Annotated in this window: 55 protein-coding genes and 1 tRNA gene (2 of these 56 cut by a window edge); 33 read left to right on the top strand and 23 right to left on the bottom strand. The window is 65.6% G+C overall.

The annotated features are described in order from the left end of the window. The 5 genes in view from ACN9MV_RS25240 to cyoA are tightly spaced (at most 1 nt apart) and all read right to left on the bottom strand, a layout consistent with a single transcriptional unit that may run on beyond the window. Nucleotides 1-403, bottom strand: partial view of an SURF1 family protein gene (locus tag ACN9MV_RS25240; protein ID WP_426390012.1) — the start only. 404 nt of this gene lie to the left of the window's left edge; the window shows 403 of its 807 coding nt (coding positions 1-403); it begins with the start codon at nt 401-403; its stop codon lies beyond the left edge, outside the window. Further along, nucleotides 403-801, bottom strand: a complete 399-nt coding sequence (gene cyoD, locus ACN9MV_RS25235) for a cytochrome o ubiquinol oxidase subunit IV (protein WP_093057982.1) — start codon at nt 799-801, stop codon at nt 403-405. Before cyoD ends, ACN9MV_RS25240 begins: the two co-directional genes overlap by 1 nt. Next, the gene (gene cyoC, locus ACN9MV_RS25230) at nt 798-1451 is read right to left on the bottom strand and encodes a cytochrome o ubiquinol oxidase subunit III (protein WP_093057981.1); all 654 of its coding nucleotides are present in this window, start codon (nt 1449-1451) and stop codon (nt 798-800) included. Before cyoC ends, cyoD begins: the two co-directional genes overlap by 4 nt. Continuing rightward, the gene (gene cyoB / locus ACN9MV_RS25225; protein WP_093057980.1) at nt 1444-3447 is read right to left on the bottom strand and encodes a cytochrome o ubiquinol oxidase subunit I; all 2004 of its coding nucleotides are present in this window, start codon (nt 3445-3447) and stop codon (nt 1444-1446) included. Before cyoB ends, cyoC begins: the two co-directional genes overlap by 8 nt. Before the next feature lies 1 nt (nt 3448). Further along, nucleotides 3449-4474 (bottom strand): ubiquinol oxidase subunit II, encoded by a 1026-nt coding sequence (gene cyoA / locus ACN9MV_RS25220; RefSeq protein ID WP_093077606.1) that lies wholly within the window; start codon nt 4472-4474, stop codon nt 3449-3451. Between the two features lie 179 nt (nt 4475-4653). On the opposite strand from cyoA, the gene ACN9MV_RS25215 reads away from it, so the two are divergent. The 3 genes from ACN9MV_RS25215 to ACN9MV_RS25205 all read left to right on the top strand — a co-directional run bounded on the left by ACN9MV_RS25215 (nt 4654) and on the right by ACN9MV_RS25205 (nt 7080). Further along, a complete protein-coding gene (locus ACN9MV_RS25215; RefSeq protein ID WP_093057978.1) occupies nt 4654-5994 on the top strand; it encodes an MFS transporter in 1341 nt (446 codons plus the stop codon). Between the two features lie 79 nt (nt 5995-6073). Further along, nucleotides 6074-6760, top strand: a complete 687-nt coding sequence (locus ACN9MV_RS25210; RefSeq protein WP_426390010.1) for an HAD family hydrolase — start codon at nt 6074-6076, stop codon at nt 6758-6760. Continuing rightward, the gene (locus tag ACN9MV_RS25205; RefSeq protein WP_093178640.1) at nt 6757-7080 is read left to right on the top strand and encodes a hypothetical protein; all 324 of its coding nucleotides are present in this window, start codon (nt 6757-6759) and stop codon (nt 7078-7080) included. The genes ACN9MV_RS25210 and ACN9MV_RS25205 overlap by 4 nt, the downstream gene beginning before the upstream one ends. Here the strand turns inward: ACN9MV_RS25205 and ACN9MV_RS25200 are convergent. From ACN9MV_RS25200 to ACN9MV_RS25180, 5 genes are all read right to left on the bottom strand, one after another. Beyond that, nucleotides 7023-8024, bottom strand: coding sequence for an isopenicillin N synthase family dioxygenase (locus tag ACN9MV_RS25200; protein WP_426390008.1), 1002 nt, complete (start codon nt 8022-8024; stop codon nt 7023-7025). The two genes, ACN9MV_RS25205 and ACN9MV_RS25200, sit on opposite strands and share 58 nt — an antisense overlap. Next, nucleotides 8021-8764, bottom strand: a complete 744-nt coding sequence (locus ACN9MV_RS25195; RefSeq protein ID WP_097198262.1) for an amino acid ABC transporter ATP-binding protein — start codon at nt 8762-8764, stop codon at nt 8021-8023. Before ACN9MV_RS25195 ends, ACN9MV_RS25200 begins: the two co-directional genes overlap by 4 nt. After that, nucleotides 8761-9471: an amino acid ABC transporter permease gene (locus ACN9MV_RS25190; RefSeq protein ID WP_081265922.1), complete on the bottom strand. Its 711-nt coding sequence runs from the start codon at nt 9469-9471 to the stop codon at nt 8761-8763. Before ACN9MV_RS25190 ends, ACN9MV_RS25195 begins: the two co-directional genes overlap by 4 nt. A gap of 13 nt (nt 9472-9484) precedes the next feature. Next, nucleotides 9485-10180, bottom strand: a complete 696-nt coding sequence (locus ACN9MV_RS25185) for an amino acid ABC transporter permease (RefSeq protein WP_426390007.1) — start codon at nt 10178-10180, stop codon at nt 9485-9487. Nucleotides 10181-10267: 87 nt separating this feature from the next. Continuing rightward, nucleotides 10268-11095: an ABC transporter substrate-binding protein gene (locus ACN9MV_RS25180; RefSeq protein ID WP_426390005.1), complete on the bottom strand. Its 828-nt coding sequence runs from the start codon at nt 11093-11095 to the stop codon at nt 10268-10270. Between the two features lie 186 nt (nt 11096-11281). Here ACN9MV_RS25180 and fabV point away from each other — a divergent pair, with 186 nt between their 5' ends. The 4 genes from fabV to ACN9MV_RS25160 all read left to right on the top strand — a co-directional run bounded on the left by fabV (nt 11282) and on the right by ACN9MV_RS25160 (nt 16393). After that, entirely contained in the window at nt 11282-12478 is a 1197-nt protein-coding gene (gene fabV, locus ACN9MV_RS25175; protein ID WP_307616204.1) for an enoyl-ACP reductase FabV, read from the top strand. Nucleotides 12479-12505: 27 nt separating this feature from the next. After that, nucleotides 12506-12925, top strand: a complete 420-nt coding sequence (locus ACN9MV_RS25170; RefSeq protein ID WP_093057971.1) for a group II truncated hemoglobin — start codon at nt 12506-12508, stop codon at nt 12923-12925. Nucleotides 12926-12963: 38 nt separating this feature from the next. Continuing rightward, complete coding sequence (locus ACN9MV_RS25165; RefSeq protein ID WP_093077341.1) at nt 12964-14187, top strand: NAD(P)/FAD-dependent oxidoreductase; 1224 nt, start codon at nt 12964-12966, stop codon at nt 14185-14187. Between the two features lie 142 nt (nt 14188-14329). Further along, complete coding sequence (locus ACN9MV_RS25160; RefSeq protein WP_426393200.1) at nt 14330-16393, top strand: bifunctional 2',3'-cyclic-nucleotide 2'-phosphodiesterase/3'-nucleotidase; 2064 nt, start codon at nt 14330-14332, stop codon at nt 16391-16393. A gap of 30 nt (nt 16394-16423) precedes the next feature. On the opposite strand, the gene ACN9MV_RS25155 is transcribed toward ACN9MV_RS25160, so the two are convergent. Both ACN9MV_RS25155 and radC read right to left on the bottom strand, forming a co-directional pair. Beyond that, nucleotides 16424-17080 carry a Smr/MutS family protein gene (locus ACN9MV_RS25155; protein WP_093057969.1) on the bottom strand — a complete coding sequence of 219 codons (657 nt, stop codon included), beginning with the start codon at nt 17078-17080 and terminating at the stop codon, nt 16424-16426. After that, nucleotides 17080-17757 carry a RadC family protein gene (gene radC / locus ACN9MV_RS25150; RefSeq protein WP_093057968.1) on the bottom strand — a complete coding sequence of 226 codons (678 nt, stop codon included), beginning with the start codon at nt 17755-17757 and terminating at the stop codon, nt 17080-17082. Before radC ends, ACN9MV_RS25155 begins: the two co-directional genes overlap by 1 nt. A gap of 110 nt (nt 17758-17867) precedes the next feature. Here radC and ACN9MV_RS25145 point away from each other — a divergent pair, with 110 nt between their 5' ends. The 3 genes from ACN9MV_RS25145 to ACN9MV_RS25135 are packed head-to-tail and all read left to right on the top strand — an operon-like array spanning nt 17868 to nt 20238. Next, a complete protein-coding gene (locus ACN9MV_RS25145) occupies nt 17868-18311 on the top strand; it encodes an FKBP-type peptidyl-prolyl cis-trans isomerase (protein ID WP_093057967.1) in 444 nt (147 codons plus the stop codon). Further along, the gene (ispH, locus tag ACN9MV_RS25140; protein ID WP_097198269.1) at nt 18308-19276 is read left to right on the top strand and encodes a 4-hydroxy-3-methylbut-2-enyl diphosphate reductase; all 969 of its coding nucleotides are present in this window, start codon (nt 18308-18310) and stop codon (nt 19274-19276) included. Before ACN9MV_RS25145 ends, ispH begins: the two co-directional genes overlap by 4 nt. Further along, a complete protein-coding gene (locus tag ACN9MV_RS25135) occupies nt 19273-20238 on the top strand; it encodes a threonine/serine dehydratase (RefSeq protein ID WP_426390004.1) in 966 nt (321 codons plus the stop codon). The genes ispH and ACN9MV_RS25135 overlap by 4 nt, the downstream gene beginning before the upstream one ends. Before the next feature lie 7 nt (nt 20239-20245). Here ACN9MV_RS25135 and ACN9MV_RS25130 read toward each other — a convergent pair whose 3' ends face one another. Then, on the bottom strand, nt 20246-20647 hold the full coding sequence (locus tag ACN9MV_RS25130) for a VOC family protein (RefSeq protein WP_097198271.1): 402 nt from the start codon (nt 20645-20647) through the stop codon (nt 20246-20248). Nucleotides 20648-20708: 61 nt separating this feature from the next. Between ACN9MV_RS25130 and serS the strand changes: the two genes are divergently transcribed. Together serS and ACN9MV_RS25120 are read left to right on the top strand one after the other, a co-directional pair. Next, a complete protein-coding gene (gene serS, locus ACN9MV_RS25125) occupies nt 20709-22040 on the top strand; it encodes a serine--tRNA ligase (protein ID WP_426390002.1) in 1332 nt (443 codons plus the stop codon). Nucleotides 22041-22099: 59 nt separating this feature from the next. Next, nucleotides 22100-22189, top strand: a tRNA-Ser gene (locus ACN9MV_RS25120). A gap of 121 nt (nt 22190-22310) precedes the next feature. On the opposite strand, the gene ACN9MV_RS25115 is transcribed toward ACN9MV_RS25120, so the two are convergent. From ACN9MV_RS25115 to ACN9MV_RS25100, 4 genes are all read right to left on the bottom strand, one after another. Further along, nucleotides 22311-23360, bottom strand: coding sequence for a porin (locus ACN9MV_RS25115; RefSeq protein ID WP_426390000.1), 1050 nt, complete (start codon nt 23358-23360; stop codon nt 22311-22313). A 147-nt stretch (nt 23361-23507) separates the two neighbouring features. After that, entirely contained in the window at nt 23508-24479 is a 972-nt protein-coding gene (locus tag ACN9MV_RS25110) for a Bug family tripartite tricarboxylate transporter substrate binding protein (RefSeq protein ID WP_179830405.1), read from the bottom strand. A 130-nt stretch (nt 24480-24609) separates the two neighbouring features. Next, nucleotides 24610-25479, bottom strand: coding sequence for an OmpA family protein (locus tag ACN9MV_RS25105; RefSeq protein ID WP_256329569.1), 870 nt, complete (start codon nt 25477-25479; stop codon nt 24610-24612). A 32-nt stretch (nt 25480-25511) separates the two neighbouring features. Beyond that, entirely contained in the window at nt 25512-29873 is a 4362-nt protein-coding gene (locus ACN9MV_RS25100) for an ESPR-type extended signal peptide-containing protein (protein WP_426389997.1), read from the bottom strand. A 437-nt stretch (nt 29874-30310) separates the two neighbouring features. Here ACN9MV_RS25100 and ACN9MV_RS25095 point away from each other — a divergent pair, with 437 nt between their 5' ends. Continuing rightward, nucleotides 30311-31138, top strand: a complete 828-nt coding sequence (locus ACN9MV_RS25095) for a hypothetical protein (RefSeq protein ID WP_426389995.1) — start codon at nt 30311-30313, stop codon at nt 31136-31138. On the opposite strand, the gene ACN9MV_RS25090 is transcribed toward ACN9MV_RS25095, so the two are convergent. After that, nucleotides 31139-31930 carry a 4'-phosphopantetheinyl transferase family protein gene (locus tag ACN9MV_RS25090; RefSeq protein WP_426389993.1) on the bottom strand — a complete coding sequence of 264 codons (792 nt, stop codon included), beginning with the start codon at nt 31928-31930 and terminating at the stop codon, nt 31139-31141. Between the two features lie 216 nt (nt 31931-32146). Here ACN9MV_RS25090 and ACN9MV_RS25085 point away from each other — a divergent pair, with 216 nt between their 5' ends. Continuing rightward, nucleotides 32147-32395: a hypothetical protein gene (locus ACN9MV_RS25085; RefSeq protein WP_093057956.1), complete on the top strand. Its 249-nt coding sequence runs from the start codon at nt 32147-32149 to the stop codon at nt 32393-32395. Nucleotides 32396-32402: 7 nt separating this feature from the next. Here the strand turns inward: ACN9MV_RS25085 and ACN9MV_RS25080 are convergent, their stop codons facing one another. From ACN9MV_RS25080 to flgA, 5 genes are all read right to left on the bottom strand, one after another. Further along, complete coding sequence (locus tag ACN9MV_RS25080) at nt 32403-33236, bottom strand: winged helix-turn-helix domain-containing protein (protein ID WP_426389990.1); 834 nt, start codon at nt 33234-33236, stop codon at nt 32403-32405. A 50-nt stretch (nt 33237-33286) separates the two neighbouring features. Beyond that, a complete protein-coding gene (locus ACN9MV_RS25075) occupies nt 33287-33709 on the bottom strand; it encodes a YadA-like family protein (RefSeq protein WP_354337740.1) in 423 nt (140 codons plus the stop codon). 5 nt (nt 33710-33714) lie between these two features. Continuing rightward, a complete protein-coding gene (locus ACN9MV_RS25070; RefSeq protein WP_426389988.1) occupies nt 33715-34173 on the bottom strand; it encodes a flagella synthesis protein FlgN in 459 nt (152 codons plus the stop codon). Then, on the bottom strand, nt 34170-34493 hold the full coding sequence (gene flgM, locus ACN9MV_RS25065) for a flagellar biosynthesis anti-sigma factor FlgM (protein ID WP_093077323.1): 324 nt from the start codon (nt 34491-34493) through the stop codon (nt 34170-34172). The genes ACN9MV_RS25070 and flgM overlap by 4 nt, the downstream gene beginning before the upstream one ends. Before the next feature lie 74 nt (nt 34494-34567). After that, complete coding sequence (gene flgA / locus ACN9MV_RS25060; protein WP_426389986.1) at nt 34568-35278, bottom strand: flagellar basal body P-ring formation chaperone FlgA; 711 nt, start codon at nt 35276-35278, stop codon at nt 34568-34570. Between the two features lie 220 nt (nt 35279-35498). Between flgA and flgB the strand changes: the two genes are divergently transcribed. From flgB to flgK, 19 genes are all read left to right on the top strand, one after another. Beyond that, nucleotides 35499-35909: a flagellar basal body rod protein FlgB gene (flgB, locus tag ACN9MV_RS25055; protein ID WP_093057952.1), complete on the top strand. Its 411-nt coding sequence runs from the start codon at nt 35499-35501 to the stop codon at nt 35907-35909. Nucleotides 35910-35933: 24 nt separating this feature from the next. Beyond that, the gene (flgC, locus tag ACN9MV_RS25050; RefSeq protein ID WP_093057951.1) at nt 35934-36356 is read left to right on the top strand and encodes a flagellar basal body rod protein FlgC; all 423 of its coding nucleotides are present in this window, start codon (nt 35934-35936) and stop codon (nt 36354-36356) included. A gap of 50 nt (nt 36357-36406) precedes the next feature. Further along, the gene (locus ACN9MV_RS25045; RefSeq protein ID WP_093178605.1) at nt 36407-37090 is read left to right on the top strand and encodes a flagellar hook assembly protein FlgD; all 684 of its coding nucleotides are present in this window, start codon (nt 36407-36409) and stop codon (nt 37088-37090) included. Between the two features lie 49 nt (nt 37091-37139). Continuing rightward, nucleotides 37140-38360, top strand: coding sequence for a flagellar hook protein FlgE (flgE, locus tag ACN9MV_RS25040; RefSeq protein WP_093057949.1), 1221 nt, complete (start codon nt 37140-37142; stop codon nt 38358-38360). Between the two features lie 43 nt (nt 38361-38403). Further along, a complete protein-coding gene (gene flgF, locus ACN9MV_RS25035) occupies nt 38404-39150 on the top strand; it encodes a flagellar basal-body rod protein FlgF (protein WP_093057948.1) in 747 nt (248 codons plus the stop codon). Nucleotides 39151-39204: 54 nt separating this feature from the next. Further along, nucleotides 39205-39987, top strand: coding sequence for a flagellar basal-body rod protein FlgG (flgG, locus tag ACN9MV_RS25030; RefSeq protein WP_093077317.1), 783 nt, complete (start codon nt 39205-39207; stop codon nt 39985-39987). Further along, complete coding sequence (locus tag ACN9MV_RS25025; RefSeq protein ID WP_426389982.1) at nt 39987-40700, top strand: flagellar basal body L-ring protein FlgH; 714 nt, start codon at nt 39987-39989, stop codon at nt 40698-40700. Before flgG ends, ACN9MV_RS25025 begins: the two co-directional genes overlap by 1 nt. A gap of 119 nt (nt 40701-40819) precedes the next feature. After that, the gene (locus ACN9MV_RS25020) at nt 40820-41911 is read left to right on the top strand and encodes a flagellar basal body P-ring protein FlgI (protein ID WP_093178601.1); all 1092 of its coding nucleotides are present in this window, start codon (nt 40820-40822) and stop codon (nt 41909-41911) included. A 10-nt stretch (nt 41912-41921) separates the two neighbouring features. Then, the gene (gene flgJ, locus ACN9MV_RS25015) at nt 41922-42902 is read left to right on the top strand and encodes a flagellar assembly peptidoglycan hydrolase FlgJ (RefSeq protein ID WP_426389979.1); all 981 of its coding nucleotides are present in this window, start codon (nt 41922-41924) and stop codon (nt 42900-42902) included. 34 nt (nt 42903-42936) lie between these two features. Further along, nucleotides 42937-43419, top strand: coding sequence for a chemotaxis protein CheW (locus ACN9MV_RS25010; RefSeq protein WP_093057944.1), 483 nt, complete (start codon nt 42937-42939; stop codon nt 43417-43419). 66 nt (nt 43420-43485) lie between these two features. Further along, nucleotides 43486-45051: a methyl-accepting chemotaxis protein gene (locus ACN9MV_RS25005; protein ID WP_426389977.1), complete on the top strand. Its 1566-nt coding sequence runs from the start codon at nt 43486-43488 to the stop codon at nt 45049-45051. Between the two features lie 7 nt (nt 45052-45058). Beyond that, on the top strand, nt 45059-45340 hold the full coding sequence (locus ACN9MV_RS25000; protein ID WP_093057943.1) for a hypothetical protein: 282 nt from the start codon (nt 45059-45061) through the stop codon (nt 45338-45340). An 18-nt stretch (nt 45341-45358) separates the two neighbouring features. After that, nucleotides 45359-47077, top strand: coding sequence for a methyl-accepting chemotaxis protein (locus tag ACN9MV_RS24995; RefSeq protein WP_093057942.1), 1719 nt, complete (start codon nt 45359-45361; stop codon nt 47075-47077). 77 nt (nt 47078-47154) lie between these two features. Beyond that, nucleotides 47155-47679 (top strand): chemotaxis protein CheW, encoded by a 525-nt coding sequence (locus ACN9MV_RS24990; protein ID WP_093178595.1) that lies wholly within the window; start codon nt 47155-47157, stop codon nt 47677-47679. A gap of 63 nt (nt 47680-47742) precedes the next feature. Then, nucleotides 47743-49410 carry a methyl-accepting chemotaxis protein gene (locus tag ACN9MV_RS24985; RefSeq protein WP_426389974.1) on the top strand — a complete coding sequence of 556 codons (1668 nt, stop codon included), beginning with the start codon at nt 47743-47745 and terminating at the stop codon, nt 49408-49410. 77 nt (nt 49411-49487) lie between these two features. Beyond that, nucleotides 49488-51428 (top strand): methyl-accepting chemotaxis protein, encoded by a 1941-nt coding sequence (locus ACN9MV_RS24980; RefSeq protein ID WP_305367592.1) that lies wholly within the window; start codon nt 49488-49490, stop codon nt 51426-51428. Nucleotides 51429-51431: 3 nt separating this feature from the next. Further along, nucleotides 51432-53153 carry a methyl-accepting chemotaxis protein gene (locus ACN9MV_RS24975; protein WP_426389971.1) on the top strand — a complete coding sequence of 574 codons (1722 nt, stop codon included), beginning with the start codon at nt 51432-51434 and terminating at the stop codon, nt 53151-53153. Between the two features lie 19 nt (nt 53154-53172). Further along, nucleotides 53173-54888, top strand: coding sequence for a methyl-accepting chemotaxis protein (locus tag ACN9MV_RS24970; RefSeq protein ID WP_093077306.1), 1716 nt, complete (start codon nt 53173-53175; stop codon nt 54886-54888). 102 nt (nt 54889-54990) lie between these two features. Further along, on the top strand, nt 54991-55185 hold the 5' end (the start) of the coding sequence (gene flgK / locus ACN9MV_RS24965) for a flagellar hook-associated protein FlgK (protein ID WP_426389969.1). Its footprint extends 1770 nt past the window's final position; only the first 195 of its 1965 coding nucleotides appear in the window; it begins with the start codon at nt 54991-54993; its stop codon lies off the right edge, out of view.

Raw genomic sequence — 55185 nt, 5'->3', positions numbered from 1 at the left:
CCGGGCGTTCGCGTGCTTCAGGCGGCACGAACCCGCGATTGACGAGCACCACGGTGCCGTCCGCGCTGCGCAGCGGGGTCAGCACCCAGAAGCCGGCGCCGAGCTTGGTGCTGGCTTGCACCAGCGTCTCTTTGTCGTGGAGAAAAGTGCCGGCAAGGCGGACATGCCGATATTCATCGTTGGCCGCGTTGGCCGCGTTGACCGTGGGCCATTCGGTTCGCCCGGGCGCCGCGGCAGCCGGGGCATGCACGCGCTGTTCGACGCGGGCGATGAGATCGAGCTTCCAGGCCCTGCGCTCGACCTGCCAGGTGCCGAGCGCGAAGAAGCCGGCAAAGGCGAGGGCTGCGCCGACCGCCAGCGCCACCCGCGCGGCGGTGGAACGCTGGCGGACCGCTGCCGCCATCAGGGCATGTTCTTCATGTCGTGCATCGAGGCCGGCATCATGTTGGTGTTCATGTGGTACATGACCCACAGCGAACCGGCCAGCGTGATGACCACGAGCACGAGCGTGAAGATCAGCGCCAGCATGTTCCAGCCGCCTTCGGACTTGGCGTCCATGTGCAGGAAGTACACCATGTGCACCACGATCTGCACCACGGCGAAGGCCAGGATGACGAGGGCGGTGGTGTTGGGCTTGTCGAAGACCTTGGCCATCACGAGCCAGAACGGAATGGCGGTGAGGATCACGGCCAGCACGAAGCCGGTCATGTAGCCCTTGAAGGTGCTGTGGCTCACAGGGCCATCGTCGTGGCTGTCATGGCCATGTGCGCCGTGGCCGGCGGTTTCGGTGTGCGCGCTCATTGCAGCGATCCCATCAGATACACGAAGGTGAAGACGCCGATCCAGACCACGTCCAGAAAGTGCCAGAACATCGACAGGCACATCAGGCGGCGGCGGTTGGCGGCGGTGAAGCCGTGCTTGGGCAGCTGGATCATCAGCACGATGAGCCAGACGATGCCGAAGGTCACGTGCAGGCCGTGGGTGCCCACCAGTGCGAAGAACGACGACAGGAAGGCGCTGCGCTGCGGGCCCGCGCCTTCGTGGATCAGGTGCGCGAACTCGTACAGCTCCAGGCCGATGAAGCCCGCGCCCAGCAGGCCGGTGATGGCCAGCCAGACCAGCACGGCGCCCATGCGGCGCTTCTGCATCTCGAGCACGGCGAAGCCGTACGTGATGGACGACAGCAGCAGCAGCGAGGTGTTGATTGCCACCAGCGGCAGGTCGAACAGGTCGGCGCCCGAGGGGCCGGCCGCGTAGCTGCGGCCCAGCACGCCGTACACCGCGAACAGGCACGCGAAGATGAGGCAGTCGCTCATCAGGTAGAGCCAGAAGCCCAGCAGCGTGCCGTTCTCGGGGTGGTGGTCTTCGTTGCGGACGTTGAAGACCTCGAACGCGGGCGCGTTCGACGCTTGGCCGGCGCTGCCGGCGGAAAGAGCGGTGGTGTTAGACATGGGCAGCTAGCAGGCGCGTGCGCGCGTCTTCGGTGCTGACGACTTCTTCCGTGGGGATGTGGTAGTCGCGCTTGTAGTTGAACGTGTGGATGATCACTGCGGCGAGCATGGCGACGAAGCCGATGCCGGCCACGAGCCACATCTGCCAGATCATTGCGAAGCCGCCCACCGCGGCCAGCGCCGCGATGATGAAGCCGGCGGCCGTGTTCTTGGGCATGTGGATCGGGCTGAAGCCTTCCAGCGGACGCTGGTAGCCGCGGGCCTTCATGTCGGACCAGGCGTCGTTGTCATGCACGCGCGGCGTGAACGCGAAGTTGTAGGCCGGCGGAGGCGACGAGGTCGACCATTCGAGCGTGCGGCCGTTCCACGGGTCGCCCGTGGTGTCGCGCAGCGATTCGCGGCGAATGAAGCTCACCACCAGCTGGATGATGAACGAGGCGATGCCCAGCGCGATCAGCACGGCGCCGAAGGCGGCAACCTGGAACCAGATCTGCAGCGACATGTCCTGGAAGTGGTTCATGCGGCGGGTGACGCCCATCAGGCCCAGGATGTACAGCGGCATGAAGGCGAACCAGAAGCCGACGATCCAGAACCAGAACGAGCACTTGCCCCAGAATGGGTCGAGCTTGTAGCCGAAGGCCTTCGGGAACCAGTAGGTGATGCCCGCCAGCATGCCGAACAGCACGCCGCCGATGATCACGTTGTGGAAGTGGGCGATCAGGAACAGGCTGTTGTGCAGCACGAAGTCAGCCGGGGGAACGGCCAGCAGCACGCCGGTCATGCCGCCGATCACGAAGGTGATCATGAAGCCGATGGTCCACATCATGGGCAGCTCGAAACGGATGCGGCCGCGGTACATGGTGAAGAGCCAGTTGAAGATCTTCGCGCCCGTCGGGATCGAGATGATCATCGTCGTGATGCCGAAGAACGAGTTCACGCTGGCACCGGAGCCCATGGTGAAGAAGTGGTGCAGCCAGACGAGGTACGACAGGATGGTGATCACGACCGTGGCGTACACCATCGAGGCGTAGCCGAAGAGGCGCTTGCCGGAGAAGGTGGAGACCACTTCCGAGAAGATGCCGAAGGCCGGCAGGATCAGGATGTACACCTCGGGGTGGCCCCAGATCCAGATCAGGTTCACGTACATCATGGCGTTGCCGCCGAGGTCGTTCGTGAAGAAGTTGGTGCCGACGTAGCGGTCGAGCGACAGCAGGGCCAGCACGGCGGTCAGCACCGGGAAGGCTGCAACGATCAGAACGTTGGTGCACAGCGCGGTCCAGGTGAACACGGGCATCTTCATCATCGTCATGCCGGGCGCGCGCATCTTCACGATGGTTGCCAGCAGGTTCACGCCGGATAGCAATGTGCCCACCCCCGCTATCTGCAATGACCATATGTAGTAGTCGACCCCCACGTCGGGGCTGAAGAGAATGCCCGACAGCGGCGGGTAGGCCAGCCAGCCGGTCTTGGCGAATTCACCGACGAACAGCGACGCCATCACGAGGCCGGCGCCGAAGGTGGTCATCCAGAAGCTGAAGTTGTTCAGGAACGGGAAGGCCACGTCGCGCGCGCCGATCTGCAGCGGCACCACGAAGTTCATGAGGCCCGTGACCAGCGGCATCGCCACGAAGAAGATCATGATCACGCCGTGGGCGGTGAAGACTTGGTCGTAGTGGTGCGGCGGAAGGAAGCCGGCGTTGTCGCCGAAGGCCATCGCCTGCTGGGCCCGCATCATCAGCGCGTCGGCGAAGCCGCGCAGCAGCATCACCAGGCCCAGGATGATGTACATGATGCCGATCTTCTTGTGGTCGATGCTGGTGATCCAGTCGCGCCACAGCATGCCCCACAGCTTGAAGTAGGTCAGTGCGCCGAGGACGGCGATGCCGCCCAGCACCACGCCCGCAAAGGTCGCGAGCAGGATCGGTTCGTGGAAGGGAATCGCCTCCCATGAGAGGCGGCCGAAGACGAGCTTCGTCAGGTCTAGGTTCTGCAACATCTTATTCTTCGGTGGTGCACATCGCGGTGACGTACTTGCGCTTGGGCGTGTCGAGTGAATCGACCTGCCAGGCTTGCTTGGTGGCAACGTTGAAGGCGCCGGGCTTGCCCATGCCGCCGTCGGCGTCGATGGCCATCATTTCCTTCATGCACATCTTGTTGCGGTCCACGCACAGGTTGAGGATGGCGTCGTACAGGGCAGGGTCCACGGCGGCGTAGTGACGCACGGGCTCGCGCTCGCTCGGCACTTCGAGCTTCTTGTAGAGATCGCGCGTGAGTTCGCCGTCCTTGCCGGCCTTGACCTTCTGGACCCACTGGTCGAAGTCGCCGTTGCTCAGGCCGTGGAACTTGAAGCGCATGCCCGAGAAGCCGGCACCGCTGTAGTTGGCGGAGAAGCCTTCGAACTCGCCCGGCTTGTTGATCACCGCGTGCAGCTTGGTTTCCATGCCCGGCATGGCGTAGATCTGGCCGGCCAGCGCGGGGATGAAGAACGAGTTCATCACCGAGGAGGCCGTGATCTTGAAGCTGATCGGGCGGTCCACCGGGGCGGCCAGCTCGTTCACCGTGGCGATGCCCTGCTCGGGGTAGATGAAGAGCCACTTCCAGTCGAGTGCCACCACTTCGACCACCAGCGGCTTGGTTTCGGCCGGAATCGCGCGCTGGGCGTCGAGGCGGCGCAGCGGCTGGTAGGGGTCGAGAGTGTGGGTGCTGATCCAGGTGATGGCGCCGAGCGCGATGATGATGAGCAGCGGTGCCGCCCAGATCGCCAGTTCGAGCTGGGTCGAGTGGTCCCAGTCGGGGCTGTAGGTGGCCTCTTTGTTGGATTGGCGATAGCGCCAGGCAAAGAAGATGGTCAGGGCGATCACCGGGATGATGATGATCAGCATCAGCACGGTGGAGACGACGATGAGGCGTCCCTGCTGATTGGCGATGTCGCCGGATGGGTTCATCAGCACCGTGTTGCAGCCCGCCAGGAGCATGGCGGAAAGCAGCAGGAGTGATCGGCGAAGGTTCTTGAGGATGTGCATGCCGAAGGAAAAGAGGTGCAGGGGCGACGCAAAAAGACCCCACAATCTACGCCTGAAGACGGGTTTCGCCTATTGGACGTTTTGTCCTATGGCGGTAAATGTGATTCGGTGCGACGCTCTGGGATCTCCATGGTCTTATGGTGTCGCGCCCCGGCGTGACACCTGAATTACAGCAAGCAATGACGACGTCCAGCATCAGTCCGCAAGGCGCACAGCCGCTGCCGAACTCGCCCGAGCATGGCGGCGCCCGGCAGGGCGACGACCACTCGCACATCGCCCCCGGCGAGATCGCGGTCGGCGTGATCATCGGCCGCGCCTCCGAATATTTCGACTTCTTCGTCTACGGCATCGCCTCGGTGCTGGTGTTCCCGGCGGTCTTCTTTCCGTTCGAGCAGCACCTCGAGGGCGTTCTCTATTCGTTCCTGATCTTCTCCTTCGCCTTCATTGCGCGTCCGTTCGGAACTGTCATCTCGATGGTCATCCAGCGACGATTCGGGCGGGAGGCCAAGCTCACGTCGGCGCTTTTCGTGCTGGGCACCTCCACCGCCGGCATCGCCTTCCTGCCGGGCTATGCGAGCCTGGGCTTCACGGCGATCGTGCTGCTGTCGGTGTTCCGTTTCGGCCAGGGCCTGGCGCTGGGCGCTTCCTGGGACGGCCTGCCGTCGCTGCTGGCGCTGAATGCGCCCGCCAATCGCCGTGGCTGGTACGCCATGCTGGGCCAGTTGGGCGCGCCCATCGGCTTCTTCATTGCCAGCGCGCTGTTCGCTTACCTGTATTCGAGCCTGCCGTCCGAAGACTTCCTCGACTGGGGCTGGCGCTACAGCTTCTACGTGGCCTTCGCGATCAACGTGGTGGCGCTGTTCGCCCGCCTGCGCCTGGTGGCCACCGACGAATACTCGCGCCTGCTCGAAGAGCGTGAACTGGAGCCCACCAGCGTGAGCGAACTGGTTCGTTCGCAGGGCGCCAACCTGCTGATCGGCGCCTTCGCCGCGCTGGCCAGCTATGCGCTGTTCCACCTGATCACGGTGTTCCCGCTGTCGTGGATCACGCTGTATTCCGACCAGTCGGTCACCGAATTCCTGATCGTGCAGATGATCGGCGCAGTGCTCGGCGCCGCCGGCATCGTGGCTTCGGGCCTGCTGGCCGACCGCATCGGCCGACGCTTCACGCTGGGCGGCCTGGCTGCCGTGATCGCGGCTTTCAGTGGTTTCGCCCCCACGCTGCTCGATGGCGGCCGCGTCGGGCAGGACATCTTCATTCTGCTGGGCTTCGTGATCCTGGGCCTGTCGTACGGCCAGGCGGCCGGCGCCGTGACTTCGAACTTCGCGCCCAAGTACCGCTACGTTGGCGCGGCGCTCACGGCCGACCTGGCCTGGCTGATCGGTGCGGCGTTCGCGCCACTGGTTGCCCTCGGCCTGTCGGCCCACTTCGGTCTGGCCTACGTCAGCATCTACCTGCTGTCGGGTGCCATCGCCACGCTGGGCGCGCTGGGGCTGAACCGGGCACTGGCGCGGGACTGACGATTTGCACAAGGCAGCCAACTGCCGCCGTTTCTTTCAAAAGGGGCCGTTTCGGCCCCTTTTTCATTAGGATGCCCCGATGTTCGCCGCCGCAATCTTCGACATGGACGGGCTGCTGATCGATTCGGAGCGGCCCATCATGGCCGCCTGGATCGAGGCCGCCCGCACGCTCGACATCGAGCTTTCGCACAGCCAGTACCTGCAGGTCGTCGGGCTGGCCATGACCGAGTCCGAACACATCCTCGCGTCGCTGCTGGGCGGTGCGGATGCCTACAACCACGCCGTGGCTCATGTCCGCCAGCGCCTGCAGCTGGAGCGCTCTGACGGTGCGCCGCTGTTTCCCATCAAGCCCGGCGCGGCCGAATTCCTGAGTGCGCTGCGCGAACGTGGCACTCGCTGCGCCGTGGCCTCGTCGTCGACCAGCGGGCAGATCCAGGCCTGCCTTGGCAGCCTGGGCGTGCTGCACCATTTCTCGGCTTTTGCGGGCGGCGACGAGGTTGCGCGCGCCAAGCCCGATCCGGCGCTCTACCTGCTCGCGGCCGAACGGCTGGGCGTGGACCCGGCGGAATGCATCGCCTTCGAGGACAGCGAGAACGGCGCCAAGGCGGCGCTCGCTGCGGGCATGCGTGTCGTGGTCGTGCCCGACCTTAAGCACCCGCCCGCATCCATCATCGAGCGGGCCTTCCATGTGCTCGAGTCGCTGCACGAAGCGGTGCCGCACCTGCCGCGCTGGTTTCCTGCCGAGGCCGCGACAAGGCTCTCATGATCAAGATCGGCACGCTCTGCCATGTGGTCGACAGCTGCCTGGCGTCGCCCTTCACGGAGCGTGCGGTGGGCCGGATCGTTGAAGTGGTCTCGCCGCCCTACGAGGCGCCGAGCGAACGCTACCTGCCCGGCACGTACTACGACGTGCTGTTCGAGGGCTGGACCTTCTATTGCCGCAGCGACAAGCTCGTGCCCATTTCCGACCCCGATGCCGAGATCGAACGCTGGGAAGACGCCTTCCTCGACGAGCCTTCGCCGGCCGTTCAGAGCACTTCGTCGCGCAACTGCGGGAACACCTTCGACACCTTCGCGAGCAGGTAGTCGCCATAGCGTCCGCTGAAGGCGTGCACGTTGGCGCGGTCCCAGCGCTCGGCGCTGTCGTCGCGCGCCTCGGCGCCTGCGAGGCCTTCGATGCGCTGCACGCGCGCCTCGAAGTTCGGATCGAAGAACAGCGGAAACGACAGCCGGTCGCGCCCCGAAGTGTTGCGCTTCACCCGGTGCGGCGTCGACTTGTAGAGCCCGCCGGTCATGCGGTCGAGCATGTCGCCGATGTTGCAGACGAACGAGCCCGCCACGGGGGGCGCGTCGATCCAGCCACCCGGCGTGTGCACCGCGAGGCCGCCGATCTGGTCCTGGTGCAGGATCGTGAGCAGCCCGTAGTCGGTGTGCTCGCCCACGCCCCACTGCACGTCTAGGCCTTCAGGCACGGCCTGTGTCGGATAGTTGAAGAGGCGGAACAGGATCAGCGGGTCGGCCGTGTAGCGTTCGGCGAAGTAGTCCGCGTCCAGGCCGAGGCTCAGCGCGATGCCTTCCATCAGCCGGTGACCCAGCTGCGTGACGGCCGCCATGTAGTCGAGGATGGTCTCGCGAAAGCCCGGCACGTCGGGAAACAGGTTTGGCCCGTGCACTGGCGTTTTCGCCTGCACCAGTGGGTGCGTGGCGGGCAGTTCGGTGCCGAGGTAGAGGCCTTCCTTCCAGTCGGGCCGGCCCGAGGTCAGCTCGCCGCCGAGCGGGAAGAAGCCGCGCCAGGCGCGTCCGCCGAGGGCCATGCGCCACTGCATCTTGGTTTCTTCGGGCAGCTCGAAGAAGCGGTGGCTCAGCTCTTCGAGCCGCTTCACCAGCGCCGCATCGACGCCGTGGCCCGTCACATAGAAGAAGCCGTAGGCGCGGCAGGCGGCGCCGATCTGCGCGGCGACGACGTCGCGCCCGGCTGTGCCGGCAACGAGCGGCGCGACGTCGATGAGGGGGAGGGTGGTGTCGGTCATGCGTCTCTCGCGAAAGGCGATCGGATGTCGGACAGGAACTGCTGCGCACGCGGATGCTGTGGCCGGTTGAAGAAGTCGTCGGGCGTGGCGCGCTCCAGCACCTTGCCTTCGTCCATGAACAGCACGCGGTCGGCCACCTCGCGAGCGAAGCCCATTTCGTGCGTCACGCAGACCATCGTCATGCCGTCGCGTGTCAGGTCGCGCATCACCAGCAGCACTTCGCCGACCATTTCGGGGTCGAGCGCGCTGGTGGGTTCGTCGAACAGCATCAGCGGCGGCTGCATCGCGAGCGCGCGTGCAATTGCCACGCGCTGCTGCTGGCCGCCCGACAGTTCGCTTGGCCATGCGTTGGCCTTGTTCGACAGGCCCACGCGATGCAGCAGCGCCATCGCGCGCTCGTCGGCCTCCTTGCGCGTGAGGCCGCGCAGCTGCATCGGCGCCATCGTGCAGTTCTGCAGCACCGTGAGATGCGGGAACAGGTTGAACTGCTGGAACACGAAGCCGATGCGCGAGCGGAAGGCGTTCACGTCCAGGCCCGGCGCATGGATGTCCTGCCCGTCGACGACGATGCGGCCCGATTGAATCGGCTCCAGCCGGTTGAAGGTGCGGATCAGCGTCGACTTGCCCGAGCCCGAGGGCCCGCACACCACGACGACTTCGCCCTTGTGGATGGTCTCGCTGATGTCGACCAGCGCGTGGTAGCTGCCGTACCACTTGTTGACTTTTTCGAGTTCGATCATGCGGACACCTTGGCGGTGGCTGTAGAGATGCCGCGGCGCGCGAGCCGGCGTTCCAGCCAGTAGGCGAAGCGCGACAGGCCGAAGCAGAGAATGAAATACGTCCCGCCCAATATCAGGTAGATCTGCGCGGGCTTGGTGAACACCTGCGTGTTGATCTGCGTCGCGATGAACGACACCTCGGCCAGCCCGATGATGTAGCCCAGCGAGGTTTCCTTGATGGTCGAGACGAACTGGTTCACCAGGGAGGGCAGCATGCTGCGCAGCGCCTGCGGCAGCACCACGAGCCGCATCGCTCGGCCATAGCCCAGGCCCAGTGCGCGGGCCGTTTCCATCTGCCCGCGCGGCAGGCCCTGGATGCCGGCGCGCACGATCTCGGCGAGGTAGGCGGCATCGAACACCACGAGCGCGATCAGCATGGTGGTGAACTGGTCGGTCTTCACGCCCGTGACGCTGGGCAGGAAGAAGTAGGCCCAGAAGATCACCATCAGCAGCGGCAGTCCGCGCACCACGAACACGAAGCCCGTGACCGGCCAGCGCAGCCAGCGCCACGGGCTTACGCGCGCCAGGCCGAGCACGATGCCCAGCGGCAATGCCAGCACGAGGCCGCAGGAGGCCAGCAGCAGCGTGAGCACCAGCCCGCCGAGCGGGCCGTTGGGGTACTGCCCGATGAGGAAGTAGACCCAGTAGTCGTTGATGATCTGCAACATCGCGTTGGCGCCCTCAGATGGTCCGCACCGGGTAACGGTGGTGGTACCAGGTCGCCAGCCCGGTGATGGCCAGCGACACCGTCAGGTACGCCGCGCTCGCGAACGCAAAAGACTCGAAGCTGCGGAAGGTCGCGCTCTCGACCTGGCCCGCCTGGTACATCAGCTCGGCCACGCCGATCACTGTGGCGATGGAGGTGTTCTTCCAGAGGCTCAGCGTCTGCGAGATGAGCGGCGGAATGGTCACGCGCAGCGCCTGCGGCAGCACCACGCGGCGCATGGTGGCCAGGTAGCTGAAGCCCATTGCGCGGCCGGCTTCGAACTGCACCGAAGGAATCGCGCGGATGCCGCTGCGGATGTCTTCCGCCATGAAGGCGGCCGTGTACAGCGCCAGCGCGATCACAGCGCTGTAGGCCTCGATATGCCCCGCGTAGAGCCATTGCTTGATGGCCTCGGGCAGCAGTTCGGGCGCGCCGAAGTACCAGAACAGCATGTGCGCGAGCAGCGGGATGTTGCGGATCGACTCGACGTACGCAAAGCCGAGCCAGCGCAGCGGCGCGAAGGGCGACAGCCGCAGGAGCGCCACCACCAGTGCGATGGGCAGCGCCAGCACCAGCGCGGCCGCGAGCAGCTGCAGCGACAGCAGCAGGCCCGCGATGAGCATGTCGTGGTACTTGCCCGTCAGCAGCAAGGAATAGTCGAACAGGGGCATGGGGGCGACAGTATCACCGCCGCGAAGGGCCGGGGCCGCGTGCCCCCATCCCGGCCTTCCCCCGGCGGGGGAAGGAGAAACGCGGGCTCAGTCGATCTTGTCGGAGTCGAGCTTGAAGTCGCGCGTCTGGAAGCCAGAAGCCGTCGTCGGGCCGTACCACTTGATGAAGATCTTCTGCGCTTCGCCCGACTTCTCGAGCTCGCGCAGCGTGTCGTCCACCACGGCCTTCAGGCCGGTCTCGCCCTTCTTGATGCCGATGGCCAGCGCCTCGGTGCTCAGGTTCTGCTTGAGCACCACGTACTGCGCCTTCTGCGGGCCCAGCTTGGCGTAGCTGCGCAGCAGTGCGGCCTCGTCGTCCACATAGCCCACGCCCTTGCCCTGCTGCAGCGCCTGGAAGGCCTGCTGGCTCGTGTCGAAGGTCACGACCTCGACGTTGGGCACGGCCTTGCGGATGTTGGGCTCCTGCGTGCCGCCGCGGATGGTCAGCACCTTCTTGCCTGCGAGCTGCGGCACTTCGCTGATGCCGCTGTCTTTCTTCACGATGGCCTTCTGGCCGGTGACGAAGGTGGTGAGAGAGAAGTCGATCTGCGCCTCGCGCTCCTTGTTGTGCGTGAGGCCGGCTGCCACCAGGTCAACGTGGCCCTGCTGCAGCTCCGGAATGCGCGCGGCCACAGCGATCTGCTTGAGCACCGGCTTCACGCCGATCTTCTTGGCGATGGCGTTCACCAGGTCGACTTCGTAGCCGACGATCTGACGCGTCTTCGGATCGACGAAGGTCGCGGGCTCGTCGGTGCCGAGCACGCCGACGACCAGTTCGCCCTTTTTCTTGATGTCGGCCAGCTGGTCGGCGTGGGCGACGGTGCCGAGCAGGAAGGTGGAAGCGGCGACGGCCGCGGCGAGCATGGTATGGCGCATAGGTTGTCTCTCTCCTAAAGGAAATTCAGGGTCGAACCATATCAATAAAACCCCTGATTATTAAATCGTCAATCGACATATGCATATGGACAGGCTGAAGGCGGTTATTACGGGCTGGGTTAAATTCGCGGCGCCAAAAACGCGCTCCCGCCGTTTTCTTCCCGCATCTCATCCAGCGAGATCCTCATGATCATCAAACCCCGCGTACGTGGCTTCATCTGCGTCACGACCCATCCCACCGGCTGCGAAGCCAACGTCAGGCAGCAGATCGACTACGTCAAGGCTCAGGGGCCCATCGCGGGCGGCCCGAAGAAGGTGCTGGTGATCGGCGCATCGACCGGCTACGGCCTGGCCGCGCGCATCACCGCCGCTTTCGGCAGCGGCGCCGACACGCTCGGCGTGTTCTTCGAACGCCCGGGCAGCGAAACCAAGCCCGGTTCGCCCGGCTGGTACAACACCGCCGCCTTCCATCGCGCCGCGACAGCCGAAGGCCACTACGCGAAGAGCATCAACGGCGATGGCTTCTCCGACGCGGTGAAGCAGCAGGTCATCGACACCATCCGCGCCGACCTTGGCCAGGTCGACCTCGTCGTCTACAGCCTGGCAGCGCCGCGACGCACGCACCCGAAGACCGGGCAGGTCTTCAACTCGGTGCTCAAGCCCATCGGCAAGTCGGTGAACCTGCGCGGCCTCGACACCGACAGCGGGGCCGTGAAGGAAACGGTGCTCGAACCCGCGACGCAGGAAGAAATCGACAACACCGTGGCCGTGATGGGCGGTGAAGACTGGCAGATGTGGATCGACGCGCTGCAGCAGGCCGGCGTGCTGGCCGACGGCGCGAAGACCACCGCCTTTACCTATCTGGGCGAGCAGATCACGCACGACATCTACTGGAACGGCTCCATCGGTGCCGCCAAGAAGGACTTGGACCAGAAGGTGCTGGGCATCCGCGCGCAACTGGCGGCCAAGGGCGGCGATGCGCGCGTGTCGGTGCTGAAGGCGGTCGTCACGCAGGCCAGCTCGGCCATTCCGATGATGCCGCTGTACCTGTCGCTGCTGTTCAAGGTGATGAAGGCGCAGGGCACGCACGAGGGCTGCATCGAGCAGGTGCACGGGCTCTTCGCCGAAAGCCTCTACGGCAGCGCACCGCACATCGACGAGGACGGCCGCCTGCGCGCGGACTACAAGGAACTGGCGCCGCAGGTGCAGGCTCGCGTGCTGGAGCTCTGGCCGCAGGTGACCGGCGACAACCTCGACGAGCTCACCGATTTCGCCGGCTACAAGACCGAGTTCCTGCGCCTCTTCGGCTTCTCGGTGGAGGGCGTGGACTACGAGGCCGACGTGAACCCCGACGTGGCCATTCCCGGCCTCGTGCAGCTCTAGCAAGCGCCCGGAGGGATACTCCAGCCCATGCAGATTCAAGAAAAGCCGCCCGCCGGCACGCCGTTCGACTGGATCGGCGGCGAACCGAAGGTAGAGGCGCTGGTCGAGCGCTTCTACGACCTGATGGACCTCGAGCCCGCCTATGCGCAGTTGCGCGCCGTCCACGGCACCAGCCTCGACAACGCGCGCCAGCGCCTGTTCTGGTTCCTGTGCGGCTGGCTCGGCGGCCCGCAGCACTATACCGACCGTTTCGGCCATCCGATGCTGCGGGCGCGCCACCTGCCGCAGAGCATCGGCGGCCACACCATCGGCATCAAGGAGCGCGACCAGTGGCTGGCCTGCATGGACCAGGCCATGGGCGAGACGGGCGTGCCGGAAGACTTGCGCGAGCGCCTGCGCGACTCCTTCTTCAAGACCGCCGACTGGATGCGCAACCGCGGCGAGTGACCGACCGATCACACAACGATTTCGAAAGACGCTTCTCCATGAATTCCATCGTCATCATCGGCGGCGGCCACGCTGCGGCCCAACTCTGCGCCGGCCTTGCCGAAGCAGGGCAGGGCGCGCGCGTGCACCTGGTCTGCGAGGAAGCCTGCGAGCCGTATCACCGCCCGCCGCTCTCCAAGGCCTTTCTCAAGAGCGCGGAAGAAACCACGCAGCCGCACAAGGCCGCCGACTGGTATCGCGAGGCGGGCATCACGCTGCACCTGGGCGATGCCGCCGTGGCCATCGACCGCGAGGCGCACACCGTCACTCTGCGTTCGGGCGCGATCCTGCCGTGGCAGCAACTGGTGCTGGCCACCGGCACCCGCGCGCGCCAGATGCCGGATTTGAAGCCGGGCCTGGAAAACGTCGCGAGCCTGCGCGCGGCCGACGAAGCGCATCGCCTGCGCACGCGGCTCGCGGCGGCCGAACATGTGACGGTGCTCGGCGGCGGTTTCATCGGGCTCGAAGTGGCGGCCACCGCCAAGGCGCTCGGCAAGTCGGTGCAGGTGATCGAGAGCGCGCCGCGCCTGCTGGGGCGCGCGGTGTCGCCCGAGTTGTCGGCGCACGTGCTCGCCACGCACCGCGCGGCCGGCATCGACATCGTGCTCGGCGCGCAGACCGGCGCGTTCGAAGTCGAAGGCGACCGGCTGGTGTCGGTGCAGGTCAACGGCGTGAAGCAGCCTGTCGACCTGCTGCTGCTCGGCATCGGCGCAGTGCCCGAGACCGCGCTCGCGCAAGCGGCCGGCATCGAATGCGCGGACGGCATCGTGGTCGACGGCCACATGCAGACCAGCGCGGCCGACGTGCTCGCGGTGGGCGACTGCACGCGCTTCCCCGACCGCCGCGCGGGCCGGGCGCTACGGCTCGAATCGGTGCAGAACGCCAACGACCAGGCGCGTACCGCAGTGGCCACGCTGACCGGCGCGGCGCGCGCGCACGACGCGGTCGCGTGGTTCTGGTCCGACCAGGGCGGCATGCGGCTGCAGATGGTCGGCCTGATGCCGGCCGAAGGCACGCCGGGCCTGAGCAGCGTGCGCCGCGCGGGGCCGAAGCCCGATGCGTTCTCGCTTTTCCATTACGTCGACGGGCAGCTCGTGTGCGTGGAGTCGGTGAATGCGCCGGTCGATCACATGATGAGCCGCAAGCTGCTCGAAGCGGGGCGCAACCCCGATGCGGCGGCGGTGGCGGATGCGGCGGTACCACTAAAGAATCACCTGTCGTGAACCTGTCGTAAGAGTGCCGCAGGTCAGGCGCGGTTCACTGGCCTGTCACTCCGCTTTCAGAGACTGGTCTTCCTCTAATTTGCAGGGAGACCTCTCGATGAAGAACGATGCAGCGGCCACGTCGCTTTCGCGTTTTGTCCCCATGACCACCTGTGCCGCCGTCCTGGCCGCCGCGCTCACCGCCTGCGGTGGCGGAAGCGGCGGCGGCACCGTCGTCATTCCGCCGGTGACGTCGGACCCGACGCCCACCACGCCCGCACCGGTGGCCAAGGGCACGCGCACCACGGTGGCCCTGCTCGAAACCACCGACCTGCACTTCAACGTGCTGAGCTTCGACTACTTCAAGGTTGCCGAAGACAAGTCGTACGGCTACGAGCGCGCGTCCACGCTGATCAACGCGGCGCGCAAGGAGTTCGCCAACACGATGCTGTTCGACAGCGGCGACACCATCCAGGGCACGGCGCTGGCCGACTACGAGGCGCTGATCAACCGCATTCCGTGCACGCAGCCGCTGTCGATGTACAAGGCGATGAACGCCACGGGCTTCGATGCCGGCACGCTCGGCAACCACGAGTTCAACTACGGCCTGGAGTTTCTCAATCAGGCAATCGGCGGCGGGCTCGATGTCGATGGCGTGGACGCCACCAAGAAGTGCGTCGGGCCGAGCTTTCCGCTGGTGCTGGCGAACGTGCAGAGCGTGAAGACCGGCAAGCCGCTGCTCGCGCCGTACGTCATCCTGAACAAGCAGTTCACCGCGACCGGGCCCGACGGCAAGAGCGTTACGGTGCCGCTGAAGGTTGGCGTGATCGGCTTCACCACGCCCGGCATCATGAACTGGGACAAGCGCTACCTCGAAGGCAAGCTGCGCACTGAGGGCACGGTGGAAGCGGCAACCCGGTACATCCCCGAACTGCGCGCCAAGGGCGCCGACATCGTGGTCGCGCTGCAGCACGGCGGGATCGACGGATCGGCCTACTCGCCGACGATGGAGAACTCGGCCCTGTACCTTGCTAAGGTGCCGGGCATCGACGCGCTGATGATGGGCCACCAGCACGCCGTTTTCCCCGACCGCAGCGCCAAGCCCGGCTTCACGCAGGCCGGCGTGGACAACACGGCCGGCACCGTCAACGGTGTGCCGGCGGTGATGGCTTCGTCGTGGGGCAAGTCGCTGGGCCTCATCAAGCTGGAGCTGGAGTACGACGGCAAGGCCTGGAGCGTGGACAAGAGCAAGACCGTGGTCGACGCGCGCTCCACGCAGACAGGCAAGGACAGCGCCAACAAGGCCGTGTACGTCGATGCCGACCCTGCGATCGCTCCGCTGGTCGATACGCAGCACAAGGCCGCGATCACCTACGTGAAGACGCCTATCGGCAGTACCGACTTCCGCATGAACACCTTCTTCGCGGACGTGGGCGACCCGGGTGCGATCCAGATCGTGAACCAGGCGCAGGCCGACTACGTGAAGGCCTACATCCAGGCCAACCTGTCGCAGTACGCGAGCCTGCCGGTGCTGTCGGTGAGCGCGCCCTTCAAGTCGGGCTACGAAGGCGGTCGCGACTACACCGACGTGGCCGTGGGCAACCTGGCGATCTTCAATGCGGCCGACCTGTACCTGTACCCGAACACGGTGTATGCGGTGAAGGTGACGGGCGCGGAAATCAAGAGCTGGCTCGAAGCAGCGGCCAAGCGCTTCAACAGGATCAGCCTGACGGCCACGGCCGACCAGCAGCTCATCAGCACCTTTCCGGGCTACAACTTCGACATGTTCACCACGCCCGACGTGCAGTACGAGATCGACGTGACGCAGGACGTGGGCAGCAGGATCAAGAACCTGACGTACCTGGGCGCTGCGATCGACCCGGCGAAGGAGTTCGTCATCGCGACGAACAACTACCGTGCGACGAGCGGTGCGAGCTTCATCCCCGCGCTGGACGGGCGCGCGACGATCTATGCATCGCCGGATGCGAACCGCGACGTGCTGATCGACTACATCAAGGCCAGGAAGACCATCACGCGTGCAACCAACGGTGCGGCGCGCAGCTGGCGTTTCACGCAAGTGACGACGGCGGGGAATGTGGTGTTCACGTCGGGGCAGGGTCAGCTGAGCGCTGCGACGGATGCCGGATTGACGAACATCTCGCTGCTGACGGCCGATGACGGCAGCGGCAAGGGCCGCTCGGTCTACAAGCTCGATCTGAGCCAGTAAGGCAAAAGAGAAGCCGGCGTCCCGTGCGGCTCAGCGCCGCGCGGGCGCCAGCAGCACGACGAGGGCGCCGGCCCCGCCTTCAGCAGGCTTGGCCTGTACGAAGGCGATCACTTCGTTCTTCTGGATCAGCCAGCGCTGGGTCTTGGTCTTCAGCACCGGCTGCTTGCCCGGCGAACCCAGCCCCTTGCCGTGCACCACGCGCACGCAGCGCAACCCTTGCTTGTAGGCCGTGCGGATGAAGCCGCCGAGCGCCTCCCGCGCCTCGTCGCTGCGCAGCCCGTGCAGGTCGACCTGCGCCTGGATCGCCCAGTCGCCCTTGCGCAGCCGCGCCGTCACATCGGTGCCGATGCCGGGGCGGCGGAAGCTCATGGCGTCGTCCACGTCGAGCAGCGTGGTCACGTCGAACTCGTCGGAGAGCGACTCGCGCAGCACGCGCTGCTCGTCGAGCTGGTGCTGCACGGGGATGGGCGCGGGCGGCTCCGGTGCGAGCGGCACGGCGGCTTTGCGGCGCAATGGTTCGGTGGCGCCGATGGCTCGGGCGAACAGGTCTTTCTCGGCGGCGCGCTTGCGTTCGGCCGCTGCCTTGGCGGCTGCCTCGGCGGCTTCGCGCTCGCGGGTTTCGGCGAGCGCGCGCTGCACCTGCTTGAGGTCGGCGAGGTTCTTGAGCGAGGGAGCGCGCGAGCCCATCAGAGCAGCCCTCTCTCGGCCATCGAAAAACTCTGCCCGGGGCTCACGATGATGTGGTCGAGCACCCGCACGTCCACCAGCGCCAGGGCGGCTCGCAGCGTTTGCGTGAGCGACTCGTCGGCACGCGAGGGCTCGATGTTGCCGCTCGGGTGGTTGTGCGCCAGCACCACGGCCGCGGCCTGGTGGTGGATGGCACGCGTGACGACCTCACGCGGGTAGACGCTGGTCTGCGTGAGCGTGCCGCGGAACATTTCTTCCAGAGCGATCATGCGGTGCTGCACGTCGAGGAACACCACCGCGAAAACTTCATAGGAGCAGGAGCCGATGTGCAGCTGCAGGTATTGCTTCACTGCGCCGGGCGAGTCGAACACCGCGCGCTCCTTGAGCCTTTCGCCCATGGCACGGCGTGCCAGTTCGAGCACGGCGATCAGCTCGGAGCGCTTGGCGCTGCCGCCCATGCCCTTGACGGCCTTGAGGTCTTCGGCGCCGGTGTGCAGCAACCCCGAGAGCCCGCCGAAGCGCTCGAGCAGTTGCTGCGCCAGCTGCAGCACGTTCTTGCCCGCAACTCCGGTGCGCAGCAGCAGGGCCAGCAGCTCGGCATCGGCCAGCGCGGACGCTCCCCGCGAGATGAGTTTTTCGCGGGGACGGGCGTCTAGGGGGAGATCCTTGAATGACATGAAACCCTGGGGGTGAAACCTTGGCGGAGCCGGGTGGAAGCCCCGGTCCTTAAAATGAGGCCCAGTTTATCGGGACACCCACCTTGTCTTTGCCCACCTCCGCTGCCCCCATGTCCCAAGTCGTGACTTCCGGCTCCTTTCTGACCCTGCATTACCGGCTGGCCGGCCCGGCGGGCGACATCATCAATACTTTCGCCGACAAACCCGCGACCCTGTCGCTCGGCACCGGCGAGCTTTCTCCTGCCATGGAGCAGCGCCTGATGGGCCTGGAAGAGGGCACGCACGCTACCTTCGAGCTGCCCGCCGGCGAGGCTTTCGGCGACCGCAACCCCGACATGCAGCAGTGGGTGGCCAGGAAGCTGCTCGCGCAGATGGGCGACCCCGACGAGCAGTACGCCGTTGGCGACGTCGTGCAGTTCCCCACGCCCGACGGCACCGGCAGCTACGCCGGCGCGGTGATCGAGTCGAACGAGACCGGTGTGCGCTTCGACTTCAATCATCCGCTGGCCGGCCAGCCCGTCACCTTCGAAGTGAAGCTGATCGGGGTGCTATGAACTCCGAGATCTCAGAAGTCATCCTGGCCGAGCCGCGCGGCTTCTGCGCGGGTGTCGACCGCGCCATCGAGATCGTCGAGCGCGCCATCGCCAAGTTCGGCGCGCCGATCTACGTGCGCCACGAGATCGTGCACAACACCTACGTGGTGAACGAGCTCAAGGCCAAGGGCGCGATCTTCATCGAGGAACTGTCCGATGTGCCTCCCGGCGCCACGCTGGTGTTCAGCGCGCACGGCGTGAGCAAGGCCGTGGAGCAGGAGGCGCGCGACCGCGGCTTCGAGATCTTCGACGCCACCTGCCCGCTGGTGACCAAGGTGCACGTCGAGGTGGCCAAGCTCGCGAAAGAGGGCTACGAGTTCATCATGATCGGCCACAAGGGGCACCCCGAGGTCGAGGGCACGATGGGGCAGCTGTCGAGCGGCATCCATCTTGTAGAGGACGTAGGTGACGTGGCGAAGGTCTCGCCGACGCAGACCTCCAAGCTGGCGGTAGTCACCCAGACCACGCTGAGCGTGGACGACGCCGCCGAGATCGCCGCCGCGGTGCGCGCGCGCTTTCCCGAGGTGCGTGAGCCCAAGCAGCAGGACATCTGCTACGCCACCCAGAACCGCCAGGACGCGGTGAAGATCATGAGCCCTCAGGTCGACCTCGTGATCGTGGTCGGCAGCCCCACCAGCTCCAACAGCAATCGGCTGCGCGAACTGGCGCAGCGGCTGGGCACCCAGAGCTACATGGTCGATTCGGCCGAAGAGCTGAAACCCGAGTGGTTCGAGGGCAAGACGCGCATCGGCCTCACGGCTGGCGCCTCGGCCCCCGAAGTGCTGGTGCGCGAGGTGATCGACCGCGTGCGCGCGTTCGGCGCGGTGTCGGTCCGCAAGATGGACGGCATCGAGGAAACCATCAAGTTTCCGCTCCCCAAGGGCCTCAAGCTCGACGACATTCCGCCTCCAGGACACATCTCTTGAACGATACGAAAACAACCGACTGGCGCTCTGAAATAGACAGCGCCGCCCGAAGGCTGAGCGAACGCGCCGGCCACTTCCTGCGCGAAACCCCGCTGTGGAAGCTGCCGGCAAGCGCCTTCGGTATCGCGGTGCCAGGCGCGGAGGTCTGGCTCAAGCTCGAGCACATGCAGGTCAGCGGCAGCTTCAAGGCGCGCGGCATGATGAACCGGCTGCTGGCCAACGACATTCCGCAAAGCGGGGTGGTCGTGGCCTCGGGTGGCAATGCGGGGATTGCCACGGCCGCCGCTGCGCGCGCGCTGGGTGTGCCTTGCCAGGTGTTCCTGCCCGGCGTGTCGCCCGAAGCCAAGCGCGCGCGCCTGCGTGCGCTGGGGGCCGAAGTGGTCGTGGTCGGCGAGCTGTATCCCGATGCGCTGGCCGCCTGCCTGACGCGCCAGAAGGAGTCCGGCGCCTTGCTCACGCACGCCTACGACCAGCCCGAAGTGGTGGCCGGCGCGGGCACGCTGGGCCGCGAGATCGAGCAGCAGGGCGGTCTGCCCGATTCGGTGCTCGTGAGTGTGGGCGGTGGCGGCCTGATCGGCGGCCTTGCCGGTTGGTTCGAGAAGCGCGCCCGCGTGGTGGCGCTCGAGCCCGAGAAGGCGCCCACGCTGTTCCGTGCCCGCGAAGCCGGCGAGCCGGTCGACGTGGAAGTGGGCGGCATCGCGGCCGATTCGCTCGGCGCGCGCCGTATCGGTGCCATTTCCTGGGAGATCACGCAGCAGCAGGTGCAAGACGCGCTGCTGCTGTCCGACGAATCCATCCGCGCAGCCCAGCAGTGGCTCTGGAAAGAGCTGAAGCTGGCGGTGGAACCGGCCGCCGCGCTGCCGCTGGCTGCACTGCAGACTGGCGCCTATGTGCCGCGCGAAGGCGAGAAGGTGTGCCTGATCGTCTGCGGGGCGAACGTCGATCCTGCGACGGTTGCCTGATCGGTTCTTACTTCTCGCAGTTGACCATCCAGGCGACGCCGAACTTGTCGGTGAGCATGCCGAAGCCCGTGGCCCAGAACTGCGGGCCGTAGGGCATCGTCACTTTGCCGCCTTCGGCCAGCGCGTCGAACAGCTTCTTGCCTTCGTCGACGTTGTCGGCTTGCACCGATAGAGAGAAGCCCTTGTAGCCCTCGAAGGGCCACTCGGGTGGGGCATCCGAGGCCATCAGCTTGTGGCCGCGGGCCTCGAGCGTGGCGTGCATGATCTTGTCCTTGTAGGAGGCCGGCGTCTGGGCTCCCGCAGGGCTTTCGCCGAAGGTCATGCTGAAGACGACCTTGCCGTCCAGCGCCTTGGCGTAGAACGCGAGCGCTTCGGCGGCATTGCCGTTGAATGTCAGATAGGCTTCCATCGTTTTTCCCTTCGAGGTGGGTCAGTGGGACCGCGATGCTACGCCCACCTAAAATCCCCCCATGCTTGACATCACCCTGCTCCGCAAAGACCTGGCCTCCGCTGTGGCCGGCCTCGAAAAACGCAAGAAGAACCAGCCGTACCTCGACGTGTCGGCGTTCACCGCGCTCGAGGCCGAACGCAAGACGCTGCAAACCCGCACCGAGGAAATCCAGGCGCGCCGCAATACGCTGAACAAGCAGATCGGCCCGCTCAAGGCCAAGGGCGAGTCGGTCGATGCGCTGATGGCTGAAGTCAATGCGCTGAAGGCCGAGCAAGAGTCGCAATCGAAGCGCCTCGAAGAAATCCAGCCCGAATTGCACTCGCTGCTGCTCGCCGTGCCCAACCTGCCGCACGCCAGCGTGCCGGTCGGCGAGGACGAGACAGGCAACGTCGAAATGCGCCGCTGGAGCCCGCAAGGCGGCTCCGGCGCCAATGCCACGCCGCTGGCCTTCGCGCCGAAGGACCATGTCGACCTGGGCGCGCCGCTGGGCCTCGACTTCGAGATGGGCGCCAAGCTCGCGGGCTCGCGCTTCACCGTCATGAAGGGGCCGATCGCCCGCCTGCACCGCGCGCTCGCGCAGTTCATGCTCGACATCCAGACCGAGAAGCACGGCTACAGCGAGTGCTACGTGCCCTACATCGTCAACGCTGCCACGCTCAGCGGCACCGGCCAGCTGCCCAAGTTCGAAGGCGACCTGTTCGCCGCGAAGAAGGGCGGCCAGGACGGCGAACCCGCGCCCGACCATTCGGCGCTGTACCTCATTCCCACCAGCGAAGTGCCGCTGACCAACTTCGTGCGCGACGAGGTGGTGGCCGAGTCGCAACTGCCGATCAAGCTCACTGCCCACACGCCGTGCTTCCGCTCCGAGGCCGGCAGCGCGGGCCGCGACACGCGCGGCATGATCCGCCAGCACCAGTTCGACAAGGTCGAGATGGTGCAGATCGTGCACCCCGAGAAGAGCTACGACGCGCTCGAACAGATGACCGGCCATGCCGAAGCCGTGCTGCAGGCGCTGGAGCTGCCGTACCGCGTCGTGCTGCTGTGCACCGGCGACATGGGCTTTACCGCCGGCAAGACCTACGACCTCGAAGTCTGGCTGCCGGCGCAGGACACCTACCGCGAGATCAGCTCAGTTTCGAACTGCGAGGCCTTCCAGGCGCGCCGCCTGCAAGCACGTTTCAAGAACGCGCAGGGCAAGAACGAGCTCGTACACACGCTCAACGGCTCCGGCCTCGCTGTGGGCCGCACGCTGGTGGCCGTGCTGGAAAACCACCAGAACGAAGACGGCTCGATCAACGTGCCTGCGGCGTTGCGTCCGTACCTCGGTGGGCTCGAAGTTCTGCGCGGTTGATCGCAGGGAGCTTCAAAAGCCCCATTTTTGTCTGCTATAATCGCAGGCTCGACAGCACCGGAGAGGTGGCAGAGTGGTCGAATGTACCTGACTCGAAATCAGGCGTACTAGCGATAGTACCGAGGGTTCGAATCCCTCCCTCTCCTCCAAATACGCTTGCAAGCGGTTGATTGCTGAAAGCCTTCTGGCCTTTCATTCTTCTGCTGGCAAAGCCACTATCAAAAGCCGCAGTGATTTTTCACTGCGGCTTTTTTCTTGCAGCTGACCCGATCAGAAGTTGTGCGAAATGCCCAACTGCAGCCCGCGCGCCGGGCGGCCCGGCGTGCTGGCCGGCGCCGAGTCGGCAACCGTGTAGGCCGCATTGCCGCGGTTGCGGATAAGCGAGTAGGTGCCGTACAGCGCGGTGCGCTTGCTGAGGTAGTGCACGTAGCCGACGGCATATTGCGTCGCGTCGTCGCTGTCGATGCCCGGTCCGGAGCGGTTGGAGCGTGCCACCGAGGCCTTGATCACGCCCGGGCCGACCGGCACACCCAGGCCCAGCATCACGTTGACCTGCTTGTCGCCCTCGGTCTTTTGCCGGTAGTAGTTCGCGTAGAGCTTTGCGAGCCCGAAGTCGTAGGTGCCGCCCAGGCTGGCCACGCTGTAGTCGTTGGGGCCGACCGGTGTCACGCCGTAGGCAGCCGCGACATCGACCGTGCCGTTGGTCCAGCCCAGCCGCCCGCCGCGGTAGCGGGCGCCGTCCTCGCCTTCGGGCAGGGCGTACATCGCCTGGCCGTAGAAGCCGCCCAGGCCCTTGGGCAGGAAGTAGCCCACGGAGTTGTTGGCTCGCGCCAGCGTGCGTGCGCCGCCGAGGCCGAAGGGCCAGCCTTCGACGATGTTGGCAGAGCCGCCGACGCCCACGGTGCCGAAGGGCGAGAACTGCGAGATGTTCCAGAACGTGGGCGTGTAGTCGCGCCCGAGCCGCAGCTCGCCGACGCTGTTGTGCGACAGGCTCACCGTCGAGCGCCGGTGAAAGCCGACGCCCTGGACCTCGCCCGTGTCGGGCAGCAGTGCCATCTCCAGCCAGAAGCTCGCGACCAGACCGCCGCCCAGGTCCTCCGTGCCGCGAAAGCCGAGCCGGCTGGGGAAGATGTTGCCTCCCTGGTCCATCGACTTGACGGAGCGCCCGTCGCTCTTCGTGTACGTGAGGTTCATGTCCAGCGTACCGAAGAGCTGGACGCTCGATTGAGCTGTCGCGCCAGCGCTGGCGGCGATGCAGAGCGCGCCCGCAATGGTGTGCGGCAGCCGGCGGCGAAAGGGTGGGGTGGTTGTTGTCTTCATGCGTGTCTCCTCGTTGTAGAAATGGCGTGCGGAAATGGCGCGCGTTGGCGCGTGCTGGCGCGCGGTGCTTGCGCTGCAAGCACCACGGCGTGAAAACTTCAGAAGAAGAATGGGGAGCGGCGTTCGTTCAGCCGCGCCGGGGCACCGTCAGTCGATGCGGATGCCCTTGGCCTTGATCAGCCGGCCCATGGTCTGGGCCTCGCGTTCGATGATGGCGCGGGTGTCGGCGGAATTCGTCGTCATCGGCTCCAGTCCGGCATCGGCGATCTGCCGCGCCATCTCCGGCGAACGCGTCACAGTGGTGATCGCCCGGTTCAATTGCTCGACGATGGCCTCGGGCGTGCGCGCGGGCACCCAGAAGCCGAGCCAGGTCGACACGTCGTAACCGGGATAGCGCTCTGCAACGGTCGGCACGTCGGGCAGTGCCGCGCTGCGCTGGCTGCCGGTATAGGCCAGTGCCTTCACCCGGCCCGCCTTGATGTTCGGCAATGCCGAGATCGGGGGCTCGAAGCCCAGCATCACCTGCCCACCGATCACATCGGGCATGGCGCCCTGCTTGTAGGGAACGTGCAGCATCTCGATGGACGCTGCTTCCTGCAGCAGCTCAAAGCCCAGGTGCGATGTGCTGCCCGAGCCGTAAGACGCGAAGCTCACATGCCCCGGCTGGCGCTTGGCCAGTGCGACCAGTTCTTCCGTATTGCGCGCGGGCACCGCGTTGTTCGCCACGATGAATGAGCCGCCCTTGAGTGCCTGCGTCACAGGCACAAGATCTTCCTTCGGGTTGTAGGGAAGCTTCGAGAGGAGAAACGGCGTCATCGTGAACGGGTTGCTCGTCGAGAACAGCACCGTGTAGCCGTCGGGCGTTGCCTTGGCCACCGCGTCCGTGCCGATGGTCGACAGTGCGCCCGGTTTGTTCTCCACGATCACGGGCACCTTCAGCAATCGCGAGAGCTGGTCGGCATAGCTGCGCGCGAAGATGTCGGAGCCGACGCCGGGTGGCGTTGGCGTCACGATCTTGATGGCTCGTTGGGGCCATGGCGCGCTCTGTGCAAGTGCAGTGCCCATGGTGCATTGCAAGCCGGCGGCCCATAGCAAAGCCAGAGTGGTGATCCTCTTCATATGTCTTGTCTCCTGATAGTTGTGGGGCGCATCCTAGGGAGACAAATCCATATCTGGAAATACTCATTCGAGATGCTTTTTTATACCTCCTTCGTATTGATGAATGAGTATGCGAGGCCCGCCGAAGAGTTCAGCGCTGCGCGAAGACCTCGATCTCGACGCGGCGGTTCGGAGCAAGGCAGTCGATCAGCTCTGCCCGCCGTGTCTGCGCGCATTGCACCTTCGGTTCCGATTCGCCCTTGCCCTGCACCTGCATGTTCTGCGCGGGCACGCCAGCTTGCACGAGGTAGTCGCGTACGGTGTTGGCGCGCGCCAGCGAGAGTGCCTGGTTGTAGGTGCTGCTGCCGAGCCGGTCGGTGTGGCCAGTGACCCTGATCGTGTCCACCGATTTGACGCTGCCCTTGATGTCGCTTGCCAGGGCGTCCAGCTTGCGTCGCCCTTCAGGCAGCAAGTCGGCCAGCGAGCGGCCGTCGAAGCGGAAGAGGCCGTCGGCACCGAGCGTCGTCTTCGCAGGAGCAACCGCCGGCTGAGCGGCCGCGGCAGGCCTCGTCACCACGGGTGGCTTGAGCACATCCGCGCAGCCCGGCCCCTTCCAGTACATCCCGTTGGTCAGCACGTCTGCATTGAAGCGAACCATGTACTGGCAGGTGATGTACTCGGGGCCCGCACCGGTGCGGAAGTGAAAGATGTAGTTCCATTCGCGCACGCCGCCCAGCCCTTCGCTGAAGTGCGGAAAACTCAGCAGTTCGCGCACTTGGTCCTTGCCCAGGCCGGTGCGCATGTTGCGCAAGGCCTCGAGGCTCGGGAACGCGCCCTGCTGCCATTTGGCCGAGTTCAGCGCGGGAAAGTCTTCGTCCTTCGGCGGCGCCGGGTTCTCCGAAGCGGCTCGGGCCTGCATCTCCGGCGTGATGGTGTAGCTCGGGCTGGCGCAGCCACCGGCCAGCAGTGCCGCGAGGCAGAGAACAGTGAAAGGGGCCTTGGCTTGAAGAAGCTTGTTCATGATGGGGTGCGTCCAGTTCATTCGTACGGCGATCAGTTGAAGACCCATTCCGCGCCCACGGTGGCGCCCACGCCGGCACGGCTGGTGGCCACGCCGCCGGTGATGCTCCAGGCGTTGTTCTCGGAGGTACGCCGGAAACTGACGCCCACCGCGCTCTGGCCCTTGAAGGAGCCCGCGCCGATGCGCATGACCGTCTTGCCCGGAACGTAGCTTCCGGGCATCTGCAGCGCCATGGCCGCGGCAACGCCTGCATAGGCGTTCTTCTCGACTCCGTCGAGGCGGTCGCTGAGGGCGTTGATGCGGTTGTTGAGGCCGCCGCTGACCGCATTGAGCTGGTTGACGTTGACCGCGTCGGTGCCCGCCACGCCCGGCGCCACGTTGTGCACCGTGACGGGCCCGGTGGCATTGCTGCCGCCCATGGTCACGCTGTTGTAGTTGGTCGTGCCGTCCGCGTTGGTGTCGTACTTGACCGTCGACTGATCGATCACTGCCACCTGGCCTTGCACGCCCCGCAGTTGCGAGACGTTGACCGCGTCGCTGTCGGCCGTGCCCGCGGCCACGCCGGTGATCTGGCGGAACTGGCCGCTGGCGGCATTGCCCACCGACACGGCCGCCAGCGTGCTGGTGGTCGCGCCTATGGCAATGCGCTGCGCGTCGGTGGCGGTGGGCGGCACATAGCCTGCCACGCCTGCCGCAGTCGAAGCCACCGAGCCAGCTCCCAGCGCCACGCCGCCGGCCTGCGTCACGCTGGTGCCTGCGCCCAGCGCCACGCCCTGCACCGCGGCGGCCGACGACTGCGTGCCCAGCGCGATGGAGTCGGCCAGGTGCGAGGTCGCACCCTGGCCGATTGCAATGCCGCCCGGTGCGCTCTGCTGCACGATGGCGCCATTGCCGATGCCCACGCCGTTGTTGCCGTTGACCACCGTCTGCGGGCCGACCGCCACCGATTCCGTGCCGATGGCCAGCGAGTCGGCCGCCGTGGAGTTGGCGTGGAAGTACTGGATGGGCGTGACCGCAAACGACTGCAGCGCGCCGCTGAGCTGGCGCACCGTGACGGCGTCCTGCGCCTGCGTGCCGTCGGCCACGTTGGTGATCTGGCGGTAGGTAGTGGCGCTGCCGACGGAGAGGGCGCCGAGCAGCGTGCGGTCGGTCGTGTTGAAGGGGATCAGCGAACTGCCCGCGGGGATGTTGCCGGTGCTGCCTGCGACTGCGCGGTCGGAGACGGAGCCTGAACCGAGGGCGACCCCGCCGTTGACGGTCGAGCTGGCGTCCTTGCCTACGGCGACAGCGTCGGCTGCCTGCGCGCCGAGGTTGTCTTCATTGCCGCCACCGGTGGATTGGACGCTGAAGTACCTGATCTTGTTGGCAGTAACGGTGGTGCTGAGGTCCTCGATCGACTGATTGGTTGCGGACAGCTGCGAGCCGTTGATCGCATCGGTCGAGCTGCCGGAGATCCGGCCGGCCGCCACGTTGGTGATCGTGCGCTCGCCGCCAAACGTGCCGACGCTGACTGTGCCCACCGGCGCAATGCCCTGGAAGTTGTAGACCGTGCCGTTGATCGTCGTGCTCGGCGTCGCCACTGCCGTCGCCGTGACCGAGCCCGCGCCCAGCGCCACGCTGTTGGCGGTGCCGGCCGTGGCACCCAAACCCATGGCCACGCTCGAGGCACCTGCGGCCGTTGCGTTCTTGCCCGATGCGATGGCGTCGGCGCCGGTCGCGCCGTCGTTGGCTTCGTTGCCCCCGCCTGTGGAGTTGACCTGGTAGTACCTGGTCTTGCTGCCGGCCACCGTGGTGGTCAGCTGGTCGATATTCACGGCGTCGGTACCTGCCACGCCGGGCGCCACATTGGTAATCACCTTGCTGCCAGCGTCGATGCCGGTCAGCGTCACGCTCGGACCACCCACGATGGTCAGGCCGTTGTTGTCGATCTTCGTGTTGCCGGTGGTCACGGAATTGAAGGTCGGATCCGCCACCACATCGACCTTGATCTGGTTGCCCGTGCGCGTGACGGTCGTGTTGCTGCCGTTGGCGAAATCCGCGGTCCCGCCCGGCGCAATATTTTGCGGCGCCCCGCCGTTGGCGCTCAGGTTCCACCCCTTGCCCGCCGTCGTTGCCACGTCGGCGATCGCCGAGTTGGTGGCGGACAGCTGCGAGCCGTTGATCGCATCGGTCGAGGTGCCGGAAATCCTGCCGGCCGCCACGTTGGTGATCGTGCGTTCGGAGCCTGCCGAGCCGACGCTGACCGTGCTCGTTGGCGTGGTGCCCTGGAAGGTGTAAGGCGTGCCGTTGATCGTGATGCCAGCGGTTCCCACCGCTGTCGCCGTCACTGAACCCGAGCCCAGCGCCACGTCGCCAGCATTGTTCGCCACCGCCGTGTCGCCGAACGCGACCGCGCCCGCGGCCAGCGCCTTGCTGGTGCTGCCGATGGCCACGCTGCCCTGGCCGACCACGGTGTTCTGGTAGCCGATGCCGACTGCGCCCTGAGCCGCCGTGCCGGGCACGCTCACATCCTGGCCGCCACCGCCGACCTTGTTGGTGTTGCCCATGGCCACCGAGCCGTTGCCGGTGGCGGTGTTGTCCAGGCCATTCGCGATCGCGCCGTTGCCGGTGGCGGTGTTCGGGTCGCCGATCGCCACGGCGCCATTGCCGCTGGCGACGTTGCCGGAGCCGATGGCCACCGCCTTGCCGCCGGTGGCCCTGGAACTGTTGCCGATCGCGACCGCATCGGCGGAGTCGGCGACGGTGTTGGTGCCCATCGCTATCGCATTGAGCGCCGAGGCATTGGCGCTGTTGCCGATAGCGACCGCCTGCGCTGCGGACGCATTGGCGAGCGAACCCACTGCGGTGGCGTTCTGGCCGCTCGCAGCCGAGCCAAATCCCAGTGCGGTTGCGCGCGTGACGGTTGCAGCAGCGTTGTTGCCCATCGCGACGGTCCCGTCGGCCGCGGCGTTGGCTCCCGACCCCGCCGCGACCGAGCCGACGCCACTCGATAGGGCTTGGTTGCCCATGGCCAGCGAGAAATCCGCCGAAGCATTGGCGAGGTTGCCGAGCGCTGCCGAGCTTGTTCCTGCCGCGTTGGCCGACGTGCCGATGGCTGCGGCATCGGCGCCTACGGCGTTGCTCCCCCAGCCGCCAGCGAACCCGCGCAAGCCGCTGGCCGTCGAGCTGACACCGACCGCTGTGGAGTTCGCTCCCGAAGCATTGGCAAAGGTGCCCAGGGCGCTGGCGCCGGCCGCGGTGGCATTGGCGGAAGCGCCGAGCGCGACAGCATTGACGTTGTTTGCGAGCGTGCCCGTCCCCAGCGCCATTGCAGAGGTACCCGAAGCGACCGCAGTCGACCCGACAGCCACTGCGCTTTGTCCGGTCGCCTGGCTCTGGAAGCCCATGGCTGTGGTGTTGAGCTGGGACGCCGTCACATCCGTGCCGATGGCGACGGCGCCGACTGCAGTGGCCCCCGTTCCCGCGCCGGTACGCGAGCCGATGTAGACCGAATTCAGCTGGGACGCGATCGACTGGAAGCCGACGGCGATGGCGTTCTGAGCTGTTGCCTGGCTGCGGGTACCTTGCGCAACGGTATCCAATGCGGCCGCATTTGCGAGGTATCCAAGGGCAACGCTGCGCAGCCCGGTCGCCTTCGTGTTGAAGCCGATGGCGGTTGCGTATGTGTCGCTCGCAGTCACGTCCGTACCGATTCCGATCGAACTCTCGCTCAGCGAACCTGCCGTCGGGGCGGTGCGTGCGCCTAGATAAACGGAGTTGACTCCGGACGCACTGGCTCCGGAGCCAACAGCTACACCGTTGACTGCCGAACTCGTGGCGCCACCGCCCACTGCGACCACGCCCGTCGCCGAGGCAACGGCTGACGCACCCACGGCAACGCCGTTTCCAGTTGCTTTCGACTGCACGCCGATACCGATGGACCCCGCTCCAGTGGAGGCGACATCCGTACCGATGGCAATCGACGACTCTCCGGTTGCTCCGGTTCCTCCAGCGGTACGCGCGCCCAGGTAAAGAGCATTGACCGCCGAGGCAATAGCGCCGTAGCCGAGAGTCGTGGCATTCAGCCCCGTACTGCTGGCGTTAAAGCCTATAGCTGTGGCTCCGCCCATAGTCGCTTGGGACTGCTGACCTGCGCAAGTCGAGCTGCCGCTATAGACGTAGTACGGCCCCGCAGTGCAGATCGCTTGCGCCTGCGCCAGCGAGGCCCCTCCAAGCCCGCCCATGGTCAGCAGCGCGGTCATGATCCCCGAGCGCAGGCGCCTCGACGGGGGCAGCGTGAGTGCACCGGCCGTCACGCAACTCCCACTGCGCTTGCCGCGTGCGCAAGTGAGTTCCGACGCCGCTACCCAGGCGCCAAGGGATTCGTTCCAGAGCGAGCGATAAGTTGTGTTCATGAGCCCCATCCATCCGTTGGAAAACTATTGAATGGTCGTGAGGCCATTCCACTTAAGAAACACTTGGAAATTATTATTTCTAAATAAATCTTAAAAGGAGGGCGGGTATTTGCAACTAGCCATGTCGCATTTTGGAGTCATTGTGTCAAATTGATTTGTATTTTAAATCGAGCGTTATCGATGAATAGTAATATGAAAATACTAGTGAATTAAATGAATATCACAGTTGTTTTATTTTTTCAATGTAGTTATTTTTCTGAATCACTATTTTGATATCGGTGGCGACAAAAAAGTGATGCCTCTTATTGGTGCGTATTTGATTTTGTTGAAGTTTTTTCTTAATTTCAGGTTTCTTGGGAATAGTCATTCAGCCGGGCCTACCTCCTAGAATCGGGCAGTAGCGCTCGAACAATGGCGCGCGAATCAGGGAGTTCCAGATGGCCAACCGTTCCTATCTCTACAGCGTCAGCAATCGGCCCGGCGCATATGCCGACCGCCCGGAAACAATTTCGGGCCTGTCCGAATGGCCGTACGACGTGCCGTTCATGTACCGGCTTCTCATGTCGGGCGATCCGCAGCTGTGCGCCTCGCTGGTGTCGGATGGCTTCGATGACGACGAGCCGGAGCACAAGGTCAGGCTCCATGCGATCAGCAGCATCTTCGATCCGGGCTTCGAGCGCGTGCGGCGCTTCATCGACATCGTGCGGTCTCTCCTCGCGGCGCAAGCATCGGCACCCGAGCCGCAACCTGCCGTTTCAGCGCAGCCGGTGTCTTTCCTCGGGCGTCTCAAGCGGCTGGTTTCGCCACAGACGGAAACGGCCCCCGCTGAGCCAGCGAGTGCGTCCACGGCGCTGGTGCATCTGCCCATCTGGCTCGACGAGACGATCGCCTTCCTCGAAGCCCATCGTGACCGCTACCTGCTGCTGGAGACGATCGAGCTCGACACCATGTCCGAATCAGATGAGGCGGCGCTGCGAGCCTGCGTGGAACAGGAGATCGCGCGGTGCCTGCGCGTGGGCGCCGCCATCGATGCCCTGCCGGCCGACATCGCCGAGGCAGGGCGGCAGCTGAAACAGGCGACCATGCAGAAGCGCGCCGCCCCGCTCGACGCCTTTTTCGGGCTGCGGCTGGACGATGACTGCGACAGCACCCGCACCGGCGCCACGGAGCATCCGCTCGGTCTGCAATGGTCCGAGGTGCTGTATTTCGGCCTGTGGAACCGGGCCGAATTCGAGGCGGAGCGCGGCCAATCAGCCAGTCAGTAGTCAGCTACCTGCTGACCGGCGCGTCACCATGCCCTGGAATTCCCCGAAGGACGCAAGCAGCGGCGTTGCCTTCCGGCACAGGATCTGCACGTCTTGCGATTGAGTTCGCTCAAGACAGAGGGCCACGACGTGCGCGTTGTCTGGCTGAAGCTGCCAGAACTGCCAGCGTGCTGCGGAATCTTCGAGGCCGTCCTCGAAGTCGATTGCCACGCGATTGGTGTCGTCGAAGCTGAAGGAAAACCGGTCCAGCGGCAGAGACAGCCCCATTCCGCGCGCCTTGATATAGCTTTCCTTGAGCGTCCAGAGATCCCAGAAGCGTGAAGGCTGAAGCCCGGCCGGAAGCTGCTGCAGCTCTTTCGCCTCCCTGGCGGAGAAGAAGTTCTCCGCAATCTCCAGCGGGGCGGCCCTTGCCGTGTGCTCGACGTCCACGCCCACTTCGCGCTCCACCGTCAGCGCCGCCACGATGAGCGAGGCGCTGTGCGAAATATTGAAGCGAAGGCGCTGTGCCTGCGGCAGTGCGTTGGCGATCCGCGGGCGCCCATAGGCGTTGTTCTCGAACTCCCAGTCCTGCGGGGCGATTGGTGCATAGCAGGAGAGAAGCGAGCGGATCAGCCCCCGCGTCATGAGATAGCGGCGCCGGTCACGGGCGAAGTGAAAGCGCCCGTGCCTTTCGCGCTCTTCGGGCGCCAGCAGGGCCATGCCCTTTTCTTCGCAGGTGGCGTCGTCGTCCTGTTCGGGGACGTACAGGTGCCACAGGTGAACCTGGTGCGAGTCGATCTGCAGTTGTTGCATCCGCAATTCTTGCTCGGGTGGCGCGATCTTCCATGACGCCAGCGCTCTTATTTTCCGGCCTTCAGTTCGGCTTAAGGTTGCCGGCTGATACTCGGGTGGACGGTCTGCTGGCGTTGGTAGAGGTCGCTCAGGCACCCGCCCATTGGTGGCGGTTCCTCGAGGCTGGCGATCGTCACATTTTCAAACGGCCTGCGGAGAACTATTCTTCGATACGCCATGACCCAAGACCCCGTCGACTTCAATCTCCCTGAAGGCTGGACGTGCCGGCTGGACCTCAAAAAGACCCTGGAAGGCACCTATGCCGGCAAGGCCGAACTCCGGCAGGGACGGGTGCAGCGCTGCGTGTTCGTGCTGACGCAACAGCCCTCGCGCGAAGCAGCGCTCGAGCGGGTCCGCTCCCGCGCCCGGTATTTCGTCGACGAATGGACGACCCGGCGCCGCCGCGGGAGCGATTCCCAGGCCTGACAGGCTCCTACGCCCGTGCCTGGGAGATTTCCCCCAGCCAGATCGGCTCGTTCGACGTGTCCGGAAATCCCGAGTCGTCCACGGTGCCTGCAATCGGCGAGCCCGGCACATGGCGAAGCTCGTAGCCCCGTCCGTACACCGAGTGCAGCATGAACTCGCTGTCCTTGTGCAGCGACAGCTTGCGACGGATGTTCGCCACGCAGCAGTCGAGCACCCGGCTCCTGCGCTCGACCTGCGAGTCCATCCACAGCGAGCCCAGCAGCCAGTCGCGCTCCAGCAGCCGGCCGGTATTGCGAAACAGCAGCAGCGCCAGCTCGAATTCGCGCGGCTTCAGGCGGATGTCCTGCCCCTTGTGCACCACCACCTTGCGGCTGCCGATGAACTGGTAGTCGCCGAACAGCGCATTCACCGATGGCGGATGCAGCAGCGTCTCGTTGCGCCGCAGCGCTTCGCGCACGCGCAACTCCACCTCGAAGTCGTCGACCGGCAGCACCGCGAAATCGATGCTCGCGCCCTGCGCTTCGGGCTCCGCCGCCAGCAGCACCTCGGCCAGCAGCTCGCGCTGCAGCGCATTGGCGACCAGGAAGATCGGCAGGCGCAGCGCCTTGCACATCGACGTCAGCACCGGCCACGCGCCCTCGTCCTTCAGCACCACCAGCAACAGGTCGAAGTGGCTCCCTTGCGTGCCGCGCGTTACCGCGCGCAGAAAGTCGTCGCTGCTGTCGAAGGGAACCGGCGCGCAGCCCATCAGGCTCAGCCGTTGTCCCCATGCCTGCGCCTGGGCCTCGTCGCAACCCACCATGGCCACCTGGCGCGAGCCGCCGTGAGCGTCGTTGTTCATGATGTCGAGGGGTTCCGTGTGTTGGTGATGGTGAGGGTGGAAGGGCTGCTTCAGCGGTCGCCCGCGCGCGGCAGCTTCCAGCCGATGCCGGCGTTGAAGCCCCAGTCCCGGCCTGCGTTGGCGATGGCCATGCCCCAGGCCATCTGCCCGTCGTCCGAAAGGGTCTTGAAGCCGAGGCTCGCCGCCGTGTAGCCCTTGTAGGTGCCGACGGCCAAGCCCACCGTCTTCTCGCCGGGGTAGAGCGTGGGCACGTACGCAGCCGTCATGGCCACGGCCATCGCCGTGCCCGAGTACGCGATGCGTTCCACGTCGCGCAGGGCAGCGGGCACCTGTTGCAGCTGGCCGAGGTTGACCGCGTCGCCCGGCAGGACGCCCGGCGCCACGTTGGTGACAAGCACACCGTCCGCCGCGCTCGCCACGCCATGCAGGGCGGTGGCGCACAGCCACAGCATGACCAGCAGCCCGGCCCGCACGGCGATCAACCCGCCGCGAGGCGGTTGCCGCTGCCCGCCTGTGTCTTGCGCACGCCGTCCGGTCCGTAGAACAGCTGCGCGCTGGCCTGCAGGAAGTGCAGGGCCTGTTGCGTGAAATCGAGATGCGCGTAGACCATCGAGCCGTTGCGCAGGTTGTGGCCTCTTGCCTGCCCGGCAAGCTCCAGCAGTGCAGCCCAGGCTTGCGCCACGTCCGCGCCGCCGGCTGCTGCGGCAGCATCGGCACCCACGCGGCCAGGCTCGAAGCCCAGCGCCGCCTGCATGGCTTCGCGCTGCGTGTCCAGTTCGGCCATGCGATCGAGCAACACGGTCTTCTGGCCGGCAATGGCGGCCAGGTCGGTGAACGCGCCGTCCGACATCGCCTGGGCCTCGCGGTCCAGCACCGACAGGAATTCCTCGATGCAGGCAGTCTCGGTGCGCAGGTGGGTCAGCAGGGTGGGTTTCATTCGTTGCCGCCCTTGCCGCTGTTCGGGTCGAGCTTGGGGTCGAGCAGGTCTCGCACGCTCGCCAGCAGGCCGTCGGCAATGCGCTCGGGGCGGATCTGGTAGCGCCCGGCGCGGATGTCCTCGCGGATCGCCGCCACGCGGGCCGCGTCGAAATCGCTGGCAGTGCCCGCGGCGCTGGGCAGCGAATGAACGTGCGCGGAAGCCGGCGCCGCCTCCTTGGGGCGCTGGGCGGCATCAGCGCCGGTCACCGTAGCCGCGCCCGGCGCGGGCGTTGGGCGATGAGGGGGCGTGGCCGAAGGGGCGGGTTGATCGATTTTCAAGGTGATTCCTCAGGGGCTGACCCGTATATCGGCAGCTTGGGCAAGAACTTTAGGCAGGGCGTGCACGAAGCTGCTTACTGGGCGAGCTGGATCTGTCCCTCTTCGTCCGCCACGCCGCTGACCAGCCGCCCGTCGCGGGTCTTGGCCTGCACCACGGCACCGACGACGGCCCCGGTCATGGCCTTGCCCTCGGTGCTGACGACGAAGCCCTGGCCCTGCGCCACGACCTTCACCGCCTGCCCCTGCTGGATGACGGTAACGCCGCGTACCAGCTCCTTGCGCAGCGGCGCGCCCGGCGCCACCCGGTTGACCGTCACCACGCCGGCCAGCTCGGCCGCGCTGGTGATGACCGAGCGCGGCAGCCGCGTGAGGTCGCCGGTGCGCTCGGTAACGTCGCCCGCGCCCAGCGGGCGGCCCGAATCGATGGCGCGCGCGGCCACGAAATAGCTGCCTTCCACCGCGACGTGTGCCTGCACGTAGCGCGTCCACGGCCGCTCCGCCTGGCAGCGAACGCCCACCGACACGCGCCCCCAGGGCGTCGCGCCCGGCGGCAGAAAGGCTTCGGGCGCATCGCAGGCGGGCAGGTTGGAGGTGCTGCGTGCGTCGATGTTGATCGTCACCTTGCCTGGCAAACCCGCCGTCTGCACCTGCAGGTATTTCTCGATGACCGTATTGACATCGGCGGCATTGGCATTGGCATCGGCAGCGGCGGCGAACGCGGACGCCGTGCACACCATGGCCACCAGTGCCGGCAGGCTGCGGTTGCGAAGCTTGAAGAGGGTCATCGGGTGTGTCGGAAAAGAGGGCCTGGATTGCGGCGCGCCACGGCAAGAGGGCGCATGCCGCCGCCCGGAAATTCTAGAAATCCGCCCGCCGATCGAAGGTGCGAGCAGCAGGCGAAAACCCCCTTTGTTCGGGCGATTGCAAACGCGATGCATGCATAGACTCGCTTTCCATCTGTCGCTGCGCTTGCGCATTGGCGACGCCTCAACGGATGGAAAAAAGATGATCGACAAGCTGGATGCGGCGCTTCGTTTCAACCGCGAAGCCCTCAACCTCCGCGCCGAGCGCCAGGAAGTGCTCGCGGCCAATATCGCCCATGCAGACACGCCCAACTACAAGGCGCGCGACTTCGACTTCGGCTCGCGCCTGAGCGAAGCCGTCGAGCGCGGCCGCGCGTCGGCGCAGTCGGTGTCGCTGGCCACTACCTCGTCGCGCCACCTTGCAGGGCAGGCGCAAGCCGCGTCCGACAAAGACCTGCTCTACCGCGTGCCCAACCAGTCGAGCCTCGACGGCAACACCGTCGAGATGGACGTCGAGCGCATCGCCTTTGCCGACAACGCGCTGCGCTACGAATCCAACCTCACCGTCATCAATTCGAAGATCAAGTCGCTGCTCTCGGCGATCCAGCAGTAACAAGAAAGAAGAGCGGCCGCCACCATGCCCTTCAACAGCACTTCCATGAACATCTTCAACGTGGCGGGCTCCGCCATGACCGCGCAATCGCAGCGCATGAATGTGACCGCCAGCAACATGGCCAACGCCGAGAGCGTGGCCGGCCCCGACGGCATGCCCTATCGCGCGAAGCAGGTGGTGTTCCAGGTCGAGCCGTCGGCATACGGCGCCGGGGACATCGGCGGCGTCAAGGTCGCGGGCGTCATCGAAGACCAGTCGCCGCCGCGGCTCGTGTTCGATCCGAAGAGCCCGCACGCCAACGCCGAAGGCTACGTGGCGATGCCCAACGTCAACGTGGTCGAGGAGATGACCAACATGATTTCCGCCTCGCGCAGCTACCAGGCCAACGTCGAGGTGCTCAACACGGCCAAGACGCTGATGGTCAAGACGCTGTCCATCGGCCAGTAAACCCATCGCCAGATTCATCAGATCCACCAGAACAGAACAGGCACCACGCCATGGCCATCTCCGACACCTCGTCCATCACCGGTCAGAACGCCACTTCAGCGGCGACCAGCAGCAACGTCTCGAACGAAGACAGCGAGCAGCGCTTTCTCAAGCTGCTCGTCACGCAGCTGAACAACCAGGACCCGCTCAACCCGATGCAGAACGCCGAGCTCACCTCGCAGCTCGCGCAGATGAGCACCGTGAGCGGCATCGAGAAGCTCAACAGCACGCTCTCCGGCCTGGTGAACCAGACCAGCTCCAACCAGCTGCTGCAGGCCACCTCGCTGATTGGCTACAACGTGCTGTCGCCGGGCGACACGCTCACCACCAAGGCTCCCGAAGAGGGCAAGGAACCTGCCTCGCAGGCCTTTGCCGTGGAGCTGCCCGGCACTGCCTCCGACGTCGACATCAAGATCGTCGACGGCACCGGCAAGGTTGTTCGCACCATCAGCGCCGGCTCCATGACCGAAGGCGTCAACGCCGTCACATGGGACGGCAAGGACGACACGGGCGCCGTGGTGCCCGCGGGCGCCTACCGCTTCACCGTCGACGCCACCAACGGCAGCGCGACCGTGAAGGCCACCTCGCTCACCTTCTCGCAGGTGGCCGCGGTCAAGCAGGGCACCAACGGGGTCTCGCTCGAACTGATGACGGGCAACAACATCAGCCTGTCCGACGTGCGGCTGTTCCTCTGAGCTTTTTTCTCAAAACGCATTCAACGCAGCATCGAACCAAGGAACCAACATGGCTTTTTCCCAGGGCATCAGCGGACTCGGCGTGGCCGCAGCCAACCTCGACGTCATCGGCAACAACATCGCCAACTCGGGCACCGTCGGCTTCAAGTCGGCCGCCGCCACCTTCCAGGACGTGTACGCGGGCTCGCGCGTCGGCCTGGGCGCATCGGTGTCGGGCGTGACGCAGAACTTCACGCAGGGCGTGACGCAGTCGAGCAGCCGCCCGCTGGACGTGGCCATTCTCAACGGCGACGGCTTCTTCCGCCTGAGCAGCCCCAGCGGTGAAGTCATGTACTCGCGCAACGGCCAGTTCACGCGCGACAAGGACGGCTACATCGTCAACGCATCGGGCCTGCGCCTCACCGGCTTCGGCGTGAACGCCAGCGGCGGCATCAGCGGCGGCACGCCGGCGGCCATCCAGATCCCGACCGCGGCCATGACGCCCAAGGCCACGACCGGCATCAACGCCGAGTTCAACCTCGACGCGCGCCTCACCACGCCCACCAAGACGCCCTTCAACGCGGCCGATTCCGACACCTTCAACTACTCGAACGCCGTCGGTCCCATCTACGACTCGCTGGGCAACCCTCACGACGTGTCCGTGTACTTCGTGAAGAGCGCCACCCCCGCCAACACCTGGAGCGTGTACGGCACCTCCGACGGCGCGGCGCTCAACGCCGGCGCAGCGCTCACCACGCTGACCTTCGACTCCGCCGGCAAGATGACCGCGCCGGCCAACGGCCAGCTGAACATCGGCCCGATCACCTTCACCAACGGCGCCGCGGCGCTGAGCGCCACGGTCGACCTCTCGGGCACCACGCAGTTCGGCGCGGCCAACGCCATGAGCAAGCTCGCGCAGGACGGCTACCGCTCGGGCGAACTCACCTCGTTCTCGATCAACGCCGACGGCACCATCACCGGCAAGTTCTCCAACGAACAGACCAAGTTGCTGGGCCAGATCGTGCTGTCGTCGTTCGCCAACCCGAACGGCCTGGAGCCCAAGGGCGACAACGTGTGGGCTGAAACGCAGGCCTCGGGCAACGCGCTCACCGGCACCCCGGGCGAAGGCACCAAGCTCGGCGCGCTGCAGTCGGGCGCGCTCGAGTCGTCCAACGTCGACCTCACCTCCGAACTGGTCAACCTGATCGTCGCGCAGCGCAACTACCAGGCCAATGCGCAGACCGTGAAGACGCAGGACCAGGTCATGCAGACGCTGATGAACATCCGCTGACGCGGCAACAGCAACGCAGAACGACTGACACCAGGAGCACCCAGTGGATCGAATGTTGTATGTCGCCATGAGCGGCGCCAAGCAGGTCATGGAACAGCAGGCCTCGGTTGCCAACAACATGGCGAACGTTTCCACGCCGGGCTTTCGCGCGCAGATTGCCAACTTCCGCGCGGTGCCCGTGGTCGGGCAGGAGGCGCCCACGCGCGCCTTCGTGGCGGCCACCACGCCCGGCGCCGACTTCACCCACGGCCCGCTGACCGAAACCGGCCGCGAGCTCGACGTGGCCGTGAGCGGCGAGGGCTGGCTGGTGGTGCAGACGGCCGATGGCGGCGAGGCCTACACCCGGGTGGGCAACCTGCAGATCAGTGCCGACGGCCAGCTCACCACCATGGGCGGGCGCCCGGTGGTCGGCGACAACGGCGCGCTGACCGTTCCGCCCGGCTCCAGCGTGAGCATTGCCACCAACGGGCTGGTGGGTTCGCGCGACGCATCTTCAACCACGCTCACGGGCATTGCCGAAGTCGGCCGCCTCAAGCTGGTCAACCCGCCGGTCGCCGATCTCGAACGCGGCGACGACGGCCTGTTCCGCATGCGCGCCGGCCAGCCGCCCGCCGAGGCCGACGAGGCCGTCACGCTCGTTACCGGCGTGGTCGAGGGCAGCAACGTCAACCCGGTCGAGGCCATGGTGGCAATGATCGCCAACGCGCGCAGCTTCGAGATGCAGATGAAGTCGCTGCAGACCGCCGACACCAACGCGCAGGCCGCCAACAAGCTGCTGGCCTACGGCTGATTCGCTGATCCGTAGCAGCGCGCCCCGCAACACACCCGCAGGATTCTTCAAAAAATGATTCGCTCCCTCTACATCGCCAAGACCGGCCTCGACGCGCAGCAGACGCAGCTCGACGTGGTTTCCAACAACCTCGCCAACGTCGGCACCACCGGCTTCAAGCGCAGCCGCGCCGTGTTCGAAGACCTGGTCTACCAGAACCTGCGCCAGGTCGGCGGCCAGTCGTCCGACCAGACCCGCTTGCCTTCGGGCCTGCAGGTCGGCACCGGCGTGCACGTGGTCGCCACCGAGCGCATCCACTCGCAAGGCAACCTCACCAAGACCGACAAGCCCACCGACGTGGCCATCAACGGCAGCGGCTTCTTCCAGGTGCTGATGCCCGACGGCACCACCTCGTACACGCGCGACGGCTCGTTCCAGACCGACCGCGACGGCCAGCTCGTTACCGCCAGCGGCTTTCCCGTGCAGCCGGCCATCACCATTCCGGCCAACGCCACCAGCATCACGGTGGGCCGCGACGGCATCGTCTCGGTGGTGCAGGCGGGCAGCACGAACACCGTGCAGGTCGGCCAGCTTCAGCTTGCGACTTTCGTGAACCCGACGGGCCTGCAGAGCAAGGGCGAGAACCTGTATGCCGAGACCGACGCTTCCGGTGCGCCCAACCAGGTGAACCCCGGCATCGACGGCGCGGGCGTGCTGAGCCAGGGCTACGTCGAAGCCTCGAACGTGAACGTGGTGGAAGAGCTGGTCAACATGATTGCGACGCAGCGTTCGTACGAAATCAACAGCAAGGCGGTCCAGACTTCGGACCAGATGCTGCAGCGCCTGGCCCAGCTGTGATGTCGCGGGGTGTGCGTCTTCTTCGTGGGAGTGGCGCGGCCGCGAGAGCGCTGCTGCTTCTTGCCGCCGCGGTGCTGGCCACGGGCTGCGCGCAGATTCCGCGCGAGCCGCTGGTGCATCAGCCGATGACGGCGCGCGCCGACAACTACGCGGCAATGCAGCCGCGCCGCGCGCCCGGCGCGATCTTCCAGGATGGCCCTGGCGCCAATGCGCTGTTCGAAGACCGCCGCCCGCGCAACGTCGGCGACATCCTGACCATCGTCATCAGCGAGAAGGTCAACGCCACCAAGAATTCCGGCGCCAACGCCAGCCGCACGGGCAGCACGACCGGCGTGTTCTCCGCCATTCCCAAGCTCATCGGCGGCCTGCTCGACGGGCAGGGCACGAATCTCTCGGGCACCAACAAGCTCGACGCCAAGGGCGGGGCCAACGCCAACAACACCTTCAACGGCGTGATCACGGTCACGGTGACGGACGTGATGGGCAACGGCAACCTGCTGGTGAGTGGCGAGAAGCAGATGGGCATCAACCAGGGCACCGAGTACATCCGCTTCTCGGGCGTGGTGAACCCGCGCACCGTGTCGGGCAACAACACCGTGCCTTCGACGCTGGTGGCCGATGCGCGCATCGAGTACTCGGCCAAGGGCTACATCGACGAGGCGCAGACCATGGGATGGATGCAGCGCATCTTCCTCAACGTCATGCCATTTTGAATATGAAAAACCCCCAGGCTTCGCGCACTTCGTGTCGCTACTCCCCCCCCCTTGCAGGGGGCAATGCCTGCGGCCCGGCGAAGCCGGTTCCGCGGCATTCCACGAATTTTTCGGCTCGCTTGCGCATCGCGGCGTTGGCCGTGTTGGGTGCTTTGTTTTTTGCGCCTGTGCATGCGGAGCGGCTCAAGGAGCTCGCCAGCATTCAGGGGGTGCGGGACAACCCGTTGATCGGGTACGGGCTGATGGTGGGTCTGGACGGCACCGGCGACCAGACTATGCAGACGCCGTTCACCACGCAGAGCCTGAACAACATGCTGCAGCAGCTGGGCATCACGATTCCGCAGGGCGTGAACATGCAGCTGAAGAACGTGGCGGCGGTGATGGTGACGGCTACGCTGCCTTCGTTCGCGCGGCCGGGGCAGAACATCGACGTGACTGTGTCTTCGATGGGCAATGCGAAGAGCCTGCGTGGGGGCACGCTGCTGATGACGCCGCTGAAGGGCGTCGATGGGGCGACCTATGCAGTGGCGCAGGGGAACATGGTGGTCGGCGGCGCGGGTGCCGCGGCCAACGGGAGCAAGGTGCAGGTCAACCAGCTGAGCTCGGGTCGCATTCCGGCTGGCGCGCTGGTGGAGCGCACTGTGGAAGCGCCTGTTGGTGCTGAAGGCACGTTCTCGATCGAGCTCAACCGGTCGGACTTCGGCACCACGCAGCGTGCGGTCGATGCAATCAACCGGCAGTTCGGCTCGGGCACGGCCGAGGCGGTCGATGCACGGTCGATTCGCGTGCGTGCGCCGGAGCCGCAGCAGCGCGTGGGTTTTCTCGCGCGACTCGAAGATATTGAAGTGACGCCCACGCAGGCTGGGGCACGGGTGGTGGTCAATGCGCGCACCGGGTCGGTGGTAATGAACCAGGCCGTTCGCGTGAAGGACTGTGCCGTTGCGCATGGCAACCTGTCGGTGGTCATCAACACCGAGCCAGTCATCAGCCAGCCGGGAGCGCTTTCGGGCGGCAGCACGGTGGTGGCGCAGACATCGCAGATCTCGGTGAACCAGGGCGGCGGCGCGATCCAGATGGTGCGCGGCGGTGCTTCGCTGTCGGACGTGGTCAAGGGCCTCAACAGCCTGGGCGCGAATCCGCAGGACCTGGTGTCCATCCTCCAGGCCATGAAGTCGGCCGGCGCACTGAGCGCCGAGCTGGAAATCATCTGAGCTCGATGCGATGACGCTACCGGCCACTACCGACCGCAGCGGCGCGCTCGACCAGCGCTTCGCGCTCGACGTGCAGGGCGTCGATGCCCTGCGACGCACCGTGCGCACCTCGCCGGAAGAAGGCCTGCAGCAGGTCTCGCGGCAGTTCGAGGCGCTGTTCATGAACATGGTGCTCAAGAGCATGCGCGAGGCAACGCCCTCCAGTGGGTTGTTCGAGAGCCAGGACCAGAAGGTGTATCTCTCGATGTTCGACCAGCAGCTCACGCAGAACCTTTCGGGGCGCGGCGTGGGGCTGGCCGAGGCCATGCTCGCGCAGCTGCGGCGCAGCATGCCGTCGGGGCCGCCTGATGCGGATGCCGACGCCGAGATCGGCACCAAGCCCATGTCGCTCGAACCGCGCGGCGGCTTGCCGTACGGTCCGCGCGCGGGCATTCCCATTGGCTCGGCACCGACCGCCCGCGTGGGGGCCGACCTGAGCGTCTATCAATTCAACAGCGAGCGCCGCGCACCCGGTGCTGGCAGTACGAATGCCTCGCTGCAAGGGCAGGTCGATGATTTCGTGGGCCGCATGGGTGCGTCTGCGCAGGCTGCCAGCACGGCCAGCGGTGTGCCCGCGCCGCTGATCCTTGCGCAGGCCGCGCTCGAATCCGGCTGGGGCAAGCGGGAGATTCGCGCCGACGACGGCACGCAGAGCTTCAACCTGTTCGGCATCAAGGCCGACCGCAGCTGGAAGGGCGCAACGGTCGAAACCACCACCACCGAATACGTCGACGGCGAGCCGCAGAAGGTGCGCGCCAAGTTCCGCGCCTACGCCTCGTACGAAGAAGCCTTCACCGACTACGCGCGCTTCATCACCCGCAACCCGCGCTACGCGAACGTGCTGGCCACCGACGACCCGACCGAGGCCGCGCACGGCCTGCAGCGCGCGGGCTACGCCACCGATCCGCGCTACGGCGAGAAGCTCGTTCGCATCATGCAGAAATTCGGGTGAGCCGCGCTCGCGCACACCACATCAAGGAAACCCCATGGCAAAGACCCAAGAAACCGCAGCAGGCAGCCGCCTGGAGGTCGTGACCTTCAAGCTGGGCGAAGAGGAATACGGCATAGACATCCAGAAGGTGCAGGAGCTGCGCGGCTACGACGCGGTGACGCGCATTGCCAATGCACCGGAGTACATCAAGGGCGTGGTCAACCTGCGCGGGATCATTGTTCCGATCATCGACATGCGCATCAAGTTCAAGCTGGGCGACCCGACGTACGACCAGTTCACGGTGGTGATCGTGCTGAACATCGCAGGTCGCGTGGTGGGCATGGTGGTGGACAGCGTGTCGGACGTGATCACGCTGACGGGCGATCAGATCAAGCCTGCGCCGGAGATGGGCTCGGTGCTGGACGCCGACTACCTGATCGGGCTGGGCACGCTGGAAGAGCGGATGCTGATCCTGGTGGACATCGACCGGCTGATGTCCAGCGACGAGATGGGTCTCGTCGAAAAGATCGCCGCCTGAAGGCCGGGCGCACACGTCAACGCCAATCAGAACAACGACACACAGAGGTTCCGCGAGGAGACGCACATGAAAGACTGGAAGATCGGACGGCGCCTGGGTGCCGGCTTTGCACTGGTGCTGGCGCTGGTGGTCATCACCGCGGCCATCGGCGTGCTGCGCCTGCAGGGCGTGGGCGATGCGACGGAGGCCATGGCCGGACAGTCGCTGACAAAGGAACGGCTGGCGGCCGCCTGGCAGCTGGGCACCAACACCAACAGCGTGCGCACCTTCTCCCTGCTCAAGAGCGACGACGTGGCCGTGCAGGAGTATCTGCAGAAGAACATCACGGCCACCAGCGCTGTCATCACCGAAACACAAAAGAAGCTCGAGGCCATGCTGGTCTCGCCAGAAGAGCTGGCGCTGAGCGCCGACATCAAGAAGAAGCGCGGCGAATACGTCGAGCTGCGCAACCAGATCCTCAAGCTCAAGGCCGACGGCCGCAAGGAAGAGGCCACGAAGCTGACCGACACGCAACTGCTGCCCGCGCTCGACGGCTACGACGCGAGCATCCGCGCCATGGTGGGCCATCAGCAGAAGGAGATCGACAGGACCGCTGCCGGCATCGGCGCGCAGTACCGGTCGGGCCGGGCCTGGCTCGTCGGGCTGGCTGCTTTCGCGGTCGTTGCCGGATCGGTGATCGCGTGGCTGCTGACGCGCAGCATCGTGCAGCCCATCGCCGAGGCACTGCTGATCGCCGAGACCGTGGCCTCCGGCGACCTGAGCCAGGAATTCGAGACCGAGCGCGGAGGTGACTTCGGCCGGCTGCTGCGCGGCATGGGCGAGATGGAAGACACGCTCACCGATCTGGTGACGCGCATCAAGGCTTCGACCGATTCGATCGCGGTGGCCTCGCGGCAGATTGCGGCCGGCAACCAGGACTTGTCGTCGCGCACCGAGCAGCAGGCCAGCTCGCTGGAGCAGACGGCGGCTTCGATGGAAGAGCTGACTTCGACGGTGAAGCAGAACGCCGACAACGCACGTCAGGCGAACCAGTTGGCCGTCTCGGCCTCCGAGGTCGCGGTGAAGGGCGGCAGCGTTGTCTCGCAAGTGGTCGACACCATGAGCTCGATCAATGCATCGTCAAAAAAGATCGTCGACATCATTGGCGTGATCGACGGCATCGCGTTCCAGACCAACATCCTCGCGCTGAACGCGGCGGTCGAAGCCGCCCGTGCCGGCGAGCAGGGCAAGGGTTTTGCCGTTGTCGCGTCGGAAGTGCGCAACCTGGCGCAGCGCTCGGCAGCGGCGGCCAAGGAAATCAAGACGCTCATTGGCGACTCGGTCGAAAAAGTCGAGGCCGGCAGCAAGCAGGTTGGTGAAGCCGGCCGCACGATGCAGGAAATTGTGGGCAGCGTGCGCCGCGTGACCGACATCATGGGCGAGATCACCGCCGCCAGCCAGGAACAAACATCAGGCATCGAGCAGATCAACCAGGCCATCACGCAGATGGACCAGGTCACGCAGCAGAACGCCGCGCTGGTCGAAGAAGCCTCGGCCGCTGCCCATTCGCTGCAGGAGCAGGCCGACAACCTCGTGCGCGCCGTCAGCACCTTCAAGCTCGACGCCGACGTCGAAGAAGTAGAGACGGCCTGAAGCACCCATGCGCACACGTCTCAGCCCCAGGCTTGCCCTGCGCCTCGGCGTGGGCTTCGCCATTCTGTTGCTCTTGCTGGCCGTCGCGCTGAGCCTCGGCTTCAAGGCCGGCGCCGGCTACGAATGGGCGCGCCTGACGGTGTGTGCATTGGGCGTGGCTGCATTGCTCACCGCCGGTGTCGTCGCGTGGCTCGTCACGAGTTCGGTCACCCGTTCGACCCACGACGCCGCGAAGGTCTCCGACCGGCTCGACAGGGTCTTCCAGCACGTCAATGCCCAGGATTCCTGAAAACAAGCTCTCCACCCCATGAACTCATTCATCAATCTCAAGATCGGTACCCGTCTCGGCGCGGGCTTTGCCACCGTACTCCTGCTGCTGGCCGGCATTGCCGGCCTCGGCCTCAGCGCGATGTCGAACATCCAGTTGCGGCTGGACGGCATCGTCAACGGCAACAACGTCAAGGTGGCCTCGGTCAACAAGATGCTGGACGCGGTCCGCGACATCGCCATCCTCGATGGCAACCTGATCCTGCTGACCGACACCGACGCCATGCGCGAAGAGTCGAAGAAGGTTGCCGCCGCGCGCGACCGCTTCACCGAAAACCGCGCCGTGCTGGCGAAGCTGCTGGCCACTTCCGATGGCAAGGCGCTGCTCGCGCGCATCGACGAGAAGGTGGCCGTGCTCGTGCCGCTGAGCGCTCAACTGTCCGAATTCGCGTTGCAGAACAGGAACGACGAGGCAACTGCAATCTTCATCTCGAAGTTCCAGCCGGCCACGCGGGCGCTGCTCGAGGAGCTCGACGCCATGAGCCAACGCCAGGGCAAGCTGTCGCAGGAGGCCGAGGAAGAGGCCCACGCCGGCTACGTATGGTCGCGCAACCTGATGCTGGCACTGGGCGCCCTCGCGGTCCTGGCTGGTGCGGCCATTGCATGGCTCATCACGCGCTCGATCACCCGGCCCATCGGCGAGGCCGTGCAGGTGGCCGAGAAGGTGGCGGCGGGCGACATCAGCTCGCGCATCGAGGTGCAGTCGAAGGACGAGACCGGCCGGCTGATGCTCGCGCTCAAGGAAATGAACGAGAGCCTGGTGAAGATTGTCAGTGAAGTGCGCACGGGCACCGAGACGATTGCGACGGCTTCGAACCAGATCGCCTCGGGCAATCAGGACCTGTCTTCGCGCACGGAAGAGCAGGCGAGTTCGCTGGAGCAGACGGCTGCTTCGATGGAAGAGCTGACCTCGACGGTGAAGCAGAACGCCGACAACGCGCGGCAGGCGAACCAGCTTGCGGTCTCGGCCTCGGAGGTTGCGGTGAAGGGCGGCAGTGTCGTCTCGCAAGTGGTCGACACCATGGGCTCGATCAATACGTCGTCGAAAAAGATCGTCGACATCATCGGCGTGATCGACGGCATTGCGTTCCAGACGAACATCCTCGCACTCAACGCCGCGGTCGAAGCTGCCCGCGCGGGCGAGCAAGGCAGGGGCTTTGCGGTGGTGGCTTCAGAAGTTCGCAGCCTCGCGCAGCGCTCGGCAGCCGCCGCCAAGGAAATCAAGACGCTCATCGGCGACTCGGTCGAGAAGGTCGAAGAAGGCAGCAAGCAGGTTGCAGAAGCCGGCCGCACGATGGACGAAATCGTCGGCAGCGTGAAGCGCGTGACGGACATCATGGGCGAGATCACTGCCGCAAGTCAGGAACAAACCTCCGGTATCGAGCAGATCAACCAGGCCATCACGCAGATGGACCAGGTCACGCAGCAGAACGCCGCGCTGGTTGAAGAAGCTTCGGCCGCAGCCCAGTCGCTGCAGGAACAAGCCAGCAGCCTCGTGCGCGCTGTGAGCGTCTTCAAGCTCGACGTCAACGCCGTCGCCACCACGCGGCCCAGCTTCACGCGCATCACGCCGATTCCGAAGCCTGCCAAGCCGGCACCGAAGCGCCCCGCCAAGGCCTTGCCCACTCGACGCGAGCCTTCTGGCGCTCCGCAACTCGCCATGGCCGGCAACGCCAAGGGCGACTGGACCGAGTTTTGAGAAAAAAGGACTCAAGTTCAGCGATCCGATGCCGATAACAGGATGAACCCGTTCCCTGTTATCGAAGGAAGAGAGCAATGAGTCTGAACAAGGCAAGAGATCCACTGCAGAAAGCCGCCTCGGCTTCGCCAGCGTCCACCGGCGTGAACCGCCTGGAGGTCGTGACCTTCAAGCTGGGCGAAGAGGAATACGGCATAGACATCCAGAAGGTGCAGGAGCTGCGCGGCTACGACGCGGTGACGCGCATTGCAAATGCACCGGAGTACATCAAGGGAGTGGTGAACCTGCGCGGGATCATCGTTCCGATCATCGACATGCGCATCAAGTTCAAGCTGGGCGACCCGACGTACGACCAGTTCACGGTGGTGATCGTGCTGAACATCGCAGGGCGCGTGGTGGGCATGGTGGTGGACAGCGTGTCTGACGTGATCACGCTGACGGGCGAGCAGATCAAGCCTGCGCCGGAGATGGGCTCGGTGCTGGACGCCGACTACCTGATCGGGCTGGGCACGCTGGAAGAGCGGATGCTGATCCTGGTGGACATCGACCGGCTGATGTCCAGCGAAGAAATGGGGCTCGTCGAAGCCGCCGCCACTGCCTGACACCGGCGCCATGGCCACGTGGCCAGGCTCGGCCCCACACATTCACCTTTCAAGGCCTGCACCATGAAATTTCTCTCGAACCTCCGCATCGGCAACCGACTGGCCATGGCTTTCGCCATCGTGCTGGGCCTGACCGTGATCTCGACCGCGATCGCCCTGGTTTCCTCGCGCAACAACGCGGAAGCCACCCGGGTCATGATGCAGAGCCCGCTCGCGAAGGAGCGGCTCATCTCCGACTGGTACGTGCTTACCTACTCGGCCATCGCCCGCACCTCGATGATCGCGCGCACGACCGACGAGACCCTGCCGGTCGTTTTTGCCGACGTGATCTCCGACAGCGTGAAGAAGGGCAGCGAGACCATTGCCAAGGTCGAGAAACTGCTGGTGACCGAGGAGGAGAAGGCCGTCCTGAAGTCCATTCTCGATTTGCGCGCGAAATACCAGACTGCCAAGGACGACGTAGGCAAGGCCAAGGCCAGCGGCAATGCGGTGGACACCGCACGCGCCTTCAAGGAGTCGTTCCAGCCGGCCGCCAAGGCCTATGAAACCCGTGTGCTCGACCTGCTGTCGATGGAGCGCCAGGCCATCGACGACATGAGCCAGGCCATCGACGCGGCGAACACGCGCAGCTTCAACCTGCAACTGCTGCTGACGGTGCTGACGGTGGTCAGCGGCGGCATCTTCGCGTTCTTCATCTCGCGCAGCATCGTGCGCCCGCTGGCGCAAGCCGTGCAGGTGGCCGAGACGGTCGCTGCCGGAGACCTGAGCATGCACATCGAAGTGGAAAGCCGCGACGAAGCAGGGCAGCTGATGCAGGCGCTGAAGAACATGAACGCCAACCTGGCGAAGGTGGTGGGCGAAGTGCGCACGGGCACGGAGACGATCGCCACTGCTTCGGGGCAGATTGCTTCGGGCAATCAGGATCTATCTTCGCGCACGGAAGAGCAGGCAAGCTCGTTGGAGCAGACGGCTGCTTCGATGGAGGAGCTGACCAGCACCGTCAAGCAGAACGCGGACAACGCGCGGCAGGCGAACCAGCTTGCGGTCTCTGCTTCGGAAGTCGCAGTGAAGGGCGGCAGCGTTGTCTCGCAAGTGGTCGACACGATGGGTTCGATCAATGCGTCGTCCAAGAAGATCGTCGACATCATTGGCGTGATTGACGGCATTGCCTTCCAGACCAACATCCTGGCGCTGAACGCGGCGGTTGAAGCTGCACGTGCAGGTGAGCAAGGCCGTGGCTTTGCTGTCGTCGCCTCTGAAGTTCGCAGCCTCGCTCAGCGCTCGGCAGCGGCGGCCAAGGAAATCAAGACTCTCATCGGGGATTCGGTCGAAAAGGTCGAAGAGGGCAGCAAGCAGGTCGAGGAAGCCGGCCGCACGATGGACGAAATCGTGGGCAGCGTGAAGCGCGTGACGGACATCATGGGCGAGATCACCGCCGCGAGCCAGGAGCAAACGTCGGGCATCGAACAGATCAATCAGGCCATCACGCAGATGGACCAGGTCACGCAGCAGAACGCCGCACTGGTCGAAGAGGCTTCGGCAGCCGCTCAATCGCTGCAGGAGCAGGCCGGCGCCCTCGTGCAGGCCGTCAGCATCTTCAAGCTCGACGAAGGCCGCCAAGCCGCGTCTCGCACGCAGGCCAGAACGCAGCCGGCCAAGCACGTCGGGTCGTCGTTGCCTGCGACACCGCAGCTTGCGGTGGCCGGTGCCGGTGACTGGCGCGAGTTCTGAACCATAGGCTCTCGGTAGTTATGAAAACCGCGAACCCCGCGAGGCGCGATCCCGCCTTCGTCTCCCTGGCTCGCACCATGACCCTCGGCGCCGTCGCAGGCATGCTCCTGGTGGTGACGCTGGTGCTGGCAGTCTTCTACGCGCTGGCCTCTTCGCAGCAGCAGCGCAGTGCCGCGCAGTACGCCAATGCCAAGGCCGAAGCCATCGCCCGCTCGCTGGATATCTTCGACCAGACCATGCGCCTCACGGCGGAGAACGCCTTCGGCGTCTTCCGTCGCCAATTCGCGTCCAGCTTCGTTCTCGACGGAGCCGCGCAGGGAGCGCTGAGCAGTGACGGCACGCCCATCGACGCCAAGCGTATCGCGGAGGTGGATGCCTTCGCGCGCGATTTCCCCGGCGCCAATGCCACGGTGTTCGTAGCGCAAGGCGAAGATTTCCGCCGCGTCACCACCTCGGTGAAGAAGGAAAGCGGCGAACGCGCCGTCGGCACGCTGCTGGATCGCAAGAGCGGCGCCTATCCGGTCCTGCGCGAGGGCAAGCGCTTCGTGGGGCGCGTCATGCTGTTCGGGCGCCCCTACATGACGGTCTACGAACCGGTGCGCGATGCGGCCGGCCGCGTCGTCGCGGTGCTCTACATCGGGCTGGACATTTCCCAGCAGCAGGCTTCCTTCGGCGAAGCCGTGGGCAAGACGCGGATCTTCGAGACCGGCGGGCTCTACATCGTCAACCCCAGCGGCGGTGCCGATGCGGCGACGCTGGTCTTTCATCCGACGGCGGCCGGCAAGAAGCTGAGCGAGCTTCTGCCTGGTGACGAGTCGGCCGCCTGGCTGTCGCGGGTCGCGGCGCCTGACGCCATGTGGATCGACGACGCGCGGGCGGTGCTTGCATCCGCAGCGAACGGGCAGCGGCGCTATGCCTCGGTGGCCAGGAGCGAAGCGACGGGCTGGCTGGTGGTGGCCGAGCTTCCCGCTTCGGAGGTGCTCGCCGGGCTCTATCGCCAGATGGCCTGGATCGGCGCCTGCATTGCGCTGGCGGCCCTGGTGCTGGGGGCAGCGCTGATCGTCTTCATCCGCCGCACCGTGCGGCCACTGAGTGTTCTGAGCGAGCATGTGCAGGCACTCGGCCAGGGCGACCTGTCGCAGCGATTGGACTCGGCCCGCCGTGACGAGATGGGCGTGATCACCCGCGCCGTGGAAAGCATGCGCGAGGGCCTGGCCGGCGTTGTGGGCGGCGTGCGCGAGGGCACCGATGCCATCGCCACCGCCTCGGGCCAGATCTCGGCGGGCAACCAGGATCTTTCGACGCGCACGGAGGAACAGGCGAGCTCGCTGCAGCAGACCGCTGCATCGATGGAAGAGCTCACCAGCACCGTCAAGCAGAACGCAGACAACGCGCGGCAGGCCAACCAGCTGGCGCTGTCGGCCTCCGAGGTGGCGCTCAAGGGCGGCGATGTGGTCAGCCAGGTGGTGGACACCATGGCCTCGATCCATGCCTCGTCGAAGAAGATCGTGGACATCACCGGCGTGATCGACGGCATCGCCTTCCAGACCAACATCCTCGCGCTGAACGCCGCGGTGGAAGCAGCGCGTGCAGGCGAGCAGGGCAGGGGCTTCGCCGTGGTGGCCGCCGAAGTGCGCAACCTCGCGCAGCGCTCGGCAGCAGCGGCCAAGGAAATCAAGGGCTTGATCGATGACTCAGTCGGCAAGGTCGATGCGGGCACCGCCCTGGTGGGCGAAGCCGGAAGGACCATGGAAGAGATCGTGGGCAGCGTGAAGCGGGTGACCGACATCATCGGTGAGATCAGCGCCGCGAGCCACGAGCAGACCTCGGGCATCGAACAGATCAACCAGGCCATCACGCAGATGGACCAGGTCACGCAGCAGAACGCGGCACTGGTCGAGGAAGCCTCGGCCGCAGCCCAGTCGCTGCAGGAACAGGCCGGCAGTCTCGTGCAGGCCGTCAGCATCTTCAAGCTCGGCGAAGGCCGGCAACACACGGTATTGGCCTTCTCGGCCTGAAAAATGATCAAGTCTTTCTACAACCTCAAGATCGCGACCAAGCTGCTTGCGTCGTTCATTGCCGTCCTCGTGCTGACGGCCTGCCTCGGTGTGATTTCGGTGATGCAGCTCGGCAAGGTTCACGAGATGTCCACGGACCTCTCGACCAACTGGCTGCCTGCCACGCGCTCGCTGCTGGAGCTGAAGACTTTGGTGGCGAGCTACCGCGCGCAGGAGACGGAGCATGCCTTGTTGGGTTCGTTCACCGAAATGACTGCGCATGAGAAGACGATGGACGAGTCGTGGGCGGTGCTGCAGAAGAAGCGCGCCGAATATGCGACGCTTATCTCGGAGCCCGAGGAGCGCGAGCTCTATCCGGTGTTCGAGAAGCTGCTGGCGCAATACGCGCTCGAGCACAACAAGATCGTCGCCATCTCCAATACGCAGGACATCGACCAGGCGGCCAATCTGATTCGCGGCAAGTCGCAGACTTTGAGCCGCGAGATGAACGCGACGCTGGACAAGCTGACGCAGATGAACATGGCGGGCGCCCTGCGCGCGAGCCAGACAGCCGACGCGGTGCACGGACGAGCCAGGCTCTGGGTGTTTGGCCTGCTGCTGGGCAGCATCGCGCTCGGCCTGGGGCTGGCGTTGTGGATCGCACGCATCGTCGCGCGGCCGCTGGCGGAAGCCGTGAAGGTGGCGCAGTCGGTGGCGGCAGGCGACTTGACCAGCCGCATCGAGGCGCGGACGACGGACGAAACCGGGCAACTGCTCGAGGCCCTGAAGGGCATGAACGACAGCCTCGTGAAGATCGTGAGTGAAGTGCGCACGGGGACCGACACCATTGCCACGGCTTCGAGCCAGATTGCTTCGGGGAATCAGGATCTGTCTTCGCGCACGGAAGAGCAGGCGAGCTCGTTGGAGCAGACGGCTGCCTCGATGGAGGAGCTGACCTCGACGGTGAAGCAGAACGCGGACAACGCGCGGCAGGCGAACCAGCTTGCAGTCTCGGCCTCGGAAGTTGCGGTGAAGGGCGGCAGCGTTGTCTCGCAAGTGGTCGACACCATGGGTTCGATCAATGCATCTTCCAAGAAGATCGTCGACATCATCGGCGTGATCGATGGCATCGCATTCCAGACCAACATCCTCGCGCTGAACGCGGCAGTCGAGGCGGCACGCGCCGGCGAGCAAGGCCGTGGCTTTGCTGTCGTCGCCTCCGAAGTGCGCAGCCTCGCTCAGCGCTCGGCTGCCGCCGCCAAGGAAATCAAGACCCTGATCGGCGACTCGGTCGAAAAGGTCGAAGAGGGCAGCAAACAAGTTGCAGAGGCTGGCCGCACGATGGACGAAATCGTCGGCAGCGTCCGCCGTGTGACGGACATCATGGGCGAGATCACCGCCGCGAGCCAGGAGCAGACCTCTGGCATCGAACAGATCAACCAGGCCATCACGCAGATGGACCAGGTCACGCAACAGAACGCAGCGCTGGTCGAAGAAGCTTCGGCCGCAGCCCAGTCGCTGCAGGAGCAGGCCGGCGCCCTCGTGCAGTCCGTCAGCATCTTCAAGCTCGACGCCAACGCCGCGGCCACAACACGCCCCGGCTTCACGCGCATCACCCCGATCGCCAAGTCCGTCAAGCCCGAGCCGAAGCGCCCCGCCAAGGCCTTGCCCACCCGCCGCGAACCCGCCGCAGCCCCACAGCTCGCCGTAGCTGGGGATGCGAAGGGCGACTGGACGGAATTCTGAGTCTGCTGGAGGAAATCAAATGAACTTGAAGAACCTGAAAATCGGCACCCGCCTGGGCCTCGGCTTTGCGGTCGTGTTGCTCCTGATGTTGGTCATTGCCGCCACCGGCATGCAGCGCCTTGCGAGCGTGGGCAAGGCCACGGAAGACATGATGCAGAACGCGCTGGTCAAGGAGCGCCTGGCCAACCAGTGGTCCAACCTGCTCGGGCCGGCAATCGTCAATTCGTTCGCGATGGTCAAGGCGACAGACCCCAAGGTGGTCGCCTACTTCGAGAAGGGCCGGGCCGACAAGTCGGCGCTTATCAACCCGGTGCAGAAGAAGCTCGAGGAACTGCTGACCTCTCCGGAAGAGAAGAAGCTGTATGCCGGTGTGGCTGACGCTCGCGGCGTCGTGCTCGCGACCATCGGGAAGATCAACAAGCTCAAGACCGAGGGGAAGAACGAAGAGGCCATGGAAATGGCCGACAACCAGTTCGCGCCCGCACTCACCGTCTACGAGGAGGCCGTGGCCAAGCTCGCGGCGTATCAGCGCGACCGCATCGACGAACTGGCGCAAGACATCGAAGCCAGCCATACGACCGGCGAGACCACGTTGATGGTGCTGTCGGGCATTGCGCTGGTGCTGGGGGCGCTGTTTGCATGGCGCCTGACACTGGGCATCGTGCGCCCGCTGGGGCATGCGGTGGAAGTGGCCGAGACGGTGGCCGCGGGCGACCTGAGCACGCACATCGAAGTGGAAAGCCGCGACGAGACAGGGCAGCTGATGCACGCGCTGCGAGAGATGAATGCGAGCCTGGCGAAGGTAGTGGGTGAGGTGCGTACGGGCACGGAAACGATCGCTACTGCTTCGGGGCAGATCGCTTCGGGGAATCAGGACCTGTCTTCGCGCACTGAAGAGCAGGCGAGTTCGCTGGAGCAGACGGCTGCTTCGATGGAAGAGCTGACCAGCACCGTCAAGCAGAACGCTGACAACGCGCGTCAAGCCAACCAGCTGGCTGTGTCTGCCTCGGAAGTTGCCGTGAAGGGCGGCAGTGTCGTATCGCAGGTGGTCGACACCATGGGCTCGATCAATGCGTCGTCCAAGAAGATCGTCGACATCATCGGTGTGATCGATGGCATTGCTTTCCAGACCAACATCCTGGCGCTGAATGCAGCGGTCGAAGCTGCCCGCGCAGGTGAGCAAGGCCGAGGCTTTGCCGTAGTGGCTTCAGAAGTTCGCAGCCTGGCTCAACGTTCCGCTGCGGCAGCCAAAGAGATCAAGACGCTGATTGGTGACTCGGTGGAGAAGGTCGAAGAAGGCAGCAAGCAGGTGGAAGAGGCTGGCCGCACGATGGACGAAATCGTCGGCAGCGTGAAGCGCGTGACCGACATCATGGGCGAGATCACCGCTGCCAGCCAGGAGCAAACGTCAGGCATCGAACAGATCAACCAGGCCATCACGCAGATGGACCAGGTCACGCAGCAGAACGCCGCGCTGGTCGAAGAGGCTTCGGCGGCCGCTCAATCGTTGCAGGAACAGGCCAGCAGCCTGGTGCAAGCCGTCAGCGTCTTCAAGCTCGACGCCAACGCCGTCGCCACCACACGCCCCGGCTTCACGCGTATCACCCCAATCCCGAAGCCCGCCAAGCCAGCACCCAAGCGCCCCGCCAAGGCCTTGCCCACCCGGCGCGAGCCTTCTGGCGCCCCGCAACTCGCCATGGCCAACGACGCCAAGGGCGACTGGACCGAGTTCTGACCCGATCGGCCCTCAACTTTCGGCCGGCGCTGCCGATATAGACCCAGAGGCATCCAGGCGATGCCACCTCATTTCACACACCTCATCGACAGGTAAAGCCATATGTCCGGAAGTTTGTTCTACACGGGTCTGAGCGGCCTCGGCGTTGCACGCACCGCGCTGATGACCACGGCCCACAACACAGCCAACGTGTACACCGCCGGCTACAGCCGCCAGGTGGCAGAAATCGCCACGGGCAACGCCACTGGCACAGGCTCGGGCTTCATTGGCTCGGGTGCCAACGTCACGACCGTCTCG

This window comes from Variovorax sp. R-27, assembly GCF_049913215.1.
Classification (GTDB): Bacteria; Pseudomonadota; Gammaproteobacteria; order Burkholderiales; family Burkholderiaceae_C; genus Variovorax.
The sequence above is the reverse complement of the archived record's forward strand: the minus strand, read 5'-3'. Positions and strand labels throughout refer to the sequence as shown.

Excerpts from the sequence above, each read along its gene's own strand:
- cyoD (WP_093057982.1), bottom strand. The coding sequence starts at position 801 with ATGAGCGCGCACACCGAAACCGCCGGCCACGGCGCACATGGCCATGAC.
- cyoC (WP_093057981.1), bottom strand. The coding sequence starts at position 1,451 with ATGTCTAACACCACCGCTCTTTCCGCCGGCAGCGCCGGCCAAGCGTCG.
- cyoB (WP_093057980.1), bottom strand. The coding sequence starts at position 3,447 with ATGTTGCAGAACCTAGACCTGACGAAGCTCGTCTTCGGCCGCCTCTCA.
- cyoA (WP_093077606.1), bottom strand. The coding sequence starts at position 4,474 with ATGCACATCCTCAAGAACCTTCGCCGATCACTCCTGCTGCTTTCCGCC.
- ACN9MV_RS25215 (WP_093057978.1), top strand. The coding sequence starts at position 4,654 with ATGACGACGTCCAGCATCAGTCCGCAAGGCGCACAGCCGCTGCCGAAC.
- ACN9MV_RS25210 (WP_426390010.1), top strand. The coding sequence starts at position 6,074 with ATGTTCGCCGCCGCAATCTTCGACATGGACGGGCTGCTGATCGATTCG.
- ACN9MV_RS25205 (WP_093178640.1), top strand. The coding sequence starts at position 6,757 with ATGATCAAGATCGGCACGCTCTGCCATGTGGTCGACAGCTGCCTGGCG.
- ACN9MV_RS25200 (WP_426390008.1), bottom strand. The coding sequence starts at position 8,024 with ATGACCGACACCACCCTCCCCCTCATCGACGTCGCGCCGCTCGTTGCC.
- ACN9MV_RS25195 (WP_097198262.1), bottom strand. The coding sequence starts at position 8,764 with ATGATCGAACTCGAAAAAGTCAACAAGTGGTACGGCAGCTACCACGCG.
- ACN9MV_RS25190 (WP_081265922.1), bottom strand. The coding sequence starts at position 9,471 with ATGTTGCAGATCATCAACGACTACTGGGTCTACTTCCTCATCGGGCAG.
- ACN9MV_RS25185 (WP_426390007.1), bottom strand. The coding sequence starts at position 10,180 with ATGCCCCTGTTCGACTATTCCTTGCTGCTGACGGGCAAGTACCACGAC.
- ACN9MV_RS25180 (WP_426390005.1), bottom strand. The coding sequence starts at position 11,095 with ATGCGCCATACCATGCTCGCCGCGGCCGTCGCCGCTTCCACCTTCCTG.
- fabV (WP_307616204.1), top strand. The coding sequence starts at position 11,282 with ATGATCATCAAACCCCGCGTACGTGGCTTCATCTGCGTCACGACCCAT.
- ACN9MV_RS25170 (WP_093057971.1), top strand. The coding sequence starts at position 12,506 with ATGCAGATTCAAGAAAAGCCGCCCGCCGGCACGCCGTTCGACTGGATC.
- ACN9MV_RS25165 (WP_093077341.1), top strand. The coding sequence starts at position 12,964 with ATGAATTCCATCGTCATCATCGGCGGCGGCCACGCTGCGGCCCAACTC.
- ACN9MV_RS25160 (WP_426393200.1), top strand. The coding sequence starts at position 14,330 with ATGACCACCTGTGCCGCCGTCCTGGCCGCCGCGCTCACCGCCTGCGGT.
- ACN9MV_RS25155 (WP_093057969.1), bottom strand. The coding sequence starts at position 17,080 with ATGGGCTCGCGCGCTCCCTCGCTCAAGAACCTCGCCGACCTCAAGCAG.
- radC (WP_093057968.1), bottom strand. The coding sequence starts at position 17,757 with ATGTCATTCAAGGATCTCCCCCTAGACGCCCGTCCCCGCGAAAAACTC.
- ACN9MV_RS25145 (WP_093057967.1), top strand. The coding sequence starts at position 17,868 with ATGTCCCAAGTCGTGACTTCCGGCTCCTTTCTGACCCTGCATTACCGG.
- ispH (WP_097198269.1), top strand. The coding sequence starts at position 18,308 with ATGAACTCCGAGATCTCAGAAGTCATCCTGGCCGAGCCGCGCGGCTTC.
- ACN9MV_RS25130 (WP_097198271.1), bottom strand. The coding sequence starts at position 20,647 with ATGGAAGCCTATCTGACATTCAACGGCAATGCCGCCGAAGCGCTCGCG.
- serS (WP_426390002.1), top strand. The coding sequence starts at position 20,709 with ATGCTTGACATCACCCTGCTCCGCAAAGACCTGGCCTCCGCTGTGGCC.
- ACN9MV_RS25115 (WP_426390000.1), bottom strand. The coding sequence starts at position 23,360 with ATGAAGACAACAACCACCCCACCCTTTCGCCGCCGGCTGCCGCACACC.
- ACN9MV_RS25110 (WP_179830405.1), bottom strand. The coding sequence starts at position 24,479 with ATGAAGAGGATCACCACTCTGGCTTTGCTATGGGCCGCCGGCTTGCAA.
- ACN9MV_RS25105 (WP_256329569.1), bottom strand. The coding sequence starts at position 25,479 with ATGAACAAGCTTCTTCAAGCCAAGGCCCCTTTCACTGTTCTCTGCCTC.
- ACN9MV_RS25100 (WP_426389997.1), bottom strand. The coding sequence starts at position 29,873 with ATGAACACAACTTATCGCTCGCTCTGGAACGAATCCCTTGGCGCCTGG.
- ACN9MV_RS25095 (WP_426389995.1), top strand. The coding sequence starts at position 30,311 with ATGGCCAACCGTTCCTATCTCTACAGCGTCAGCAATCGGCCCGGCGCA.
- ACN9MV_RS25090 (WP_426389993.1), bottom strand. The coding sequence starts at position 31,930 with ATGCAACAACTGCAGATCGACTCGCACCAGGTTCACCTGTGGCACCTG.
- ACN9MV_RS25085 (WP_093057956.1), top strand. The coding sequence starts at position 32,147 with ATGACCCAAGACCCCGTCGACTTCAATCTCCCTGAAGGCTGGACGTGC.
- ACN9MV_RS25080 (WP_426389990.1), bottom strand. The coding sequence starts at position 33,236 with ATGAACAACGACGCTCACGGCGGCTCGCGCCAGGTGGCCATGGTGGGT.
- ACN9MV_RS25070 (WP_426389988.1), bottom strand. The coding sequence starts at position 34,173 with ATGAAACCCACCCTGCTGACCCACCTGCGCACCGAGACTGCCTGCATC.
- flgA (WP_426389986.1), bottom strand. The coding sequence starts at position 35,278 with ATGACCCTCTTCAAGCTTCGCAACCGCAGCCTGCCGGCACTGGTGGCC.
- flgB (WP_093057952.1), top strand. The coding sequence starts at position 35,499 with ATGATCGACAAGCTGGATGCGGCGCTTCGTTTCAACCGCGAAGCCCTC.
- flgC (WP_093057951.1), top strand. The coding sequence starts at position 35,934 with ATGCCCTTCAACAGCACTTCCATGAACATCTTCAACGTGGCGGGCTCC.
- ACN9MV_RS25045 (WP_093178605.1), top strand. The coding sequence starts at position 36,407 with ATGGCCATCTCCGACACCTCGTCCATCACCGGTCAGAACGCCACTTCA.
- flgE (WP_093057949.1), top strand. The coding sequence starts at position 37,140 with ATGGCTTTTTCCCAGGGCATCAGCGGACTCGGCGTGGCCGCAGCCAAC.
- flgG (WP_093077317.1), top strand. The coding sequence starts at position 39,205 with ATGATTCGCTCCCTCTACATCGCCAAGACCGGCCTCGACGCGCAGCAG.
- ACN9MV_RS25025 (WP_426389982.1), top strand. The coding sequence starts at position 39,987 with ATGTCGCGGGGTGTGCGTCTTCTTCGTGGGAGTGGCGCGGCCGCGAGA.
- flgJ (WP_426389979.1), top strand. The coding sequence starts at position 41,922 with ATGACGCTACCGGCCACTACCGACCGCAGCGGCGCGCTCGACCAGCGC.
- ACN9MV_RS25010 (WP_093057944.1), top strand. The coding sequence starts at position 42,937 with ATGGCAAAGACCCAAGAAACCGCAGCAGGCAGCCGCCTGGAGGTCGTG.
- ACN9MV_RS25005 (WP_426389977.1), top strand. The coding sequence starts at position 43,486 with ATGAAAGACTGGAAGATCGGACGGCGCCTGGGTGCCGGCTTTGCACTG.
- ACN9MV_RS25000 (WP_093057943.1), top strand. The coding sequence starts at position 45,059 with ATGCGCACACGTCTCAGCCCCAGGCTTGCCCTGCGCCTCGGCGTGGGC.
- ACN9MV_RS24995 (WP_093057942.1), top strand. The coding sequence starts at position 45,359 with ATGAACTCATTCATCAATCTCAAGATCGGTACCCGTCTCGGCGCGGGC.
- ACN9MV_RS24990 (WP_093178595.1), top strand. The coding sequence starts at position 47,155 with ATGAGTCTGAACAAGGCAAGAGATCCACTGCAGAAAGCCGCCTCGGCT.
- ACN9MV_RS24985 (WP_426389974.1), top strand. The coding sequence starts at position 47,743 with ATGAAATTTCTCTCGAACCTCCGCATCGGCAACCGACTGGCCATGGCT.
- ACN9MV_RS24980 (WP_305367592.1), top strand. The coding sequence starts at position 49,488 with ATGACCCTCGGCGCCGTCGCAGGCATGCTCCTGGTGGTGACGCTGGTG.
- ACN9MV_RS24975 (WP_426389971.1), top strand. The coding sequence starts at position 51,432 with ATGATCAAGTCTTTCTACAACCTCAAGATCGCGACCAAGCTGCTTGCG.
- ACN9MV_RS24970 (WP_093077306.1), top strand. The coding sequence starts at position 53,173 with ATGAACTTGAAGAACCTGAAAATCGGCACCCGCCTGGGCCTCGGCTTT.